58 protein-coding genes and 1 tRNA gene (1 of these 59 cut by a window edge) are annotated in these 57,671 nt (G+C 36.7%); 15 read left to right on the top strand and 44 right to left on the bottom strand.

From position 1 onward, the window contains the following. Window positions 1-205: 205 nt before the first annotated feature. The 7 genes from HNP81_RS01850 to HNP81_RS01880 form a co-directional block, all read right to left on the bottom strand. Entirely contained in the window at window positions 206-979 is a 774-nt protein-coding gene (locus HNP81_RS01850; protein ID WP_182501365.1) for an amino acid ABC transporter ATP-binding protein, read from the bottom strand. Then, window positions 976-1,686, bottom strand: a complete 711-nt coding sequence (locus HNP81_RS01855; RefSeq protein ID WP_182501366.1) for an amino acid ABC transporter permease — start codon at window positions 1,684-1,686, stop codon at window positions 976-978. The genes HNP81_RS01850 and HNP81_RS01855 overlap by 4 nt, the downstream gene beginning before the upstream one ends. A 19-nt stretch (window positions 1,687-1,705) precedes the next feature. After that, window positions 1,706-2,398: an amino acid ABC transporter permease gene (locus tag HNP81_RS01860; protein ID WP_182501367.1), complete on the bottom strand. Its 693-nt coding sequence runs from the start codon at window positions 2,396-2,398 to the stop codon at window positions 1,706-1,708. A 29-nt stretch (window positions 2,399-2,427) separates the two neighbouring features. Further along, window positions 2,428-3,195, bottom strand: a complete 768-nt coding sequence (locus tag HNP81_RS01865; RefSeq protein ID WP_235179198.1) for a transporter substrate-binding domain-containing protein — start codon at window positions 3,193-3,195, stop codon at window positions 2,428-2,430. Window positions 3,196-3,447: 252 nt separating this feature from the next. Then, the gene (locus tag HNP81_RS01870) at window positions 3,448-3,978 is read right to left on the bottom strand and encodes a GNAT family N-acetyltransferase (protein WP_182501368.1); all 531 of its coding nucleotides are present in this window, start codon (window positions 3,976-3,978) and stop codon (window positions 3,448-3,450) included. Window positions 3,979-3,996: 18 nt separating this feature from the next. Beyond that, window positions 3,997-5,334 (bottom strand): LLM class flavin-dependent oxidoreductase, encoded by a 1,338-nt coding sequence (locus tag HNP81_RS01875; RefSeq protein ID WP_028393075.1) that lies wholly within the window; start codon window positions 5,332-5,334, stop codon window positions 3,997-3,999. Between the two features lie 14 nt (window positions 5,335-5,348). Continuing rightward, window positions 5,349-6,353, bottom strand: coding sequence for an LLM class flavin-dependent oxidoreductase (locus HNP81_RS01880; RefSeq protein ID WP_182501369.1), 1,005 nt, complete (start codon window positions 6,351-6,353; stop codon window positions 5,349-5,351). A 360-nt stretch (window positions 6,354-6,713) separates the two neighbouring features. Between HNP81_RS01880 and HNP81_RS01885 the strand changes: the two genes are divergently transcribed. Beyond that, entirely contained in the window at window positions 6,714-8,105 is a 1,392-nt protein-coding gene (locus tag HNP81_RS01885) for an amino acid permease (protein ID WP_182501370.1), read from the top strand. 474 nt (window positions 8,106-8,579) lie between these two features. Here the strand turns inward: HNP81_RS01885 and HNP81_RS01890 are convergent, their stop codons facing one another. The 7 genes from HNP81_RS01890 to HNP81_RS01920 form a co-directional block, all read right to left on the bottom strand. Continuing rightward, entirely contained in the window at window positions 8,580-10,292 is a 1,713-nt protein-coding gene (locus tag HNP81_RS01890) for an adenine deaminase C-terminal domain-containing protein (protein ID WP_246399205.1), read from the bottom strand. 17 nt (window positions 10,293-10,309) lie between these two features. Next, window positions 10,310-11,374, bottom strand: coding sequence for an ABC transporter ATP-binding protein (locus tag HNP81_RS01895; RefSeq protein ID WP_182501371.1), 1,065 nt, complete (start codon window positions 11,372-11,374; stop codon window positions 10,310-10,312). A 16-nt stretch (window positions 11,375-11,390) separates the two neighbouring features. Then, the gene (locus tag HNP81_RS01900) at window positions 11,391-12,179 is read right to left on the bottom strand and encodes an ABC transporter permease (RefSeq protein ID WP_182501372.1); all 789 of its coding nucleotides are present in this window, start codon (window positions 12,177-12,179) and stop codon (window positions 11,391-11,393) included. Between the two features lie 6 nt (window positions 12,180-12,185). Beyond that, complete coding sequence (locus HNP81_RS01905) at window positions 12,186-13,007, bottom strand: ABC transporter permease (RefSeq protein WP_028393081.1); 822 nt, start codon at window positions 13,005-13,007, stop codon at window positions 12,186-12,188. A 22-nt stretch (window positions 13,008-13,029) separates the two neighbouring features. After that, window positions 13,030-13,956 carry a nucleoside hydrolase gene (locus tag HNP81_RS01910; protein ID WP_028393082.1) on the bottom strand — a complete coding sequence of 309 codons (927 nt, stop codon included), beginning with the start codon at window positions 13,954-13,956 and terminating at the stop codon, window positions 13,030-13,032. 18 nt (window positions 13,957-13,974) lie between these two features. Further along, a complete protein-coding gene (locus tag HNP81_RS01915; RefSeq protein WP_246399207.1) occupies window positions 13,975-15,018 on the bottom strand; it encodes an ABC transporter substrate-binding protein in 1,044 nt (347 codons plus the stop codon). 175 nt (window positions 15,019-15,193) lie between these two features. Continuing rightward, window positions 15,194-15,538 (bottom strand): hypothetical protein, encoded by a 345-nt coding sequence (locus tag HNP81_RS01920; RefSeq protein WP_034302217.1) that lies wholly within the window; start codon window positions 15,536-15,538, stop codon window positions 15,194-15,196. 468 nt (window positions 15,539-16,006) lie between these two features. Between HNP81_RS01920 and HNP81_RS01925 the strand changes: the two genes are divergently transcribed. Beyond that, entirely contained in the window at window positions 16,007-16,543 is a 537-nt protein-coding gene (locus HNP81_RS01925; protein ID WP_182501374.1) for a hypothetical protein, read from the top strand. Window positions 16,544-16,724: 181 nt separating this feature from the next. Here HNP81_RS01925 and HNP81_RS01930 read toward each other — a convergent pair whose 3' ends face one another. The 8 genes from HNP81_RS01930 to HNP81_RS01965 form a co-directional block, all read right to left on the bottom strand. Next, entirely contained in the window at window positions 16,725-16,877 is a 153-nt protein-coding gene (locus tag HNP81_RS01930; RefSeq protein ID WP_084552446.1) for a YpzG family protein, read from the bottom strand. A 106-nt stretch (window positions 16,878-16,983) separates the two neighbouring features. Next, a complete protein-coding gene (locus tag HNP81_RS01935; protein ID WP_182501375.1) occupies window positions 16,984-18,456 on the bottom strand; it encodes a nicotinate phosphoribosyltransferase in 1,473 nt (490 codons plus the stop codon). A gap of 147 nt (window positions 18,457-18,603) precedes the next feature. Continuing rightward, entirely contained in the window at window positions 18,604-19,989 is a 1,386-nt protein-coding gene (pbp4b, locus tag HNP81_RS01940) for a penicillin binding protein PBP4B (RefSeq protein WP_246399209.1), read from the bottom strand. 767 nt (window positions 19,990-20,756) lie between these two features. Further along, window positions 20,757-22,676 (bottom strand): heavy metal translocating P-type ATPase, encoded by a 1,920-nt coding sequence (locus tag HNP81_RS01945; protein ID WP_182501376.1) that lies wholly within the window; start codon window positions 22,674-22,676, stop codon window positions 20,757-20,759. A 462-nt stretch (window positions 22,677-23,138) separates the two neighbouring features. Further along, on the bottom strand, window positions 23,139-23,429 hold the full coding sequence (locus HNP81_RS01950) for a YxcD family protein (protein ID WP_028393089.1): 291 nt from the start codon (window positions 23,427-23,429) through the stop codon (window positions 23,139-23,141). After that, complete coding sequence (locus HNP81_RS01955; RefSeq protein WP_182501377.1) at window positions 23,417-23,854, bottom strand: hypothetical protein; 438 nt, start codon at window positions 23,852-23,854, stop codon at window positions 23,417-23,419. The genes HNP81_RS01950 and HNP81_RS01955 overlap by 13 nt, the downstream gene beginning before the upstream one ends. A gap of 216 nt (window positions 23,855-24,070) precedes the next feature. After that, a complete protein-coding gene (locus HNP81_RS01960) occupies window positions 24,071-25,474 on the bottom strand; it encodes a C40 family peptidase (RefSeq protein ID WP_182501378.1) in 1,404 nt (467 codons plus the stop codon). A 623-nt stretch (window positions 25,475-26,097) separates the two neighbouring features. Further along, window positions 26,098-27,078 carry a Gfo/Idh/MocA family protein gene (locus HNP81_RS01965; RefSeq protein ID WP_182501379.1) on the bottom strand — a complete coding sequence of 327 codons (981 nt, stop codon included), beginning with the start codon at window positions 27,076-27,078 and terminating at the stop codon, window positions 26,098-26,100. 214 nt (window positions 27,079-27,292) lie between these two features. Between HNP81_RS01965 and HNP81_RS01970 the strand changes: the two genes are divergently transcribed. Continuing rightward, on the top strand, window positions 27,293-28,078 hold the full coding sequence (locus HNP81_RS01970; RefSeq protein WP_220478463.1) for an SDR family oxidoreductase: 786 nt from the start codon (window positions 27,293-27,295) through the stop codon (window positions 28,076-28,078). Between the two features lie 83 nt (window positions 28,079-28,161). On the opposite strand, the gene HNP81_RS01975 is transcribed toward HNP81_RS01970, so the two are convergent. The 5 genes from HNP81_RS01975 to hmpA form a co-directional block, all read right to left on the bottom strand. Then, window positions 28,162-29,076 carry a proline dehydrogenase family protein gene (locus HNP81_RS01975; RefSeq protein WP_182501380.1) on the bottom strand — a complete coding sequence of 305 codons (915 nt, stop codon included), beginning with the start codon at window positions 29,074-29,076 and terminating at the stop codon, window positions 28,162-28,164. Window positions 29,077-29,462: 386 nt separating this feature from the next. Continuing rightward, the gene (gene pruA, locus HNP81_RS01980; RefSeq protein ID WP_182501381.1) at window positions 29,463-31,010 is read right to left on the bottom strand and encodes an L-glutamate gamma-semialdehyde dehydrogenase; all 1,548 of its coding nucleotides are present in this window, start codon (window positions 31,008-31,010) and stop codon (window positions 29,463-29,465) included. Between the two features lie 477 nt (window positions 31,011-31,487). Further along, on the bottom strand, window positions 31,488-31,892 hold the full coding sequence (locus tag HNP81_RS01985; RefSeq protein ID WP_182501547.1) for a GNAT family N-acetyltransferase: 405 nt from the start codon (window positions 31,890-31,892) through the stop codon (window positions 31,488-31,490). A 161-nt stretch (window positions 31,893-32,053) separates the two neighbouring features. Next, window positions 32,054-32,452 carry a cytidine deaminase gene (locus HNP81_RS01990; protein WP_034302089.1) on the bottom strand — a complete coding sequence of 133 codons (399 nt, stop codon included), beginning with the start codon at window positions 32,450-32,452 and terminating at the stop codon, window positions 32,054-32,056. Between the two features lie 455 nt (window positions 32,453-32,907). Next, window positions 32,908-34,122: an NO-inducible flavohemoprotein gene (hmpA, locus tag HNP81_RS01995; RefSeq protein ID WP_182501382.1), complete on the bottom strand. Its 1,215-nt coding sequence runs from the start codon at window positions 34,120-34,122 to the stop codon at window positions 32,908-32,910. Between the two features lie 172 nt (window positions 34,123-34,294). Here hmpA and HNP81_RS02000 point away from each other — a divergent pair, with 172 nt between their 5' ends. Together HNP81_RS02000 and HNP81_RS02005 are read left to right on the top strand one after the other, a co-directional pair. Beyond that, window positions 34,295-34,747, top strand: a complete 453-nt coding sequence (locus tag HNP81_RS02000; protein WP_182501383.1) for an RrF2 family transcriptional regulator — start codon at window positions 34,295-34,297, stop codon at window positions 34,745-34,747. Between the two features lie 439 nt (window positions 34,748-35,186). Further along, window positions 35,187-36,167, top strand: a complete 981-nt coding sequence (locus HNP81_RS02005; RefSeq protein WP_182501384.1) for a DMT family transporter — start codon at window positions 35,187-35,189, stop codon at window positions 36,165-36,167. A 136-nt stretch (window positions 36,168-36,303) separates the two neighbouring features. Here the strand turns inward: HNP81_RS02005 and glpK are convergent, their stop codons facing one another. The 3 genes from glpK to HNP81_RS02020 form a co-directional block, all read right to left on the bottom strand. Next, a complete protein-coding gene (gene glpK / locus HNP81_RS02010; RefSeq protein ID WP_182501385.1) occupies window positions 36,304-37,794 on the bottom strand; it encodes a glycerol kinase GlpK in 1,491 nt (496 codons plus the stop codon). A 358-nt stretch (window positions 37,795-38,152) separates the two neighbouring features. After that, window positions 38,153-39,487, bottom strand: coding sequence for an FAD-dependent oxidoreductase (locus HNP81_RS02015; protein WP_028393102.1), 1,335 nt, complete (start codon window positions 39,485-39,487; stop codon window positions 38,153-38,155). A 246-nt stretch (window positions 39,488-39,733) separates the two neighbouring features. Further along, window positions 39,734-40,084, bottom strand: coding sequence for a hypothetical protein (locus HNP81_RS02020; protein WP_182501386.1), 351 nt, complete (start codon window positions 40,082-40,084; stop codon window positions 39,734-39,736). 187 nt (window positions 40,085-40,271) lie between these two features. On the opposite strand from HNP81_RS02020, the gene nagA reads away from it, so the two are divergent. Genes nagA through HNP81_RS02035 form a run of 3 tightly spaced genes read left to right on the top strand, consistent with a single transcriptional unit; the run spans window position 40,272 to window position 42,932 of the window. After that, the gene (gene nagA, locus HNP81_RS02025; protein WP_182501387.1) at window positions 40,272-41,462 is read left to right on the top strand and encodes an N-acetylglucosamine-6-phosphate deacetylase; all 1,191 of its coding nucleotides are present in this window, start codon (window positions 40,272-40,274) and stop codon (window positions 41,460-41,462) included. Then, a complete protein-coding gene (gene nagB / locus HNP81_RS02030; RefSeq protein ID WP_182501388.1) occupies window positions 41,459-42,214 on the top strand; it encodes a glucosamine-6-phosphate deaminase in 756 nt (251 codons plus the stop codon). Before nagA ends, nagB begins: the two co-directional genes overlap by 4 nt. Further along, window positions 42,207-42,932 carry a GntR family transcriptional regulator gene (locus tag HNP81_RS02035; protein ID WP_312859638.1) on the top strand — a complete coding sequence of 242 codons (726 nt, stop codon included), beginning with the start codon at window positions 42,207-42,209 and terminating at the stop codon, window positions 42,930-42,932. The genes nagB and HNP81_RS02035 overlap by 8 nt, the downstream gene beginning before the upstream one ends. 196 nt (window positions 42,933-43,128) lie before the next feature. Here the strand turns inward: HNP81_RS02035 and HNP81_RS02040 are convergent. Then, window positions 43,129-43,200: transfer RNA gene (locus HNP81_RS02040), tRNA-Val, on the bottom strand. Window positions 43,201-43,677: 477 nt separating this feature from the next. Between HNP81_RS02040 and HNP81_RS02045 the strand changes: the two genes are divergently transcribed. The 5 genes from HNP81_RS02045 (at window position 43,678) to HNP81_RS02065 (ending at window position 46,485) form a co-directional block, all read left to right on the top strand. Next, window positions 43,678-44,403: an alpha/beta hydrolase gene (locus tag HNP81_RS02045; protein WP_182501390.1), complete on the top strand. Its 726-nt coding sequence runs from the start codon at window positions 43,678-43,680 to the stop codon at window positions 44,401-44,403. A gap of 106 nt (window positions 44,404-44,509) precedes the next feature. Beyond that, a complete protein-coding gene (locus HNP81_RS02050) occupies window positions 44,510-45,031 on the top strand; it encodes a YjcG family protein (RefSeq protein ID WP_182501391.1) in 522 nt (173 codons plus the stop codon). A gap of 2 nt (window positions 45,032-45,033) precedes the next feature. Continuing rightward, entirely contained in the window at window positions 45,034-45,459 is a 426-nt protein-coding gene (locus HNP81_RS02055; protein WP_182501392.1) for a GNAT family N-acetyltransferase, read from the top strand. Between the two features lie 156 nt (window positions 45,460-45,615). After that, a complete protein-coding gene (locus HNP81_RS02060; RefSeq protein ID WP_182501393.1) occupies window positions 45,616-45,861 on the top strand; it encodes a hypothetical protein in 246 nt (81 codons plus the stop codon). Between the two features lie 138 nt (window positions 45,862-45,999). Further along, a complete protein-coding gene (locus tag HNP81_RS02065) occupies window positions 46,000-46,485 on the top strand; it encodes a spore coat protein (RefSeq protein WP_182501394.1) in 486 nt (161 codons plus the stop codon). Between the two features lie 56 nt (window positions 46,486-46,541). Here the strand turns inward: HNP81_RS02065 and HNP81_RS02070 are convergent, their stop codons facing one another. After that, complete coding sequence (locus HNP81_RS02070; RefSeq protein ID WP_182501395.1) at window positions 46,542-46,808, bottom strand: hypothetical protein; 267 nt, start codon at window positions 46,806-46,808, stop codon at window positions 46,542-46,544. 253 nt (window positions 46,809-47,061) lie between these two features. Between HNP81_RS02070 and HNP81_RS02075 the strand changes: the two genes are divergently transcribed. Further along, entirely contained in the window at window positions 47,062-49,344 is a 2,283-nt protein-coding gene (locus tag HNP81_RS02075; protein WP_182501396.1) for an ATP-dependent helicase, read from the top strand. Window positions 49,345-49,500: 156 nt separating this feature from the next. On the opposite strand, the gene spoVIF is transcribed toward HNP81_RS02075, so the two are convergent. The 11 genes from spoVIF to fabI all read right to left on the bottom strand — a co-directional run bounded on the left by spoVIF (window position 49,501) and on the right by fabI (window position 55,925). Next, window positions 49,501-49,758 (bottom strand): sporulation-specific transcription regulator SpoVIF, encoded by a 258-nt coding sequence (spoVIF, locus tag HNP81_RS02080; RefSeq protein ID WP_182501397.1) that lies wholly within the window; start codon window positions 49,756-49,758, stop codon window positions 49,501-49,503. 260 nt (window positions 49,759-50,018) lie between these two features. Then, the gene (locus tag HNP81_RS02085) at window positions 50,019-50,153 is read right to left on the bottom strand and encodes a YjcZ family sporulation protein (protein WP_182501398.1); all 135 of its coding nucleotides are present in this window, start codon (window positions 50,151-50,153) and stop codon (window positions 50,019-50,021) included. Window positions 50,154-50,266: 113 nt separating this feature from the next. Next, entirely contained in the window at window positions 50,267-50,623 is a 357-nt protein-coding gene (gene spoVAE, locus HNP81_RS02090; protein WP_028393114.1) for a stage V sporulation protein AE, read from the bottom strand. A gap of 28 nt (window positions 50,624-50,651) precedes the next feature. Then, a complete protein-coding gene (gene spoVAD / locus HNP81_RS02095; RefSeq protein WP_182501399.1) occupies window positions 50,652-51,680 on the bottom strand; it encodes a stage V sporulation protein AD in 1,029 nt (342 codons plus the stop codon). Between the two features lie 2 nt (window positions 51,681-51,682). After that, window positions 51,683-52,159: a stage V sporulation protein AC gene (gene spoVAC / locus HNP81_RS02100; RefSeq protein WP_028393116.1), complete on the bottom strand. Its 477-nt coding sequence runs from the start codon at window positions 52,157-52,159 to the stop codon at window positions 51,683-51,685. Between the two features lie 16 nt (window positions 52,160-52,175). Next, window positions 52,176-52,652, bottom strand: coding sequence for a hypothetical protein (locus HNP81_RS02105; RefSeq protein ID WP_051405060.1), 477 nt, complete (start codon window positions 52,650-52,652; stop codon window positions 52,176-52,178). A 350-nt stretch (window positions 52,653-53,002) separates the two neighbouring features. Continuing rightward, window positions 53,003-53,368 carry a DUF1360 domain-containing protein gene (locus HNP81_RS02110; protein ID WP_034302094.1) on the bottom strand — a complete coding sequence of 122 codons (366 nt, stop codon included), beginning with the start codon at window positions 53,366-53,368 and terminating at the stop codon, window positions 53,003-53,005. Between the two features lies 1 nt (window position 53,369). Then, entirely contained in the window at window positions 53,370-53,969 is a 600-nt protein-coding gene (locus HNP81_RS02115) for a hypothetical protein (protein ID WP_182501400.1), read from the bottom strand. Between the two features lie 14 nt (window positions 53,970-53,983). Continuing rightward, a complete protein-coding gene (locus HNP81_RS02120; RefSeq protein WP_182501401.1) occupies window positions 53,984-54,271 on the bottom strand; it encodes a hypothetical protein in 288 nt (95 codons plus the stop codon). A gap of 280 nt (window positions 54,272-54,551) precedes the next feature. Then, entirely contained in the window at window positions 54,552-54,797 is a 246-nt protein-coding gene (locus HNP81_RS02125) for a hypothetical protein (RefSeq protein ID WP_182501402.1), read from the bottom strand. Between the two features lie 354 nt (window positions 54,798-55,151). Next, complete coding sequence (gene fabI, locus HNP81_RS02130) at window positions 55,152-55,925, bottom strand: enoyl-ACP reductase FabI (protein ID WP_182501403.1); 774 nt, start codon at window positions 55,923-55,925, stop codon at window positions 55,152-55,154. Between the two features lie 278 nt (window positions 55,926-56,203). Here fabI and HNP81_RS02135 point away from each other — a divergent pair, with 278 nt between their 5' ends. Beyond that, entirely contained in the window at window positions 56,204-57,097 is an 894-nt protein-coding gene (locus tag HNP81_RS02135; protein WP_034302097.1) for a cation diffusion facilitator family transporter, read from the top strand. 220 nt (window positions 57,098-57,317) lie between these two features. Here the strand turns inward: HNP81_RS02135 and mgtE are convergent, their stop codons facing one another. Beyond that, window positions 57,318-57,671: the 3' end of a magnesium transporter gene (gene mgtE, locus HNP81_RS02140; protein ID WP_182501404.1), read on the bottom strand. 1,026 nt of this gene lie beyond the right edge of the window; only the last 354 of its 1,380 coding nucleotides appear in the window; its start codon lies beyond the right edge, outside the window; it ends in the stop codon at window positions 57,318-57,320.

The raw sequence follows: 57,671 nt of genomic DNA on the forward strand, positions 1-57,671 counted from the left end.
CCACTTCGACTTGAGCCGAGAAGTTCAAGGTGCGATCGTCTCAAGCCTATCGCGTATACAGTAATATGTGAGAACCTGACATGCTTAAGATGTGCTGACTTATGTTTTGCCCACAGAACGTTCGCGATCTTAACAGAAGGTTTTTCATGAACTTTGATGCAATTGGCAAGCTATTTTACCGGGCTTTTTGAATAACCTCTTATAGTTAAATGACGCTTGATAAATTTGATTCAAGAATTCCTGCTTCTCGGTTTATTCTCTTAAAGAATCTCTTCGTTCTTTCTTCTTTTGGATTATTAAAAATAACCGTTGGCGTTCCTTCTTCGACAATTTCACCTTGATCCATAAACACAATATAATCTGAGACGTCTTTAGCAAAACTCACTTCATGTGTCACAATAATCATCGTAATTCCTTCCTCCGCAATCCGCTTAATTACCTCTAGCACCTCTCCGACAAGTTCTGGATCAAGAGCGGATGTTGGTTCATCAAGTAAGATCACTTCTGGATTTAACGCAAGAGCTCTTGCAATACCAACCCGCTGTTGCTGCCCTCCGGAGAGCTGAACTGGATAAGCGTTTGCTTTTTCAGTTAACCCAACTTTCTCTAGCACTTCCATTGCCAATTTCCTTGCTGTTTCTTTTGAGTTTTTCTGAACCACGATCAATCCTTCCATAACATTTTCTATAACTGTTTTATGTCTAAATAAGTTATATTGTTGAAATACCATGGCTGTTTTTTTCCGAAGCGTAAGAATTTCTTTTTTACTTCCCTTTTGACTGCTCACCGTAATGTCATCAATCATTACTTCTCCCTCAGTAGGTCTTTCTAAAAAATTGATGCAACGAAGTAATGTTGTCTTTCCGGAACCGCTTGGGCCAAGTATCGAAACGACTTCTCCTTTTTTTACTGTAAGATCAATTCCTTTTAACACTGGTTGATTACCGAATGACTTTTGGATATTCCGAAGCTGAATCATATTACACCTCCTCGATTATAAACGGTAACTCTTTTTTCCAATAACGCAGTAACCTTTTCTGATATGATCGTTAAGCCCCAATAGATCAAAGCCGCGGCTATATATGCTTCTAGAAATTTCAAGTTATTTGATGCCACAATATTTGTAGCACCCGTTAATTCTTTTTGTGACACGATAAAAGCAATGGAGGATGTATGCAAAAACCCGATAAAGATATTGCATAAATTAGGAAGCGAAATTGCAATGGCTTGAGGGAATACAATTCGTCTCATCGCTTGAAAATTTGTCATTCCAATTGATTCAGCCGCTTCCAACTGACCTTGGTCAACCGCCAATATACCTGCTCGAATAATTTCTGACATATAAGCGCCAGCTGTTAGAGATAGGGCCATTAAGACAAATAACAGAATTGGAATCGATGTGGATTGAAAGGTCCACCGAAAGGTTACAGCCAGTTTGTCAATAAGAAGGGGGAAGCCCAAATAGATTAACATAATATGCATCAACGCCGGCGTCCCTCTTAAAAAAGAAACATAGAAATTGGCTAAACTGTACAATCCTTTTACTTTCCGAATCCTGATTATCGTAATTCCAATCCCAATTAGAAAACCAATAATTAATGGCACCAGTGTAATGATTATCGTTAATGGCAGTGCTTTGAATATTTCAATCAATGCCATAAAAATAAATGGAATATCAATTTGCATAAATTTCAGATCTCCTCTATCATTTCTCTGCCGATAAGCTTCCTTCAAACCTTTGCAGCTTTTTCTCAGACAGCGAAAATCCTTTTTCCAAACATATAACAACTCCGTAATAGATCATCGACAATGTCAAATATATTTCTAATGCGTGTAAAGAAGTAGCAATGAGCGTATTTCCTCTTCCTACCATATCCATCACACCAATTGTAAAAGCAAGCGAGGTGTCTTTTAAAGAGCCTATCACTGAATTTGCGAAATTTGGAAATGCGATAACCAATGCCTGAGGCAAGATAACCCGCACCATCATTTGCTTTTCATTCATGCCAATTGAATAGGCTGCTTCTGCCTGACCTTTTTCTACCCCGTTTATGGCTCCGCGGATAATTTCTGCGAATGAAGCACCACAACTTAGCCCATATGTGATAGCTACAAATAGTAAAGGATTTGCACGAGATGCATCAATATGAACAAGTGTTAAAAGGGCCGGTAGTCCAAAGTAGATTAAGAAAAGCTGAATTAAGATTGGCGTTCCTCTCATAAAGGAAATATAAATGAAAGCTAATCGATTTAAAACTGGAACTTTATAAATACGTATTAAAGCTATCACTACACCAATTACCAATCCAATTGCTACTGCAGCAACTAAAATCAATAGAGTAATATGAAGGTACGAAATTAATTTCGGAAAAAAGTCAAAAATAAGGGTTATGTCCATCTAAACATCCTGTACCTTTCAAGAGAGTGTTATTGATCTGTGTAATCTGCTCCAAGCCATTTTGTGCTTAATTCCTTTAATATTCCATCAGCTTTGATGTCTTTTAACGCTCTATCGATTGCTTCTTTCAAATCTGATTCATCTTTTCGTAACATGAAATAAACTTTTGAATTCGAAAGCACATCACCGACCACTTTTTGCTCGGCATCTGCTTGTTCATTTTGAAAATCAACCGCAAATGGAGTACTTATTGTTGCATCAGCACGACCATTTTTAATTTGTGTGATTGTATCAGTACTTCCACTTCCACTGTAGACAATTTCAATTTCATTGCCATGTTCTTTGTTATATTTATCAAGCAATACTGCTGAGTTGCTCGTAGCACTTACAATCGCTTTCTTTCCCTTTAAATCTTCAATAGATTTAATCGATTGATTATCTTTGTGTACGACTACTTGTAGGGGGAAAACATTATATGGCTCATCGTTAAATAAGAATTTCTGCTGTCTTTCTTCATTTACTTCCATTTGATGCGCGATAAAATCAATTTTGTTCGTTTCTAGACTTAATAATAGAGATGAAAATTCCATCGTTTTGAATTCAAATTCATAATCAGAAAGCCGTTTATCGATTTCTTTTACAAGTTCTACATCATACCCTGTCAGCTTACCATCATCATCTATGAAGCAAATATTAGGAAATTGTGTACCTGTTCCAACGATTATTTTTTTCACCTTTGGATCAGAACTTTTTGCTGTACTCTCAGATTGAACACTGTTTGAATCACAGCCTGTCATCAGAACAACTAGTAGCACTCCTAATAAAACAAATAATCGTTTTTTCATCTCTCAAACTCCTTTGTCTTTAACAATTTATTAGGCTGTATTCGTATGCTTTTTTGCTTTTAAATTATATTTACACTACTATCCCGAGTTGATTTCCGTTCAGGTACTCGCACCTTCCACTACAATTAATATCTGCTCAAATTTGCTACTTGCTAAAAACAACAATCTTCACAAAAAAATCTATTTATTAACAGACTCTCCAGATTAATTCGCTGCTCGAACATCTTCTTGTTTTTCCGTTTTATTATCTTTGTACTCAGCTAACAAGCTTTTCCTCATGAATACACCAATTTGCCCGTCTCCATGATTTGTTTCGAAAATTTGTTCATATCCTCTTCGTTCATACATCGAAACAAGCCATGGATGTCTCGGTGATGTCCCCAGGCCAACCGCCGACTGATTCAGCTGATCACGAATAACCACTTCTTCTACCCAATCCAAGATTTTCTTCCCGTAGCCAAATCCTTTATAATTAGGATCAACAGCAAACCACCAAACACAGGTTAAATCAGGAACTTCAGCAAATGTTCTTACCGTAACTGTAGCTATGATGATTCCATCCTTTTCTAATACATAGCAAGAAAAGTCCGTGATATTTTTTTTAACTAACTCAATATCCGCTGTTGCTGCAGGCCACTTTATATCCAGCTTTCGAATCGGTTTGTACGCTCTCAAAGTTACATGCAATAATCTTTCTGCATCATCTAAAGTTGCCAAACGAATAATTTCCGTCATATGATTCATCCTTTCTAATTACGCATTATTTATTACCTCGTCTCTTTCATACCGATTCCGAGGGATTTTCAATCCTAAGTTTCCTCTTAACGTATCACTCTCATACTCAGTTCTGAACAAGCCACGTTTCTGTAGAATCGGCAGTACATGTTCAACAAAATCAGTTAATCCGTCAGGTAAAACAGGACCACTTAACATAAAACCATCCGCCGCACCCGCTTCGAACCATGTTTGAATTAGATCTGCGATTTTTTCTGGTGTTCCGATAAAGCTTGTTTTTGGAGAAGTAACACGCAAAGCAACTTCCCTTAATGTTAAATGTTCTTGTTTCGCCATTTCTTTAATTCGATCTGTTGTGCTTTGAAAACTATTCTTTCCGATATCCCCAAGCTCTGGGAATGGTTCGTCTAGCGAATATTGCCTAAAATCAAAATGGTCGAAATACCGTTCTAAATAATTAAGCGCATCGTCTATTGAAATAAGATTGGCAATTTCCAAATATTTTTGATAAGCTTCTTCATCCGTTTTCCCAATGATTGGCGAGATTCCTGGGAAAATTAATATCTCATCAGGCGAGCGTCCGTTCGCCATGGCTCTTGCTTTAACGTCTCGATAAAACTCTACCGCTTGCTCAATTGATTCGTGCGCAGTGAATACAGCATCAGCCTCTCTCGCAGCTAAATCTTTACCGGGTTCAGATGATCCTGCCTGAAAAATAACAGGCTGCCCTTGCTTAGATCGTGAAATGTTTAATGGACCATCAACAGAAAAATATTTCCCTTTATGATGTAATCGATGCATTTTTTCAGGCTCGAAGAACACCCCTGTTTCTCTATTACGAATAAAGGCATCATCTTCCCAAGAATCCCAAAGTCCTTTTGTTACCTCAAGAAATTCAGTAGCAATTAAATATCGCTCCCCATGTGCTGGGTGCTCGCCTTTTCCATAATTAAGTGCTGAACCTTCTAATGGTGAAGTTACTGCATTCCAGCCAGCTCGGCCATCGCTTAATATATCTAAAGAAGCAAACTGACGGGCCACTGTGAATGGCTCACTATAGGAAGTGGAAAGTGTTCCAACTAAACCAATTTTCGAACTGACCGCAGCTAGTGCAGATAATATTGTCAGCGGCTCGAATCGATTTAGAAAATGTGGCAGTGACTTTTCATGAATGTATAATCCATCTGCGACAAAAGCCAAATCCAACTTAGCTGCCTCTGCCTTTTCAAGTAGTTGTTTATAAAATTTGAAATTCACACTTGCATCGATAGTTGCATTTGGATGTCTCCACGAAGCCATATGCCCCCCTGCTCCATGGAGCATAACACCTAATTTAAGCTGTCTTTTTTTAGTCAAAGAGCTTACCCCCTTTAGTTTTGAACTGTAATATCGGAAAATGCTTCTTTAAGCAATACAATTGATTCTAAACGTTTTTCAAAATTGGCAACTGGTGTCACAATCATAATTTCGTCCGGATTATAAGTCTCCTGAATATCAAAAAGCTTCTTACGAATTGTTTCCTTCGATCCATACAGGATATTGGCTTCTTGAACACTTATTGTACACTCCTCTTTTGATTGTTGAACAAATTGCTCAGCATGTTCACGGCTAGTAAACGTCAACGATTTCCCATTTGCAAAATGAATCTTCACTACTTCCATCGACTTGATAAGAGATTGTGCAACCTCATCGGTTTCAGCTACTACAACGGATAAGGCAAGAATAAAAGTTGGTGGAAAGTCTCCATTCCAATGAGTTCGATACTCTGTAATAGCATCTATTAATAAAGAATCACCACTATTAAAGAAATGAGCAAATACATATGATAATTTAGATTCAGCAGCTAGTTGTGCACTAGCACCACTTGCTCCCAATAAAAATAAATCTGCCGGCCTTTTAACTGCGGGAACTGCTCTTAATTCAGTTCGCTCATTTTCCTCTCGCAACTCATTACTTATGAATCGATTTAAACCTTGAAGTTTTTCTTCAAAACTGAGAGTTGAGTCCCCCTGCTGTAATGCTTCCGTTGAATTAGGTAGCCCACCTGGACCTTTTCCCACACCTAAATCTACTCTTCCAGGTGCTAAAGCGGCTAAAACATTAAATGTTTCAGCTACTTTATAAGGGCTGTAATGCTGAAGCATCACACCTCCTGAACCAATTCGAATGGTATTAGTCCTTGCTAATAAGTAGGATACTAACACCTCTGGTGCTGAGCCTGCCACCAAATCAGAATTATGATGTTCTGATACCCAGAACCGATAATACCCAAGCTGCTCTGCTTTTTGAGCTAGCTTCACTGTATCGCGTAGCGCAATCTCTGCCCCACCGTCTTCAATTGGACTTTGATCTAAAATACTTAATTTTACGTTCAATTTATGATCCTCCTTCTAAAAAACGAAAAGGCACCCTCTATTCATCAAAATGGATAGAGGGTGCCTTTAGTTGACTAATCGGCGCCTTTTGCTAAAATATATAATTCTTATCTGTAAACTTGGTTTTAATATTAATACCTAATATAATGCAGGATTATTCCCTTGTCAATATAAAATTATTAATTTTCTGAATAAATTATTTTCTCCCCTTTATCAATTTATCACTTTACCAAACTAAATTATTTAAGTATAATTTTGATATAGAACGATATTGATAAGAATAGAATATGAATCAAAGATCACTACATGTGATTTTCACTATAACTTCAAGAATCATTAACAGCAGAGAGGTCGTTTGGTATGAATCAAAAAAAATGGGGACTTTTTATCATAACAGCTTTTGTAATTGGAAATATGGTAGGTGGAGGAATCTTCATGCTTCCTGCCAATCTAGCACAAGTATCAAGTGCACTCGGAGCAACACTGGCTTGGGGAATTACTGGAATTGGAGTATTGATGATTGCGCTTGTGTTTGGGAATTTAGCCATCAGGAAGCCTAATCTTAAGGCCGGGCCTCAAAGCTATGCGCAAGCTATTTTTTCTTCTCCTAGTAAAGGAAGAGTTGCTGGCTATAGTATGGCTTGGGGGTATTGGGCGGCTAACTGGGCGGCAACAGCTTCAGTAATCATTGCATTTGCAGGTTACTTGTCTACCTTCTTTCCGGTTTTACAAAGTACCAAAATTATTTACTCTACAGCTAGTTTTAACCTTGAACTCGGGAAAACGTTAACGTTTGTCATATGCTCATTGGTCCTTTGGGGCATCCATACAATAACAGTTAGCAGCTATAACGGAGCAGGGAAAATAAATTTCATTGCCACGCTTACAAAAGTAATTGGCTTTGCCTTTTTTATCTTTATCACTCTCTTTATCTTTGATTCGAGCAACCTATCGAGCGGTGGTGAATTCCAAGATTCAAAAGGAACGGTTCTATCATTAGGAAGTCAAATTAACGCAGCCGCCATCTCCACTCTTTGGGCCTTCATTGGTGTTGAAGCTGCAGTTATGCTTTCTAATCGGGCAAAATCACAAAGGGATGTAAAGACAGCAACGATACTAGGACTTATTATTGCAGTTGCGATTTATATCGGAATTACGCTTTTAACAATGGGCGCACTCCCTCAAGATGCATTGCGTGAATCTTCCCGTCCACTTGTTGATGCACTATCCGGAGCAATTGGGAATGAAGGTGTCTATTTAATGGCGGCACTTGCCATCATTTCCCTACTAGGATCTACGATCGGATGGGTTATGGTAAGTTCTGAAGTGCCTTACCAAGCTGCCAAAGTTGATTTGTTTCCAGCTTTCTTTGCTAAAACTAATAAAAAAGGGAGCCCTGTTCGGTCATTAACTGTCACAAATTTATTAACTCAGTTGTTCTTATTTTCAACTATTTCAGGTACCATTACCGAAGCATATAGTTTCGCGATGGTTGTAGCAACACTTGCTTATTTAATTCCTTATCTAGTTTCAGCCATTTATCAATTGAAACTAGTCATTACTGGGGAAACTTATGATATCATCAAAGGTTCAAGAGTTCGCGATGGAATAATCACTGCCTTCGCCTTAGTATATTCCATATGGGTGATTAAAACAGGAACAGCAGATATGATCACATTTATGTTGGGAATTGGCTTGTTTGTCATAGGTTTACTGCTTTATCCATTCGTCATGAAAAAGCGAGCCATTTAATTTTGAGGTTGCCCTTTGGGTCAACCTCTTTTTTCATAACACAATTAATTGAAGCTGGAGCCATAAACCTTGTTTTCGCATTTTTCCATAAATCCGGTTATCTTTTTAATATTTGAAAAGACGGTGAGATGAGTTATTGCGTAAATTCGACTCCAGCGCGCAAATTGCAATTCTCGCTCGAAAAGTGCTGATTCCGGCGCGCAAACCGACGAAACTGGCGCGAATAGTAGTCGATCTGGCACGCAAATTTCATTTCCGGCTCGTAATAAACTTAGATAGGAAATTTAGCTTAAATTCATTGTATATATTCCCACGGTTAACTACATTTTTTCACGTATTATCTATTAATTTTCCTACCTTAATGAATATTCCTAAATGATTCTGTTAAAACTTAGCCCCTCTTGCTTAGATCGGCCGATTTCCAACATCATCAAAAAATCCAACACCATTTAGCGGCTGTTGGATTTTTATTACTTATTGATTAATCACAAGTGGAACAAATTTCCCTTCATTGACTGAAATCAAACCACGATCTGTTATTTTTATAGCTGGGCTTACAGGTAGTGATAAGGTGCTTATAGACATGATGACATTATAATGCTTATAACCTAATGATTTCAGAGTAAGCGTTAGATGATCCACCTGCTCAGCAAGGATTTCTAATGGCTCCTCAGAAAGTATTCCACCAACTGGAAGCGGTACTCTTGATAAAACTTCACCATTCTCAACACAACAAATCCCACCTTGGCTACGGATTACTTCATTTGCTGCAAGGACCATATCTTCTACGTTATGACCGATAACTAATAAATTATGATTATCGTGAGAATAGGTTGTAGCGATCGCCCCTCGCTTAATGATGTCTCCGCTTATCAAACCATGTGCTCGGTTTCCATTTTTCCCATAACGCTCAAACGTTGCAATTAATCCATACTCACTTCTCTCCCAATCGAGCTTCCGATCGAAAATGGATAGAGTATCATGAATTTCTTTTGTAAAAGTAGAACCGTCATTCACTTCGATTATCCGACAAGGATAACTACCATCTTCTAATTCCAACGGTACTTCAAAATCTTTCGCAGTTAACTCATTAAGCACGATACTGCGATAAAAGCTTTCCGGGAAGCACTTTTCACTTACCGTTTGCTGATAAGGTTGTTTATAGTGATAAACTTGTTCTCCATCTTTATAAACTTCTTCTATAGTAAACGATTCAAGATCTGAAACTAATAAAAAGTCGGCAATTTTTCCTGCTGCAATGATTCCTCGATCATGCATCTGCATTCTTTTCGCTGGCGTATACGTACATGCATAGATGGCTTGCTCTGGAGTCATGCCCATTTGAATTGCTTTCTTTAATAAATGATTCAATTGACCGTATTTCTGAAAATAATCCGGCATCACATCATCGGTTACAAAGCAAAAATGCTCAGCTACCGCTGTATTCGTTAAGAATTCAATGATTTCTTGCGTCATAGACTTTTCTTGAATTTCTAAAAACATCCCAGCTGCAATTCGTTGCTGCATCCCTTCAATCGTTTGATGGGTATGATCTGAATTAACACCTGCAACGATCATTTGCTGCAATTCCAAATCAAGTAGTTTAGGGACATGACCTTCGATAATTAAGTCAGGATAATTTGTTTTGATATGATTCAAAATCTGATTCGTTTTACATTTCGGGTCAGTAATCACATCATAAAAATTCATAATTTCACCTAAACACTTCATTTCACCCGTTTGCAACAATTCATCGATATCTTCAATTTCGATACTGCCACCTGTTGTCTCCATCGTTGTCGCTGGTACTGAACTTGGGATGGCATAGAACATATCTGCTACACAGTTACGACTAGCTTTCATCATTTCCTTCACACCAGAGACACCAAAGACATTCGCCATTTCATGCGGTTCTGGTACAATCGTTGTTACCCCATTTTTGATGATTCCATAAGAGAAGGTAGCTGGTGTAACCATCGTGCTTTCGATGTGCAAATGAATATCGATTAAACCTGGAATGATATATTTTTCTTTAGCATCCATGACTTTGTCAGTAGAAAAAAATTCTTGGCCTCGTTCACCAATATAATAGAATTTCCCTTCGACTATCGCTACATTACTTGGCATGAATTTTTTTAAATAACTATTATAAACGTTGGCATTCGTAATTAGCATATCTATTTTCAACCAGTTCACCCCCTGTCTTATTTAACAAGTACCATATTGTTCGCTGGAAATTCGAGAATAACTTCCTCGCCAACTTGATAAGGTACAAGCAATTCTTGATTGATTGTAAAATCCCCAATTGGCGTTTCAACAATAAATTGATAGCTTCTTCCTAAATACGTTCTAATCTTCACTTTTCCAGGCAGTTCATTTTTTCCTGCAGTTACAGATTCTTTTAAAGGACGAATCACTATATTATCAGGACGAATTGCACCGGTTTTCCCGTCCGTACTTGTATTTGCTTTATTTTTTTGAACGATAAATGTAAAGCCTGACTTTGTTAGTTCTATTTCATTTTCATGTATTTTTTGGTCTTCGAAATCAATAAAGTTTTTAAAACCGATAAAGTCTGCGACAAATTTCGTCTTCGGATAATTATAGATCGTAGCTGGGTCACTTAATTGTTCAATAATTCCTTTATTCATGATTGCCACTTGATCTGAGATCGCGAAACATTCCTCTTGGTCATGAGATACGTAAACCGTTGTGATGCCAAGCTCTTGCTGAATACGGCGAATTTCAATCCGCATATTTTCACGGAGATTGGCATCAAGATTACTAAGTGGCTCATCGAAAAGCAATAAATCTGGTTCAATGACAAGTGCTCTTGCGATAGCAACACGCTGTCTCTGACCACCTGAAAGTTCTTTCGGATAACGTTTTTCAAATCCGCTAAGATTGACTATTTCTAACACGCTTGCTACTTTTTTTTCTATTTCACTTTTGGAAGCCTTTCTAAGTCGAAGTCCGAAAGCTACGTTATCGAAAATTGTTAAATGAGGAAATAGTGCATAGTTTTGAAAGACAAAGCCAAAATTTCGTTTGTTAACCGGCACTTTTGTATAATCCTTACCTTTATATAAGAACTTGCCATTATTTGATTCAAGGAAACCAGCAATTAATCGAAGGGTTGTCGTTTTTCCGCAGCCACTTGGCCCAAGTAAAGAAATAAACTTTCCTTCTTCAATTTCTAAATTAAAATCTTGCAAAATATTTTGTTTATTGTATGCAACTGATATGTTTTCTAAAGTGAATAAAGCCATTGACTTGATGCCCCCGTTATCGTTTAGTGAAATAAGATAAGCCCATTAACCGCTCAACAATGAACATAAAGAACGCCGTAATAATCATCAGCAGTACCGATATTGCTGCAACTGTTGGATCAAAGTACGTTTCAACATATGTTAGCATTTGTATCGGAAATGTACTGACCCCTGGTCCAGTCATGAACACGGAAATATCAACATTATTGAATGATTCTAGAAACGCAATCATAACTGCCGCGATAATTCCTGACTTAATATTAGGCAGAACAACCTGAATGAATGTCCCAATCTTGCTTGCACCCAAGCTATGTGCTGCTTCTTCAATAGAGAAATCGAAGGTCGACAAACTTGATGATACTACGCGGATAACAAATGGAAGCATAATAATTGTATGACCGATAAATAAACCTGCATAAATCGGTAATTGGTAGGTTGTAACAATATAACGCAAAAACGTAAATCCTAAAACGATACCTGGAATCAAAATCGGTGAAATAAAGACAGCATTCAAGACGGCTTTACCTTTAAAATTAAATCTGGATAATGCATAAGCAGCTGGAACTCCAAGTAATAACGCTAAAAGATTTCCTGCTAATGAGACAATAATGGATGTCTTAAAAGTTGTTAAAAACATACTTACTTTAAAAATATTTTCATACCATTTAAACGAAAAAGTCTCGATAGGAAATTTCAGAACACTTCCGCCTTCAAAAGATGTAACGGAAATGATGAGCAAAGGCCCTAGTAAAAAAACAAATACAAGGAACGTAAAAACAGCCAGTCCTCGGTTTTTTTCCTTCATACAACTTTACCCCTTTGGATTTATTTTATATGCGATTTGGTTCATCGTTATGGTGACCAATAAAGTGACAACGATCATAATTGTCGCAACGATTGCAGCTGTATGCCAGTCATTTAATGTCGTTGCATTTTGATAAAGAAATGTGGAAATAACTCGTTGTTTCCCTCCCAATAAAGCTGGAGTAGTATACGCAGTAAAGCTGCCGACAAAAACGAGAATACTTCCGATTACAAGTCCGGGCATGGACAGCGGCAGAACAACTTTCGCAAAAACGCCTAGTCTAGATGCACCTAAGCTTTCTGCTGCCTTTAATAAATCTTCGTCCATATTTTCCATCACACCGACTAACGTGATGATAATTAATGGCAGAAATAAATGAACAAGACCAATAATGATCGCAGTAGGGGTGTATAAAATATTTAATGGTTCATTTATAAGACCGATATTTAGTAAAAGCTTGTTAAGTACACCATTCTTCCCAATTATAATCATCCAGCTGAATGAGCGGACCACCGAGCTAGTAAGAAGCGGGAAAATAGAAAGTAATAATAAGAGTACCTTCGTCCTTGTTCCAACTTTAGAAATATAGTAAGCAACTGGAAAGCCTAACAAGATACAAATAAACGTTGTTATAAGACTAACTTTAAGCGTTGTAAGTAAAATACCAATGAAATACTTATCTTGGAAGTAGTGCAAATATCCATCAAAGCTGAAGCTGCCTTCATTAATAAATGTTGATCCAATCGTTAATAAGATTGGTATCACCATAAAAATTGTTAAAAATATTACTCCTGGTAATAATAACAGGTAAATATTACGGTTTTTCATTTTATCCTCCCGGCAACGAACATTAAGAATTTATCACTTCATGAAATAGCGTAATAAAAGCTTTATCATCTACTTCTAAACAAACATCAAGATTAGCTGGTTTTCCTAACCTATTTTGAAAATCACAAACCGTTTGTCCATCACATAATTCACTGCTTGTTTCTACATCTACATAATATTTCTTTTTTGACACAATATTAGTGTCTATAGCAACGGCGACTGCAAGAGGATCATGCATAACAGCACCATGAATATGATTCCGTTCAAAATATCTTTGCCGATAATCTTTCGTGCTTTCTTTAATATAGGAAGCAAGAACCGGATTTTGAATGGCATCCATATGCTCTTCAGTTAGGAGCACTTTTCTGGTCACATCTAAACCAACTAAAGTCAAAGAAGGAAAACCAGCATGAAACACAATTTTGGCCGCTTCTGGATCAGTATACATATTATACTCAGCTGTCGGTGTGACATTGCCAAAGTCCTTTACAACACCGCCCATGAAGATGACCTCTTTTACAAATCTCGTGATCTCTGGACACTTCTTCACAGCAAGAGCTAAATTAGTAAGAGGCGCTGTCATTACCAGAGTTACCTCCCCTGGAAAGCTCAAAATCGAGTTAATAATAAAATCAGGACCAAACCCTTCATCAGGCTTTTTTTGAGGATTCATATCCTTCAATGCTCCACCAATTCCATCTTCTCCATGGATGCGATGTTCAAAATAAGGGGTTCTTATTAGTGGAGAAGAAGCCCCCATAATCACAGGGACATCCACTCCTACTAATTCTACAATTTTACATGTATTAACAGTTGCTGCTTCTAACGATACATTTCCATTCACAGTCGTAATACCAAGCACATCCATCTGCCTGCTCTTTAACGCAAGCAAGATTCCAATGGCATCGTCCACTCCTGTATCAACATCAAGAATGACTTTTTTAGACATAGTAAGCACCTCAAATTCTTATTGAGCTAATTCTTTATTCCAACGATCAATCCATTGTTTTGAGTTTTTATTCACATATTTCATATCAAGGATATTCAAGCTATTAATAACATCTTCACCATACGTTAGTCCTTTAGCATCTTCTTCTGATAATTGAACTTTCGTATTAACTGGTGAATCGATTTTTGCTTTTGCTGATTTTTCTTGAACTTCTTTACTTAAAAGATAATTAATAAATTCTTCTGATAGTTCTTTTTGATCGCTATCTTTGACAATATTCACTGTATTCATGACCGCATATCCGCCTTCTTTAGGTGAAACAAATTTAGCATTTGGAACAGCTTCTTGTAATTGCGCAAAGTACATTTCCATGATTGGTCCACCTGCGATTTCACCTTGTGCAAACATGTTTACGAATTCAGAAGTTTGGCCATATTCCTTAAGAACATTTGGCATAAGCTCTTTTAATTTTGTAAAAGCAGCATCTTCATTAAACTCTGTATTTCCACTTACTTTAGAAGCAGCATCTAAAAACATCGGTCCTGTCGTCGATGTAATTCCAGGAATCGTTATTACTCCACCTATATCTTTATTCCATAAATCAGCCCATGAAGTAATTGGTTTCTTTACCTCGTCAGGATTATACGCAATGCCGAATTGAGCGATTGTGTAAGCTGGTCCATAATCTTTACCTAATGGAGCTTTTGCCATCTCATAGATATTTTCAACATTTGGAATGACGCTATGATCAAGTTTCTCGAACAATCCGTCTTGAATGCCTTGCTCAGCATAATAGTCAGATAGATAAATGACATCGACATCCGAATTTCCTTGGCGGATTTTGTTTAAACGATCCGCATTATTCCCAGTGTCCAAAACAATTTCAACATTATGTTCTTTCTCAAATGGTTTATACACTTCTTCTCGAAAGAAATCTTCCGAAAATCCCCAAGTAGAAATAACTAATTTTTCTTTTTTCGAAGATGAATCTGATGAGGAACAAGCACTTAATGTTAAAGCTAATGCAGATACTAAAGTTAGATTTTTGATAATTTTCTTCAAAATAAAAACTCCCATCATTTTGATATTTTTTAAAGCAAGAAAAAAGGCAATCTTAAATAGAATAATGTTATTCTACCCAAGATTGCCTTTTCTTCGTAAACAAAGAAATAAATAATCATTTGGTTTATTATTTTGGCCTTTCTCCCAGATAAATCCGGTTGAAAATCCTATATTATCATGTTTCTCGTAAAACAATATTTGTAAAAGACTTTTGGGTGGCTGCATCATAATCTCTTAAAACAGCTTCAATATCCCATTTCGTTCTTTCTTCTAATTTCTGCCTTAATTTCTTCTTATAGAGAAGAGATAAATGAAAGTCGACTTCTTGCTTTAGGCTAGGTACTTCCCCTTCCAGCACAATCGATCGTGGTGCTCTACGATGTTTAGCCTGCAATGTAAGCACATTCGCTTCAATTGATACCTTCATGGAAAGCGTACCAATGCCGAATAATTCCTTTGAAACTTCATTATAAGCATGGGAAAGTAATTTCTTTGTTTCGTTATTGTTGCTTGGGAAAATATTTATCACCCCTGCAGTTCTTCGTTAATGATGATTATACATACTATTAATCCTATTTTCAATATAATGTTCGTATTATTTATCATTTTTTTTTAATCCACACTATTTTTTTATATATACCCAGTCAAATACGAATAAACAGCCATTTTTTTCAAAATTCTGGATTGGCAAATCCATTCATTATCAAAAAAATCCATTCTATATATTATTTAAATATAACTAATATAATTACTATTTAACTAGTTATCCCCTTTCATACTATCCGCCCTTAGCGCTAAGCCAATAAAGTAGCACAGTAAAATTTCCTCATTTTTACATATAATTAGGAATATTATGTAAATTGACTTATTTTTGCATTATAATAGAAGCAAGGAGGTATTTTAAAGGGAATTATAAAAAAAGAGCAGTTTCCTTTCACTTAAAGGTAGTTCATTTCAGGCTACGAATAGAAGAGGAGTATGATGGCAAATGCAAAAGGATAATAAAAACCTTGTCATTCTCTCGTCGTCCATTGTCTTGTTAGTCGTATTGAACTTTCCTTCATCCGCTGTTTACTCAAATGATTTCATAACTTCCGAACCGATCGAATCCGCCTTAGAACTGGCCAGCCACTCAGATATCGAACAAGCAAAAGCTCTAGTCGCAAAAGCTTTGACTATGAATGAAAATGCGACTTATACACTCAATCATGAACAAGCCTCATTACTTGGCTATACTGAGGATCAAGTCAACCAATTAACTGAAGTATTCGAATCATTTACACCGGAAGAAGTTGCCTATATAAACGAACAAATCTCAGCTAAACCAGTTGATATACCGCTCATCCCTATTGACTTAAGTGAACTAATAGCCATATTGACCGCCTTAGGATTAGCAGGAATTGCCCAACAATTTATACTTGAATTATACAAAAATGGCCTCACACAAGCATGTAAAAGATTTTCGAGACGAAACAAATATATTAAAAATTTTTGCAAAAACAATAAATATCCAACGTCCATGTAAAAAAACGAAAGCACCACTAACAACATATGACTAACTAAGAAGGTTGCTTACGCAAAAAATTGACCAAACAAAAAAGAGGGTGTCCCCAAAAGGGTCTGACCTCGCACTACACAGGATATAGTAGTGGCGGGGTCTGACCCTTTTGTTATGGGACTGCCCTTACTCATTCTTCAGAATTCCTTTACCATCTGTGAGCCTTTGCATTAGTTCTTAAGATAAAGGTGTTTTGTGTCATTTCGGTATGTCCATTAACTTGAGATTTCGTACGCTTAGGTCTTGTCCAATTATGGTGAAACTGTTTTGAATGGGCATCAAGATGCTCTTTATAACTCATTCTGAATCACCTCATCATTAGTATAGGTTGTTCTGAAGATGCGTGATATTACGAGAATATCCTTTAAAGTATTTGTCACTTCTCTTGAAATCATACAATGTTCTTCCTATTTATCTTTGAATCCTTCTGTCACTTTTGTTTTGACTTCTTCAATGCAACGCATCTTTGTATCCCAGCATTCTTGACTTAAATCAACTGGATATTTTTCTGGATGCAGAGAACGCTTATACTCAGACCATAATTCATCTAAATTTCGCGCCAACTTTTTTTGAATAGCTTGTAGTTCCGGAAGTTCATATACCACTTTCCCATTCACCATGACCGGAATTTGCAGTTCTCTTGCTTCGAAACTCGTTATAAATTTACTAATGTATGTGTGAACCGGATCAAACATCTTTAGGCGTTCCTCTGCTCCTGGATTTTCATCATCCATTGCGATGTATTCCCCTTCTGCTTTTCCATTCATTGTATTGATGATTCGATATACTCTTTTTAAGCCTGGTGTTGTGACTTTCTCAGGGTTTGCAGATATTTTTATTGTATTTGTTAACTCTCCTGATTCGTTTTCAATTGCGACAAGTTTATATACTGCACCTAAAGCTGGTTGTTCGTATGCCGTGATTAATTTAGTTCCAATTCCCCACGTATCAATCCTTGCACCCTGTGCTTTTAAGTTCATAATTGTATATTCGTCTAAATCGCTAGATGCTGTTATTTTCGCCTCAGTGAATCCAGCATCATCCAACATTCTTCTCGCTTCCTTCGACAAATAAGCGAGATCGCCACTATCTAGACGAATCCCCTTAAAGTTTATTTTGTCTCCAAGTTCCTTAGCTACTCGTATCGCATTTGGTACACCAGATTTAAGTGTATCGTACGTATCAACAAGAAAAACACAGTCTTTATGACTCTGTGCATATTTATGAAAGGCGATATATTCATCTTTATAAGCTTGAACCATCGCATGTGCATGAGTGCCAGCTACTGGAATTCCAAATTTTTTACCTGCTCTTACATTACTCGTTGCATCAAAACCACCAATGAAGGCGGCACGTGTTCCCCAGAGGGCGGCATCCATTTCTTGGGCTCTGCGGGAACCGAACTCCAAAGCCTGTTCATCACCGATCACTTGCTTAATTCTTGATGCCTTTGTCGCAATCAACGTTTGGTAATTAACGATGTTTAGCAATGCGGTTTCCACGAGCTGTGCTTCAGCTAAAGGAGCTTCTATGCGGATGAACGGTTCATTACCAAAAACTAATTCTCCCTCTTCCATCGACTTTACTGTGCCAGTAAATTTCAAGCTTTCTAAATAGGATAGGAACTCTTCTGGATAGCCCATTTCATGACGTAAGTACTCGATATCACTCGATGTAAATGCAAAGTTTTGTAAATAAGAAAGAGCCTTTTCCAATCCAGCAAATACAGCATAGCCATTTCCAAATGGCAATTTCCGAAAAAATAATTCAAACACTGATCTTCGATTATGAATCTGATCCTGCCAATACGTTTGAATCATATTAATCTGATATAAATCAGTATGTAACGCTAAACCATCATCATTATAGTGTTTTTTCATTTTATCTTTCCTCCAGCTTTTTAGTTCCTTCCCCTATTGTGGTCCACTTCTTACATATTCAATACAAGAATATCGATGTCCTTTTATATCTAGTTACATTTAGTTTTTGTTTCTAGAAGTTCATGTCCGAATAAAGAAGCTTCTCCATCAATTTAATGCTTCATAAATCTTGCTGATAACACTGCCATACGTACTTATGTTATACATATCCCCATAAAACCAATTTGAGTCAAAAAGATGATCAATAACAGGCGAATGCTTCTTGTTAGTTAAAAGAGCAATTGCCAGATTATTTTCCCGATCAATGACGGTTATTGTACCTGTCCATCCAGTATGACCTATTACCTTATCACTTGCGTACTCACCAAACATCCAATTCATACTTTCATCTCCATTAATCCTCCACCCAAGACCAAATGTCGGATTCCGTTCTGAAGGAGTTGTAAATATGTCAATCGTTTCTTTATCGAACAACTTTGTATCTCCATATCCCCCATTATTCAGCATAACTTGAAGCAGTATTGCAAGATCGTGCGTATTACTAAACAGTCCTGCATGTCCCGAAACTCCATCCATTGAATAATAGGCATTTTCATCATGTACTTCTCCTTGCAGGGTGTGCGTTCTCATATTAGGAAACGTTCGAAGGCCATCGCGAGTATTGCCGATTAGCTCGGTCGCTGCAAAATCATTTTCTTTGAAGCCTTTTTTTAACGGCGTAAAAACTGTATGTTTTAATCCAAGTGGCTTATATATCGTGTTTTCCACATATCGGTCTAGTTTTTGACCAGTCACTCTTTCTATAATAAATCCTAGGAGCATATAATCGATGTCACTATATATTTGAGATGTACCAGGGATAGATTGTAAAGGTGTTTTACTTATCTTATCTAACATCTCTTTACGGTCTTGTGTGTATAATTCCCCTGCCTGGTCAGGATTATAGTAATGAACGCTTGAAGGGAAACCTGCAATATGATGAAGTAGATCGACAATACGAAGTGTGCTCTTTTCTTTAATCACATCATTCGGCAAATCCTTAAACTCAGGGATATAATACTGAATAGGATCGTTTAGATTGATTTTCCCCTCGCTGACTAGTTTTTGAAGAGCATAATTAACCGCGTACATCTTCGTATTAGAGGCCAAGTCAAACATCGTATCCTCTTTCATTTTTTGTGGTCGTTTAAGAAAAGTAAGACCGTTGTATTTCTTTGCGTATCCATATGACGTGTTTCTCACTATTTTTCCATTTTTAATGATTATAAGTGCTGCTCCAGGGAAGCCCTTCCTAATTTCATTTTCGATATATGAATCAACTTCAGACAATTTTTTCGTAGAAAATCCGACATCTTCAGGTATTTTTATTGTAGAAAGTGTGGGATATTTACTTTTCTGAGGCTGATTATCTTCAGTCTGTTTTCTAACATCGAGGTTTTCCTTATGAATGGTTGATGAAATAACTGGTGTACTTCTTAACGCAAATAGAAGAACCAATAGGACAAGTACTTTTTTAAACATGTTATATATCATATTCTTCATCCCCACTTCCACATTCAAAATGACTAATTTAACATCTTAGCTTCGAGAGATATTGTTGTAACATCCAATTCATACCCTTAAATTAATACAGAACAAACTATAAAGTGAATCTTCAATCAGTGGGGATTCTTCATCTGCGTGACCCACATCCTGTGAAAGTCCGACGATCATAAGAATGAATAAGGAGTGGCGAAGTTTGCCACAGAGTATTACAACTTATGACCTTAAGTAAGGCTAAGAGTCGCAACTAGATCATGCAGATACCCCCACTTAAACTTCCTCGATTCCTCTAAGCCTTGAGATGGGGATGACTTTCCGTTAATGCGGGATAAATAAATTTGGTCTTTTGGATCTATATCAAAATAGCCTGCGTTTTACGAATCATTTTTATTTATCCTTTTATAAAAAAAGGCTCTTTTCGTAAAGATTGTTGTTTTTAGCAAGAAACCAATTCGAACAGATGTTGATCTTCGTTACAGGTGCGAGACTCCTGCGGAAAAGCGTGTGGATGGAGACCCCGCAATTGCAAAGCACTGAGGAGGCTTCTGAGACCGCCTCTACAACGGAAATCACCCCGGGTTATTAGTGTAAAAATGATTGAAAAGCAACAAAGTTTGTGATAACAGCCTAAAAAAAAAAGCAGTTGCCCCGAAAGTTTCTAACCTCACACTCCATACATCGGTTATTGTGTCATTTACACGTACCAACGATATAGTAATTGTGTGGGTTATTCCTTTTGGGCAACCGCCTTGGTATGATTAATTCTTCAGTAATCGTAAACTATTTAATATTACTAAAATTGTACTTCCTTCGTGACCAATAACGCCAAACGGGAGATCAAGAAACTGCAAGAAGTTAGATGCAATTAATATCATAATAACTGTAATAGAGAAAATCACATTTTGCTTAATGATTCGGTTCATTTTTTTCGATAATTTGACCGCTTCAGCAATCCTCGGAAGATCATTTTTCATCAGAACAACATCCGCTGTTTCTAATGCGACATCTGTTCCTTCACCCATTGCGATTCCGACTGATGCCGTGGCAAGCGCTGGCGCATCATTAATTCCATCACCGACCATCGCAACTGTACCAAATTGTTCTTTCAGCCGTTTTACTTCATCCACTTTCGTTTCAGGAAGACAATCGGCAATATAGGCATCCACATGACTTTCCGATGCAATTGCATTTGCTGTTTTCTCGCCGTCTCCAGTAAGCATAATCGTATAAATGCCTTCTTGTTTAAGTGCTTCGATCGCAGTAATTGTTTCTGATCGAACAACATCTTTCAATGTTATAATTCCTGCGATTCCTTTATTATCTTTTGCAAAAACGATGGTTTTACCTTGTTTGGCAAAATCTAATGCAATGCCATTTTGGAATTGTTCCACTTCTTCACGACCAACAAATTCCGCTTTACCTACTTTCCATTGCACACCATCAAGATATGCTTGCACACCATATCCTGAGATATCTTCCATGTTCTCTGGCTTCAATAATTCTGTAGAGTACTTGTTTTTTGTATAGCGAACAATGGCCGATGCTAACGGGTGATTAGAGTAATTTTCAATCGACGCTACATATTGTAAAAAATCGGCTTCATTTACATCTTTACGAAGTACGAGATCGGTTACTTCAGGCTTTCCTTTTGTCAAAGTACCTGTTTTATCAAGAGCAATCGCTTGTAAGTTACCTAAGTTCTCTAAATGAACACCGCCTTTAAACAGGATTCCATGACGAGCACCGTTTGAAATTGCCGATAATGTTGCTGGCATGATCGATGCTACTAGTGCACATGGGGAAGCAACTACTAATAAAATCATCGCTCGATAAAATGTCTCCGTCCAACTCCATCCCAGCAGGAAATGAGGAGCAAACATCATCAATGCAACAACAGACAAAACTACTTTCACATACGTGCCTTCAAATCGCTCAATAAATAACTGAGAAGGTGATTTTTCACTTTGTGCTGATTGTACAAGTGTAATGATTTTTTGAAAAAGTGTTTCACTACTTGGCTTTGTAATCTCAACAGTTATCGTCCCGCGAAGATTAACCGTCCCTGCAAAAACCTCATCATTTACTGTTTTACTGACAGGAAAGGATTCACCCGTGATTGCAGCTTCATCCAAATTCGTCTTTCCATCATTAATTTTTCCATCAGATGGTACCCTTTCACCTGGCTTAATTAAGATTAGATCACCGACACGAAGCTGTGATACAGCTACTTTCGTTTCAATTCCGTCTGTAATTCTCAATGCTTCTTCTGGCTGTAAATCCATGAGTGCGGAAATTTCTTTATGGCTTTTATTCATCGTATAAGTTTCCAATGCACCACTTAATGCAAAGATAAAAATTAAGATAGCCCCTTCCGTCCAATAGCCAATGATTGCCGAACCAATTGCAGCAAGGATCATTAACATTTCTACATTCAATTCTTTATCGGCAATGGTATCTTCAATGCCTTCCTTTGCCTTCGCATATCCTCCAATAACAAATGCCGCTAAATAAGTAACGACTGAAGCAGTTGACATGCCAACAGACGAAAAAATCCATCCTAATAATATAAGAACCCCGCTAAATAAAGCAGCAATTAATTCGATATGTGGTAGTACTTTTTCATACCATGATGTTTGATATTGTGCAGGTTTTTGTAAGTGCTTCGTTTCAGCAAGCATCTTTTTTCCTCCTTTAAATGTCATAATTCTCAATGATACCAATTCTCATTTACACGCTAATCAATTGAGAAAGATAATCAGCATCATTTGACTTATAATTATTCAAAATTGTTATTTTTTCTTCATAAACAGTAAAATTACGTATTTTTTCGTGAAAATCATTAGGATTATTTATATATTATCATAGCCATTCAAAAAAATAAATAATAATAATTCTAATTTAAGATAAATTATAAAAAATCTTATTAAAAGACTGTTTTCGTATGCTTTGTTGTTTTTATTTTATATTTAGACTACTATCCTTGATTGATTTCTGTTACAATTACTCGCTTTCCGCAGGCGGTTTCAGGAGCCTCGTTTCTCAAATTTGTTACTTGCTAAAAAATACAAACTTTATGAAAAGAACCTATAAAAAAGAGGTTGTCCCAAAAGGATCAGATCCTTTTGGAACAACCTCCAGCCTTATTCTTTTACATAGGCGATGATGCCTTCGTTATCATCTAGTACAAGTTCAATACCTGCATATGGATCACGATTAAGCATATGATCAAGCCAAAGTCTTAACGCTTCAATAATATTTAGCATGATTAAGATTTGCTGCCTACCATTCACATAAACTTCTGCAGAAAATCCATAATCATCGTCATACATTAATTCCACTTCTACTTCCACCGGTCTAACTTGTTTCTTATCCGCGATATAAATGCAAATAGCATTAATAATATCTTGTTCAGAAATTTTTAGCCTCTCCATGGATTAGAGTTTTCTTTCTTTTTATTTTTAAAGAAGGTATAGATGCGTCGGATAATTGAGATGAGAATGATAATAGCAATCAAGTTCACTATAAAACCTAATACCGCACCAAGCCCTCCCATGTTAGCAAATAAGCTTCCAAATAAGAGGCCGGCCATTCCACCATAAAGAATCCCTTTCATTAATCCTCCTTTAGCCACAGGATTAGCCTTCGTATTTGTATTTGATTTTGTAGTGTCAGATTTCTTGTTGCTCTGGATGTTGGAATTCTTGTTGGTTGTACCCTGATTCGTATTGAACGATCTTTTTCCAGATTTATATGACTTAGCGCTTACAGTATCATCTTGTCCCAGAAGAAACTGGCCTCCCACTGGAGCAAAAATCAGAGTGAGTGTCAAAATTGCAGTTATTACTTTCTTTAACATATATGGTCCTCCATTCAAAATTGGTATGAAGAGGTTTCACTCCTCAATTTTCTATACAATACTATATACGATTAAAATAATAAAAGGTTTCACTTTATTGAAATAGTAATTCAAACTATTTAATTGGAATATTAATAGTTTCATGTTTAAAAATCTAATAATGCGGATAAATTAATAGGAGACAAGGATATCCCTGTCTCCTATTTTTATATTCTATTAAAAACGATGTACTCGTCCGTTGAAATGGTTTGCCCAATACCCACTTGACATATTTGCAATTGCAACACCCGTTGAACTTTGAGAACCGATAAATTTACCGCCGCCAACATAAATTCCGACATGTCCATTTTTCTTATAAGTATCAAAGAATACCATATCACCAGGTTGCATATCACTTGCAGGTACGCGAGTTCCATGATTTAACAATGTATCTGTGTTCCCAACCGAACCAAGGTTGATTCCACCTTGAGCATATGCCCAGTAAACAAATGCAGAACAGTCAAATCTGCCATTGTTAATATCAGATTGCGATCTACCACCGCCAAATACATAAACAGAGTTACCGATATATTTATTACCAGCAGTAATTGCCGCACTAAGGTTTCGGCTTGGTGGAATGCTCACACTTTCTTTTGGTTCATCATCTTTGACAGTATCTTTACTAGGATTCTTTGTCGCTGAATTATTTGAAGTAGTTTTTGTTGCAGTTGTTTTTGTTGCAGTTGATTCTGAGCTATAATTTTTCTTAGTTGATTCTTTCGGTACATATTTAGTTGCTTCACGAGCTGCTTTTTCTGCTGCTTCTTCGGCACGTTTGTTCGCAGCTGCAATTTCCGCTTGACGATTTAGTTCTGCAGTAATATCGCTTTGGATTTTTACTACTTGTGCTGCTAAGTTTGCATCACGTTCTTTTAAGTCAGCAACTAGGGATGCTGTTTCTTGTTCTTTTCCTTTCAAACTTGCACTAAGTTGTAAGCTCTGAGACTTTTGCTCTTCAATTTGAGCAAGCATACCTTCTAGCTCTAATTTCATAGAAGTAAGGTCAGCTAGTTTTGTTTCAACTGCCGTTCTCTTTTCTTCCAACTCTTTCTTATCCGCTTCGTGCTGCTTTAAAATATCTTGGTCAGCTTCTACCATTGTAGCAACTGCGCCTACACGATCAATGAAGTTACCGAAGCTAGTAGCACCAAGTAACACTTCGATATAACTTGCATTCCCGCCGCTCTCTTGATAAGAAACTGCACGTTCTTTCAATACCTCATTGCGCTGTTCGATGCGTACTTGAAGAGCAACAATATCTTCTTTAAGCTTGTTGATTTCTGCATTTGTTTCGTTAATTTGAACCTTTGTTTCGTCAATTTTCGCGTTATTGTCTTTAATCGCTTGTTCAATACGCAAAATTTGCTCTGTAATTTTAGCCTGTTCTATTTGAAGTGTTTTTATCTTTGTAAGTGCTGAATTTATTTCAGATTGAACACCACTACGTTGTCCTTGAATAACTTGTTGTTGATTTTGCAAGTCACTAATTGATTCCGCTTTAACAGCTGGTACAGCAACGATGCTTCCCAAACCAAGCATTGCAGTAGTACTTAATACAAGTAATTTCTTTCTCAAAATCATTTTTCCCTGCTTTCTTCTCTAGCCAAATTCGCCAATTAATCTTTCTTTCTATGATTATGGAGAATATATATGAAACTAGAAATCTATGTATTATTTTTTCACTAAAAGTTATTTTTATAAAAGCTAAATATAGTGTTTTCGTCTTTTTTACCTATAGTGAGTATAGCATCATAATTTGACAGTATGGTAATAAAATCATTACATTTATATTTCAATTGTTACAAAAAACCTCATTTTTTGCGTTTTTTCAAAAATATTGTAGTTTTTTTGGGAAATACTGCTATTGTAAGTGACTTAAAGATTGATTAACAAAACTATTTACCTAGTACCATTCACATAAAAGTTTAGGAGACTTTGATTCGATGAGGTATTTCTTTTCTCGCTAATGTGGAAGAATTAAATAAACGGCTGTTTTCGTATACTTTATTGCTTATAAAATATTTTTACACTACTATCAACATCTACTCGAATTTGTTATTTGCTAAAAACAACACCCCTTACAAAAAGAGCCAAATAAAAAAGCTAGCATCCTGTTTTCAGGATTACCAGCTTAAAATTTGTGCGTGGTATTTTGCAGGGTTTTTTGTAATTAAGGATTAGAAGTCTCTTAATTAGATCACCTGTTAATCGTTTGGAAATCTCACTCCAATTTGTTTACGTGCCTCATCCATAATCTCCATCACGTGTAAGGAAGTATCCCATGCGTTCAAAGTTGATTCGTTTTCCCTAGATTGAATCAACTGAATAAATTCAGCAACTTCGTAATACATCGGTTCCATTTCTTGTTGGATACTGACATCTTCGATAGAACCGTCCCGATAGCGAATTTCAATCTTCTCAGGGCTTGAGATATGCTGGATCACCATCGTAGCATCTTCCCCATGAATTTCTGAAGGAAGAGTAGTATCGGTAATTTTGGAATACATGACGTTTGCCTGCATCCCATCATAATCTAGTAAAATACTACCTTGTGCGTCAGTTCCTGTGCCCAGTATATATCCTTGAGCCTTGATTGTATTAGGTTTTCCAAATAACGCTACAAGCGGATAGATTGTATATACACCTAGATCCATCAAGGCACCTGTTGAAAATTCAGGGTTAAATGCGTTCAAGACTGTTCCATTTTTATAAGCATCATATCGCGATGAATACTGGCAATAATTCGCAAAAAATGTGCGAATCTTTCCAAGCTTGTCCAAATTATCTTGAATCACTTGGAAGTTAGGCATGACTGTCGACTTCATCGCTTCCATTAATACGACATTATTAGATTTCGCCGACTCTATCATCGCTTTTACTTCCTTAGCATTTGCTGCAAGTGGTTTTTCACACAGAACATGCTTGCCATGTTTCATAAACAGGATGGACTGCTCTGAATGGTATGAGTTTGGGGTTGCAATATAAACTGCATCAATCTCCTCACTTGCTGCCATTTCATTTAAATCCGTAAACGTTAAATCTGCATCGTATTTAGCGGCAAATTCACGTGCACGATCTTCCGTACGTGAAAATACAGCCTTTAACACAAAATCGTCATGTTTACCTGCAGCTTCTAACAATCGTTCGGTAATCCAGTTTGTACCAACAATTCCAAATCTAATCATATTCCCACTCCTTTAATTTCATATGCTTCACTCTACTTTATAGTACCTTCAAACTGCTAATGAAGCTATTTATTAAGATAAATCGTAAGAAAAACATTACAGCAAATGTAATTTAGAATGTTTCTCCTATCAACATAATGGAAAATAATATAGTGTAACTCGCGACTTTTCAACCGATTCAATATTCTTAAAAAATCAAAGGAGTGAAATGATAATGGAAAAGATTTTGCACAATCAAGTAGCCGTTATTACAGGCGGTAGCTCTGGAATCGGCAAAGGGGCAGCCTTAAGATTAGCAGAACAAGGTGCAAAAATTGCTCTGCTTGACCGAACGTATGAAAATGCTCTTCAAGCAAAAAAAGAGATAGAATCAAAAGGCAACGAGGTGATCATTGTCAAAACAGATGTATCTCAACCTGAACAAGTGGAACTTGCATTCAAAGAGGTGTTGGATAATTGGGGGAAAATTAATATTGTTTTTGCGAATGCAGGCATTAATGGTGTGAAGGCACCAATCGAAAATATTACTCCAGAAGATTGGGATGAAACAATTCAGACGAATTTGCGTGGAACATTCTTGACGGTGAAATACGCTATTCCTTATCTTAAAGAAAATGGCGGTAGCATAATTATTACAAGCTCAATTAATGGGAATCGGACATTCAAAAATTTTGGCTTCTCAGTATATAGTACAACAAAAGCCGGACAAGTAGCGTTCGGAAAAATGGCGGCACTAGAGCTTGCACAATATAAAATTCGAGTTAACATAATCTGCCCTGGTGCCATTGACACGAACATCGATGACAATACGTATCCGGATGAGAAAAACTTGAAAAATATCATAATTCCTATCGAGTATCCAGAAGGGGCTCAACCCTTAGAACAAAAATCAGGGACTCCAGAACAAGTTGGCGAACTAGTTCTTTTCTTGGCATCTGATCTATCTTCACATATTACCGGAACAGAGATTTATATTGACGGCGCAGAATCATTATTGTAATCGCCGAAATTACGACTTCACGATAATTATTGATTCCTATTAAGCCTGTTTATAATAGATAGATTTTAACAGGCTTTGTTTTGTTATTTCGAAAATAAACCTTTAATGCCAAATAGTACATTCTGCGGTCTCTCAGCCATTCTCCGCATAAAGTAAGCAAACCAGTCATCGCCAAACGGAATATAAACACGCATTGTGTATCCTTCCTGCGCCAAACTCAATTGCATATCTTTTCTGAATCCAAAAAGCATTTGAAATTCAAATTGATCTTTCGGGATATTATTTTCATTGGTAAATTGTTTTACTTTCGCAATAATCTCGTGATCATGAGAAGCAATTGCCGTATAACTTCCACTTAATAAATGGGTTTTAATAATCTGCAAATAATTAGCATCTATTTCCCCTTTATTTTGGAAAGCTACTTCAGGAGATTCTTTATAAGCTCCTTTTACAAGCCTAAGATTGACACTTTTTAAATCCATTACATCCTTATTAGCACGATGTAAATAAGCTTGGATTACGGTTCCAACATTATCGTATAGTTCACGAAGTTCCTTCAAAATATCCAATGTCATTTGGCAATGCGTATAATCTTCCATGTCGATTCGAACAAAATTATTGGTTGCCTTAGCAGTATCCAAAATTCGTTTCATATTTTGGACACAAAATTCTCGATCAATCTCCAACCCCAACTGTGTCAGTTTTACGGATAAATGGCTATTCACTCCAGTGGCACAGATAGCTTCCAATGTTTTCACATTATTCTCTGTTGCATGAATAGCCTCTTGTCTATCTGAAACAAATTCACCTAAATGATCAAGAGTACATACCAAACCTTTTTCATTTAGTTCTTGAACTTTTTTAATGGCACTCTCAATTGTTACACCTGCGACTACTTGAGATGCACCGAACCTGAGCCCCCATTTCTTCGCCGCCTTGTTTAAGGATACATTTCGAGAAACCCCTAAGAAGAAATTTTTCGAAAAATTAGCCAGCATATCGCCCCTCCTTGAATCATTATGTTACTGAGAAGTTCTAGATGGGTAACAAATTTGCCCCGGTGCCACCCATTTGCTTTATAGACGATTTTTTCCCGCATTAACGGACAGTAATTTCTCCATTCTACGATTTTATGTAGATATATTTGCGCAATTTGATTAGAGAAAACTGGCCGTACATGCCCGATTAGTTCAACTAACCGTTAGCGAAAAGCTCATCGCTAACGGAAGTTTCACTTTATCCCGCATTAACGGACAGTAACTTCTCCATTCTACGATTTTATGTAGATATATTTGCGCAATTTGATTAGAGAAAACTGGCCGTACATGCCAGATTGGTTCAACTAACCGTTAGCGAAAAACCCGTCACTAACGGATGTTTCACTTTATAACATTTCGCTCATTGTTTTTGCTTGCATATGCAAAATCAAATAATCTGGACCTCCAGCCTTTGAATCTGTCCCTGACATGTTGAAACCGCCAAATGGCTGATATCCAACAATAGCACCGGTACAAACTCGATTAAAATACAGATTTCCAACATGAAATTCTTTTTTGGCTCTTTGGATATGGTGACGGTCATTAGAGATCAATGCACCTGTTAAACCATAATCTGTATTATTCGCAATCTCCATCATATGATCGAAATCACGCGCTTTGCAAAAACCAACTACAGGCCCGAAGATTTCTTCCTGCATTAAACGTGATTTTTCATCTAAATCAGAAAAAATGGTAGGTTGAATAAAGTATCCCTTTGAATCGTCTCCTTCACCGCCAACTCTTAGCTTCCCTTCTTGCTTACCAATTTCGATATATTTCATAACTTTATTATATGAAGCTTGGTCAATAACTGGCCCCATATAATGACTCAATTTTTCTGGATTGCCCACTGTTATTCCTTGTGTTAATGCCACTGCTTTTTCTAACACTTCATCATATACATCTTGATGAACGACTGCCCGTGAGCCTGCTGAACATTTTTGTCCAGAGTAACCGAATGCAGATTTGACAATGGAATCAGCTGCAAGATCTAAATCTGCATCACGATCTACTACAACTGTGTCTTTCCCGCCCATTTCAGCGATTACACGTTTCAACCAAATTTGCCCGGGTTGAACCTTTGCTGCACGCTCATAAATCCGACAACCTATTTCACGAGAGCCAGTAAAGCTTACGAAGCGTGTCTTTGGATGATCAATTAAATAATCGCCAATTTCACTTCCGTTTCCAGGTATATAATTAATGACACCAGCTGGCAAACCAGCCTCTTCGAGCACTTCTACAAATTTCGCGGCAATCACAGGCGTTGTATTCGCTGGTTTTAATAAAATTGTATTTCCAGAAACAATTGCAGCGGCTGCCGTTCCAGCCATGATGGCTAATGGGAAATTAAATGGTGAAATAATCACACCGACGCCTAAAGGAATATAGGTATATTGATTGATTTCTCCCGTTCGGCTCTGTACTTCTTTGCCGCTGCAAAGTTCAATCATTTGCCGTGCATAATATTCGAGGAAATCAATTGCTTCTGAAGTATCTCCATCCGCCTCACTCCAAGGTTTTCCTGCTTCTTTTACGAGATAGCTAGAAAATTCATGCTTGCGACGGCGAATAATCGCGGCTGCACGAAATAATATGGTAGCACGTTCGCTTGGATTTTGATTGCTCCATGATTTAAAAGAGGAGAGCGCAGTCTGCATAGCTTTTTCAGCCAGTGCTTGATTTGCTTTTGAAACAGTACCAATTACTTCATCGATAACCGCAGGATTATATGAGATAATTTGTTCTTCTGTCTTAATCCTTTCCCCCCCAATAATTACCGGGTATTCCTTTCCTAGTTCTGTTTGGACAAATGCTAATGCTTGTTCAAAATCTTTCTTATTTTTTTCAATCGAGAAATCTGTAAATGGTTCATGCTTATAATTGGCTGACACAGCTAATTCCCTCCTTGTATTATCAATCTTCTATATTCTCTTTTTCGTTCCACACTAACTTCGTCATGTCAGGAAAATCAGCACTAATCATTCATTTGATTACTTTCCCTACTAATATATGTACGATGGACTGGCTATAAAAATGTATAAAATATAGATATGATCCAAATACAATTCATTCAGTCGTTTAACTTTGAAAACAAGGATTGATTAAATTAGTACATGGAACCTTTATAAATGAACAAATAGAAAGAGCATGTTTCGAAAATGATTAATCAAAACATGCTCTTATTATCATCAAAGATCATTCTATGAAGTGAAACTTCAATCAGTAGGGGTTTCTCCCCCCTACTGATTGTTTGTTGAACCAATCGGGCTTTTACTGACAGTAACCCCACCTATGCTTCTTCGTCCTCTAATTCTTGAGGTGGGTTTTTACTGCCCGTTAATGCGGGAAAAAATGGCCTCGATATTGTACTACAAATCTTTTTCCATAATAACGTAGGATTTACCTCCTTTTATAAAATTGGAGTTGGTAACTTGTAATCCAAATTTTTTATAAAAATCCACCTTATTCTTTCTAGCATTACACCAGATTCTCTTTAACCCACGGTACTTTGCTTCCGTTATGACAAAGTCTAACAATGCACTTCCGTATCCCTTACCTTGTTCTTGTTGAAGAGTTGCAAATTTTCGAAATTGACCTTCTTCATTATTTATAAAAAGTGAGATGACAGAAATTAATATATTTTCTTTAAAAAGACCAAAATGGATACCTAAATCATCATCTTCTAATTTTATAAAGTCAAAGGACCTATCCGGCCACATGACTTTATGCCTCAATTTCCATGCTTTTTCCTTATCTATTTTTGTAATCTCAATTTTCACGATAACCTCCTAGTTATTATGAATTGCTCCACTTATGGCAGAAACCTGCCCTTTAACTTAAGCATAAAAAAAGAGGATATTAGCTCATCTATTGAACTAATTATCCTCTAATAACCATCAATTAACAATATTCCTATAATTCAATAAAAATATTTTTACATTTCTAAATCTGTGAATGCGTAAGGTAATAATTCCCTTAAGGTCAATTCTAATATATCTTTCTTCTCGTTAGTTAAATAAACTGGCATTTCAGGTAAACAGAATTCTGCTAAAACTTGTCTGCAAATGCTACAAGGCGGAAGAAAATCTACCGTATCACCTGCGACAGCTATAGCCTGGAAATCACCTTTTTTATAACCTTTGGCTATTGCCGTAAAAATGGCCGTTCTCTCGGCACAATTAGTTGCACCTAATGAAACATTTTCCACGTTCACTCCATTAATGACAGTACCATCTTTTAGTAATAATGCTACTCCAACTGGGAATTTGGAATAAGGTACATATGCTACTGCTTTCATCTTACGTGCACTTTCCATTAATAGCTCTTTATTCATATTATCCATCCTCTTTCAAATAAGAATGAACTTTTCACAGTTCCCTTAACGCCAACTTTTAGTTGGCAGGACTTTTAATATTATATTTTTGCAAAATGTTTGTCAACATCAAAATATGTAGAATTTTATACTCTAAACAATGATTAGTAATTTACTCTTTTTCAATTGACTCTATTAAACTTGCCTTTCGATTAATCTGCTTTTTTGTGGTGTAACTTCTATACCACTTAACAGTTCCTTCATCCAACTTCAGTTTACATTTTCTTTTCACTTTTCATTATAAACAGATCCAAAAGGGCGAAACATCGCTACTTTATTTCATTCCTACTACTCGGATAACTTGTTATCTCTTAAAAAAGCGATCAGAGACAAGTTAAGTGGAGAATAATATGTGAAAAAAAAGGGCCAAACCTCGTCACTATTACATAGTCATTCGAGGCTTGATCCTTCATATATTATCCCAACTGAATAGCTGGTCCAAAAAATTCAAAATGGATTTGTTCTTCTGCTAATCCACGATCCTTCAATAACCCTAACATCGCTTGTAAAAACGGAACTGGTCCGCAAATATAATAATTGGCTTTATCGTCCACTTCAAGACGGTTTAACATTTCAGCGTCAACATAGCCCGCTTTTTCAAAATACTCTTCGTTCATATCTTCTTCACTTGGATCAGAATAAGCGAAAGATAAGCGGTAGTCGATAATAGACTCTTTTATTGCTTTTAATTCTTCCTTAAATGCTTGTGCTGTTCCATTTTGTGAAGCATGGACAAATGTTACATTTCGCTCAGGCTGTTTATCACTAATCGCATGTACCATACTCATAAAAGGTGTGATTCCAACACCTGCGCTTAAGAAAACAACTGGTGTATTTTGTTCAAGATTAAGGGTGAATTCTCCAGCTGGTGCTGTAAGTTCAATTAGATCGCCAACATTCATGTGGTCATGCAAGAAGTTTGATGTTCTTCCTTCTGGAGTGTTTGGCATAGACTCTCTTTTGACAGAAATTCGATAGCTATCTTTTCCAGGTGCGGCAGATAAGCTGTATTGACGATTCACTAAATATTCTTCTCCAGCAATTTTGATTCGAATGGTCACATACTGTCCTGGTTGAAACTCCGGCAGAACTTTACCATCACTAGCTTTCAAATAAAATGAAGTAATAACCGAACTTTCTTTCACTTTATCAACAATAATAAAATCTTTAAAATCAAGCCAACCACCTTCTTGGTTTGTCGCGTTTTCATACATTTCTTTTTCTATGTCGATAAAGACTTGAGCAATCACGCCATATGCTTCTCCCCACGCTTGTAAGATTTCGTCAGTTGCAGCATCGCCTAATACTTCTTTAATTGCTGCTAATAAGTATTTTCCTACAATTGGATAATGTTCAGGCTTTACAGTTAAGCTGCGATGTTTGTGAGCTATTTGTTTTACAACCGGGATAATCGCTCCTAGATTGTCAATATGTTTGGCTGCTGCAAGCACGGTGTTCGCTAATGCGGTTTGTTGGCGACCTTTCTTTTGATTCGTTTGATTAAAAATATTTAGTAATTGTGGATAATCTTCAAATAAATGTTTATAAAAAATTGTCGTAATCTCGACACCTTTCATTTCTAATGCAGGGATAGTTGCTTTTACGATATCTTTTGTCTGTTGAGTTAACATATTTTGTGCCCCTCTCAAAACTAATATTATAAATACATCTTTATAATAAATTGTGAACCTTTCTAAAGCAATACTTTAAATACTTCTTTTCACATCCAAAGTTCAAATGTTTATTAATTTGTCACAATTATGCTAAGATGTAAACATCATATTTTAGTGAGGGATTACCAAGATGCGATTAACCAGTTATTCTGACTATTCGTTACGGGTATTATTATATTTGGCAATAAACAAACCGGATCAACTAGTTACCATTAAAGAAATTTCGGAAGCTTATTCGATTTCCAGTAACCATTTAATGAAAATTATTTATAATCTCGGGAAAATGGGGTATATCGAAACCGTACGAGGACGGAATGGGGGCATTCGGCTCGACAAAAACCCCGAAGAAATTAATATCGGGACACTTGTACGAAAAACAGAGGAAGATTTTTATCTCGTAGAATGTTTTAATGGTGAGGGAAATAACTGTGTAATCTCACCTGTTTGTTCACTTAAACACATGCTTAATGAAGCCCTGCAAGCATTCTTTTCTGTGCTTGATCAGTATACTCTTTCAGACATGGTCATGAATAAGCTAGTCCTTAGAGAATACTTTGATCAGGCAATAAATCATAAAGATTAATGTAATCGAATCCTCTAAAGCAACAACTCTTATGTTTCAAAAGAGAAGTGTTGCTTTTTTTCGTATGAAGGTTTGGGGCGGGGCTTCGTGACTTACTAATACAACCAGACTATTTATCGGGTATACTCAATTAATCGAGAAAGCATCCAAATCCTGGCTCCGCACCGCCACTATTGTATTTAGCGGAGTGTAGCGTGCAATAGGATTTATCCTTCATGGTAAATGGGTGGTGTTTTAACGCTATAGGTGTTTTGTATGACGTGTAAAACCGAAAATTTACTATTATTTATCCGTTTTACTCTACGAAATATTGCATTGCAAACCACCTCAATCTTCAATATATTTATGTTAAGATAAAAAATACCACATAATCTATCAAACACTTATCTTTTTAATAGAAGATAACCGCCGAGTAAACCATTGAAATGAGGTGAATACCATGAAGCCGATTTTATTAGGTATTTTTGCAGCATTCTTTTTTGCCTTTACTTTTGTCCTAAATCATGCGATGGAATTGTCTGGTGGGAGCTGGATTTGGAGTGCATCGCTACGCTACATCTTTATGGTTCCCTTTCTCCTAATCATAGTGATCTCTAGAAAAAATCTTCGACCACTTCTTAAGGCAATGAAAGAACAGCCTAAAACATGGCTGTTGTGGAGCTTTGTCGGCTTTGGATTATTTTATGCGCCACTATGCTTTGCTTCTGCCTATTCTCCAGGCTGGTTAATCGCAGCAACCTGGCAAATTACCATCATTTCCGGAATGCTGCTTGGCCCCCTATTCTTAGAAACGCTTCAAACAAAGAATGGAATTGTACAAACACGGGGAAAAATCCCTTTAAAAGGGTTGATGCTTTCATTCATTATTTTACTAGGAATCATTCTTATTCAACTGGAACAAGCGAGTACAATTTCTACACCGACACTTATTCTAGGTATCATTCCGGTATTAGTTGCGTCATTTGCCTATCCGCTCGGAAACCGAAAAATGATGGATGTCTGTCAAAATCGTCTCGATGCCTATCAGCGAGTTTTAGGTATGACGTTAGCCAGTCTCCCATTTTGGCTACTACTTTCTATTTACGGATTAATAACTGTCGGAGTTCCTAGCAAAGCACAGACCACTCAATCTGTCTTAGTTGCCGTTACATCTGGAGTAATCGCAACCGTACTCTTTTTTCAAGCAACCGATTTAGTTAGAGGCAATATGCAGAAGTTAGCAGCTGTTGAAGCAACACAATCAATGGAGGTACTTTTCACACTTCTTGGAGAAGTAATTTTCTTATCCATTGCACTACCTTCCAACTTGTCTTGGATTGGTATTATTATAGTCGTAGTTGGTATGGTCCTTCATAGCTTTGCTTCCCATTCTAAAAAAGACACAAAGCCAGTCAATATTAACGATAGCATGATTCATTAATATATATTATATTGGCTTTTCATTTCCATTCAGAAAAGAACCCCTTACTAGAATGACAAGTTTCAATTCTAGTTAAGGGCCCTGAATTTTATACTTTAGTTTTAGAGCAGACGATCATAGATGCTTTTTGTGAAAATTATTTAAACGCTATTGCAGCATGAACTGCCTTTTTCCAGCCTTCGTATAATTCTTCCCTTTTTTTATGATCCATTGATGGCTCAAATGCTTGATCTATCCCCCACTGTCTAGCAATTTCATCTTGGTTTTCCCAATACCCAACTGCTAAACCAGCCAAATATGCAGCTCCGAGTGCGGTTGTTTCATTAATGATAGATCGTTCAACCGGAACATTTAACAAGTCGCTTTGAAACTCCATGAGGAAGTTATTTTTCACAACACCGCCATCGACGCGCAGTGTCTTTAATTCAATGCCTGAATCTTCTTTCATCGCTTCAAGGACATCCTTCGTTTGATAGGCCAATGATTCTAAAGTAGCTCTTATAAAATGCTCCTTTCGAGTTCCTCGGGTAATCCCAAATGCAGCTCCACGTACATCACTGTCCCAATAGGGTGTTCCTAAACCGACAAATGCTGGGACTATATATACTCCATCTGTACTATCTACTCGTTTTGCATAGCACTCACTGTCCTGAGCATTTTTTAACATTCTCATACCATCCCGTAACCATTGAATGGCAGACCCTGCTACAAATATACTGCCTTCTAGGGCATAGTTGATTTTTCCATCTAGTCCCCATGCAATAGTTGTAAGGAGCCCGTTTTCTGATCGAACCGCCTTTTCTCCCGTATTCATCAACATAAAACATCCAGTTCCATAAGTGTTCTTCGCCATTCCCTTGTCAAAACAAGCCTGACCGAATAAAGCTGCCTGCTGATCTCCTGCCACACCTGAAATCGGAATTTCCTTACCGAAGAAATGATGATCCAATGTATTGGCATACACTTCAGACGAAGACTTCACTTCCGGAAGCATAGATTTAGGAACCGTTAAAATTTCAAGAAGTTCATCATCCCACTGCAAATCATATATATTGAACAATAAAGTACGTGAAGCATTCGTATAATCTGTCACATGGGCCTTACCACCAGACAATTTCCAAATCAGCCATGTGTCGATTGTTCCAAATAACAGATTTCCTGCTACCGCTTTCTCTCTTGCTCCCTCAACATGATCGAGTATCCACTTTACTTTCGTGCCGGAGAAATAAGCATCAATTAATAAACCTGTTTTTTCTCTAATTAAATCGTCATGTCCCAATACTTTTAATTCATCGCAAATATCGCTTGTTTGGCGTGACTGCCACACAATTGCATGGTAGATAGGCTTTCCTGTTTCTTTATCCCATACTACAGTTGTTTCTCTTTGGTTCGTAATCCCAATCCCAGCTATTTGCTCTGGTTTTACGCCGGATTCAGATAAAACACTCGCAATGACCGCAAGAACGGATCCCCAAATTTCATTCGCATCATGTTCAACCCAACCTGGTTTCGGGAAATATTGTTTAAATTCCTGTTGTGCAATATGAATGATCTCCCCTTTTTTATTAAATATCATCGCTCTTGAACTTGTTGTACCTTGGTCTATAGATAAAATAAACTTATCCATGTACGATCGCCCCCTTTATTTCTCCCTACAACTTCTTTAAATTGATCCTATAATTATCTTTTTTCAAAAAAGCATTTGTTCATTCTAATCATACCCAGCATACAATAATCATAGATCAAAAAATTCTAAAATTTCACTTTCACTGCTAACTTTTTGAAAAACAACAACTAATATCCTACTAATCGTTGCAAACACCTTAAAAATACTTTACATTGTCTACTCATAAAGGATTACACCAAATTCCTATACTACATGCTGGTAGCCTATTTAATTATCCACAAAATAAAAAAAGCCTATAGAGAAATTGATTTCTCCATAAGCTCCTTATTACTACAAGAATGCAAACTTCAATTATCTATTACTTTGACATGGCTTGTAAGCCTGCTTGATTCAGAATGTTCACCGGTTTATTGAAATGCGGTTGGAAAAAGAAATCCACATAGGCCAGTTCTTCAATCGTCATTTCATTTTGAATACAAACAGATATCGTATTAATCGATTGTGTCATATCCGCTTTAGAAATGACTTGGGCACCGATGATACGGTTAGTTCCTACTTCATAAACTACTTTTAACATGACCTCTTCGTATGTTGGCATAAATTCTGGTCGATTGTTTTCTTTAATTGTGATACTTTTCACATTCATATTTACAAGTTTTGCAGCACTTTCAGTAAGCCCAGTTGAAGCCATATTATAGTCATAAATATGCAAGCCTGAAGTTCCTTGTGTTCCCATATATTTAATTGTTGGTTTTAATAAATTTTTCGCCACTAAAGCCCCCATACGGACAGCATTTGTTGCGAGTGGGATATAAGCATGCTGTTTAGTCGGATTGTACATGATCGCACAGCTATCTCCTGCTGCAAACACTTGTTCTTTACTTGCTTGCATGTATTCATTAACTTTTATCGCACCGTTTGGCAGCATATCCACTTGCCCTTTTAAAAGATCAGTATTCGGTCGGAAACCTACGCAAAGAATCACAAGGTCTGCCTCGTATTCTCCTTTTGTAGTGACTACTTTTGCTACTTTTCCACTTTTTCCTTCGAAATGTGTGACAGTTTGATTCAATGCCATGTTCACACCGTGATTGATTAATTCCGCTTCAATCATATCTGTATATTCTGCGTCCAAATACTTGCTTAATATGCGATCCTCGCCGTCGATAAAGGTTACTTCTTTCCCGTATACTTCAAATGCTTCGACTAGTTCAACACCGATATACCCAGCGCCAATTACAGCGATTTTCTCTGCTCGTTTAGCTTTTTCAATGATTTGATTAGCATGATGAAAATTTTTACATAATACAATATTGTCTTGATTAATTCCAGGAATGTTCGGAATAACCGGCCAAGAACCTGTAGTCATAACTAATTTATCAAACGAGTCTTCAAATATTTCTTCTGTGTCTAGATTTTTAGCGATTAAAATATTTTTATCTGTATCAATAGTCAATACTTCATGTTTCATCTTCATATTGGCTCCGAGCTTGGCGAGTTCATTTGGAGAAGAATAGAATAAGCCATTTGGATCTTTCGCTACTCCGCCGACATAAAGAGCTATACCGCAAGATAAAAATGATACATTATCATTTTTCTCATACACTGTAATTTCCACTTCAGGATATAATGCTGCTATATTTTTAATTGCTGCTGTTCCAGCATGAGTACATCCAACTACCGCTACTTTCATAATAACGCCTCCTAATAGTGTGAACATCTTTTGTGAAATTATTCACATATATTGTGAAAAAGTTCACAAACTTTATATTGCAATTATATTAAACATTTTTTGAAAATGCAACTTAGGTAATTTGTATATTTTTAACTGTACAATGCAAAAAAATTAAAGCGATACTATTGCGGACTCTTCAGTATATCAACAAATGTACATTTCCTGTAAAAATAGGGACTAACCTATACATCATGTCCGATGCATTCATAAGATACCATGTACTACAAAATAAAGGAGTGAAACTAAATGAGTTGCAATAATAATTGGAATGACAACGATGTTCGCGGTGAACGTGACCGTGATCGTGATCGTGACCGTGACCGTGACCGTGACCGTGATCGACATCATCGACATCATCGACATCATCATGAACATCATCATCATCACCACAACAGATGTGACGATAGATTTGACGATAGATGCCACAACAGATGCAGAAGATGTTGTTTCTGCCCCTTCTTCTTCTAATTCACTTAATCTAGAAAACTCACCTGCATCATGCTGCCTGTTTCCTCCAGAGACAGGCAGTTTTTTGTTTTTCCATACATATATCAAACTTATTGATCGCTTAGCCGTTGCTTTACATTCAAATATTCTATTCAAGTTTATCAGTAAGAAGATGCATAAAAAAAGAGACACCTTTAATTGGTATAGACAACTATAAATATTAACGATACACTAAAACAGGTAACAGTTCTGAATCAAACTTTACGAAAAAGGGCTTTCACAAAGGAGATTAGGTATGAAGGAAAATTCAACATTCACCATTGTAAACTTAACCGTTTATTGTGAAAACGAAACGTATAAAAATGGTTATATCAGAGTGGTTGATGGAAAAATTGCAGAAGTAGGTCCTTTCAGCCAATACAAACAAGATGGCAGCACCAAAGTGATCAAGCTTTCTCCCGCTTATCAAGTTATTCCCGGAGCTATTGATCTACATATTCACGGTGCTGCTAATGCAGATGCAATGGATGCAACGAGCACTGCTTTGACAACCATGGCGCAGACACTTCCAAAAGAGGGAACAACCAGTTTCCTAGCAACAACGATGACGCAATCAACAGAAGCCATCGAACAAGCGTTGTGTAATGCTGGCAAGTATATAGTAAATCAAGAGGATCTTTTAGCTGAAGTGGTAGGAATTCACTTAGAAGGACCTTTTATTGCTCCGATTCGAAAAGGGGCACAGCCGCTTTCTCATATTATTGATCCTGACGTTTCCTTATTTGAAAAATGGCAAGACATCGCACAAAATCAAATTAAACTTGTCACATTGGCACCTGAACAGCCAAACGGCTTAGAACTAACGGCTGCTTTAAAAGAATCAGGAGTAGTAGCTTCAATTGGACATTCAGATGCCACTTACGAACAAGTTGACCAAGCCATTCAAGCTGGTTCATCTCATATTACTCATCTTTATAATGGGATGCGTGGTTTGCATCATCGCGAGCCAGGTGTGTTAGGTGCTGCCTATTTACGGGATGAACTATTTGTTGAGATTATTGTAGATGGTATTCATAGTCGCCCTGAAATGGTAAAACTCGCTTATAATCAAATTACAAGTGATCGCATGATTTTAATTACTGATTCACTTCGTGCCAAATGGCTTAAAGAAGGAACCTATGATTTAGGTGGTCAACCAGTGAACGTGAACGAAACAACTGCAACCCTTGCAGACGGGACGCTGGCAGGTAGTATTTTAAAAATGAATGATGCTATTAAAAATATGATGATGTACACGAATTGTACAATGGAGGATATCATAAAAATGACGGCTGCAAATCCGGCAAAACAACTTAACCTCTTCAATAGAAAAGGGAGTATTACTGTTGGTAAAGATGCAGATTTAGTTATTTTGAACGAAGATTTAGATGTAGAAATGACTTTTTGCAGAGGAAAATTAGCTTACACAAAGGAGAATGCACAATGAAACTTATACAAGTAAAAGATTATCAAGAAATGAGTCAAAAAGCAGCAGATATTGTAATCGAAAAAGTAAAAACGAATCCCCAAATCCAGCTTGGCCTTGCAACTGGTGGGACGCCTGAAGGGCTATACGATCGATTGATTGCCGATCATAAAGAAAATCATACATCGTATGAACAAGTAAAATCATTTAATTTAGATGAATATATCGGTTTAAGCTCTACTAATCCGAATAGCTATCATTACTACATGGCTCACACTTTATTTAATCATATTGATATTAATCAAGAAGACACGAACCTTCCAAATGGTACTGCAGAAAACATTCAAGAAGAATGTGTTCGTTATGATGAAATGATTGATAAAATGGGCGGAATCGATTTACAAATCCTTGGCATCGGACAAAACGGGCATATCGGCTTCAATGAACCTGGTACATCCTTTGCATCAAAAACCCAAGTTGTTGACCTTGCACAATCGACAATTGAAGCAAATGCTCGCTATTTCAACTCAATTGATGAAGTGCCAACACAGGCTGTAACAATGGGAATTGCCTCAATAATGAAAAGTAAGGAAATTATCCTCCTAGTATCTGGGGTAGCAAAATCAGAGGCCCTTAAACAACTAATAGATGGAGATATAACAGAGGAGTTTCCAGCTTCTATCCTGAAAAATCATCAAAATGTTACGATTATTGCTGATCAAGATGCATTATCTAAAGTACACGTCCAAAGAGGATCAGCTTCTCGTGATTGATAAAAGCTCTCCAATTCCAATTTATTACCAAATTGAAGAAAGCATTAAACGGCAAATAGATGCAGGTGATTTACTCCCGCACAATGTACTTCCATCTGAACGTGAATTTGCAGAGCAATTGGAAATTAGTAGAATGACGGTTCGTCAGGCTATTAATAATTTGGTTAATACTGGATACTTATATCGCCAAAAGGGACGCGGAACATTTGTCGCAGAAAAAAAGCTAGAACAACAACTCTTAGGCTTAACCGGTTTTACAGAAGAGATGAAAGCTCGTGGCATGACACCAAGCAGCAAACTGCTTAGTCTCGATACGATTCCCTCAAGCGAGAAGATTGCAAGTCAATTACACGTAACAACGAATGCACCAATTTATGAGATTATCCGAATTCGTTTGGCGGACAATGTACCCATGGCTCTTGAAACTGCCTATATGTCTGCCGATTTAATAAAAGGATTAACAGCTGAGATTATCAACTATTCCATCTATCAATATGTCGAGAACCATCTTGGACTTAAAATCGGCTATGCAACGCAATCGTTAGAATCTACTATTGCAACAGATGTAGAAATAGCATCTTTATCGATAGCTAAACATTCGCCAATTTTACTAATTGAACGAACGACTTATTTAGAAGATGGCCGACCGCTTGAATTCGTAAAATCGTCTTATCGAGCAGATCGGTATAAATTCACTTGTACAATTAATAGACGCTGATATTATTTTCAATAAGTAGTGAGTTTCAGAATCAGACCTCGCACTCTAAATCAAAATGTAGTGTATTATTCATTTAGTTTATCCTATAGTTGCGGGTCTGCCCCTATTGGGGACAGCCCTTATTTTTTTCAATCATCAAATTATTAAACAAAAAAACGGCAGGAGCGTTGTCAAAGCAACACTCCCGCCATTTTGATGACCTGAGAGGGATTCGAACCCCCGACCCCGTCCCTGTCAAGGACGTATTCTCCCGCTGAACTATCAGATCGTAAGAATGATAAGATTATATAAAAAACTAATTATTAAGTATATATTCTATTATACGTTTCTATGGGAATAAGTCAATCGTTTTTTTTATAATCTATGTTAAAGGTCATTGTTGATTTTGGCACTATGTTGATTGGAGCGAAAGGCATGAGACTCTTGTAGGAAAAGCGAGTCAAAGGAAGACCGCACTGGCGCACAGGCTGCCCGCAGAAAATAAACGCCTTCCGTTTCAATCAACAGGCAAGTTTAACAGAGCCTTAATAAACAACTCATTATTGTTGCTTTTCTGACATAATAAACGTTTATTCCCATAAACTATTATGTAGATGATGATCACGCATCTTCCTGATTTCCTTTAATTAACTATGTCCAATACCGTTGTATCTCATTTTCATACCATTAAAGAAGATATTAATTGATAATTGTGATAAAATATTTCGGTAAACCCTTTCAATTATTTTATTCAGGGGGTGTTATTTTGGTCAATCAGCCAAAAGGAACGATTAAGGATTGGAAGTTTACAAGCAAGGCATTGGATGAAGAGCTTGATCTGCTCATTTATTTCCCGTCCAACTATTCTCCGTTAAATAAATATACAGTTGTCATCGCCCAAGATGGCCGGGACTATTTTCAAATGGGGCGAATTGGACGAATAGCAGATGAATTACTTCATAACGGCGACATCGAAAATCTCATTATTGTAGGGATCCCATATCGCGATGTACAAGACCGGAGAAAGAAATATCACCCTGATGGCGAACTGCATGCAGCTTATATACGGTTTCTCGCACATGAGTTAGCTCCGTATTTAGATGAAGAGTTCCCTACATATCAAATTGGTTCAGGGAGAGTTTTGATTGGCGATTCACTTGGAGCAACTATTTCTTTGCTAACAGCATTAAAGTATCCTCACACTTTTGGAAAGTGTATTCTCCAATCACCTTTTGTAAATGATGATGTGATGAATGCTGTTAGAGAGTTTAAAGAGCCGCAATTAGTTGAGCTTTACCACGTAATCGGCAAAGGAGAAACAGAAGTTCCAACTACTGACGGACACATAACCAACTTCATTGAACCGAACCGTGAGTTAAATACTCTTATCAAGAATAAAGGATTTACTTTCTTCTACGACGAATTTGATGGTAAACATACGTGGAAGTATTGGCAAGTTGATTTAAAACGAGCTTTAATGGAAATGCTCTAAACTTAATCAACCTTTTTTGAAGATGACGAAGTTTATAAATATTTGTTATAATGATTTCATAACTTGATTTTTTAAAAAATTCAGTGTCAAACTGGGAGGTATCTTTATGAACTATGGCGTCGCTATTTTTCCATCTAAACAACTTCAAGATAAAGTAAACTCGTACCGTAAACGCTACGACCCAAACTATGCGCTAATTCCACCTCACCTTACGCTTAAGTACAATTTTGAAGCAACTGAAGCAGAAATTGAAACAATAGCAGATCAATTAAAAAACATCGCCAAATCCCATAAGCCATTTAAATTAAATGTAGTGAAACCAAGTACCTTTCAACCCGTCAACAACACGATTTTTTTTAAAGTTGAATTAAACACTGAACTTGAAAGTTTGCATAATGAAATGAACCATGCTGATTTCTTCGGAGGTCCATCTCCATATGCTTTTGTTCCACATATTACAATTGGCCAAAAACTTTCAGATGATGAACATTCCGATGTATTAGGTCAGATTAGAATGCTTGACGTTACACACGAGGAAGAAGTAGACAGATTCCATCTTCTTTATCAGTTAGAGAATGGTTCATGGACTGTATATGAAACTTTTAGGCTTGGAGAAGAGGAAAAATAATAATGAATGTAAAAATGGTTACTAACACCGAAGAGAGAGAACTTGCTTATTCTATACGTAAAAAAGTATTTGTAGAGGAACAAAATGTTCCACTTGAAGAGGAAATTGATCAATATGAAGATGATTGTGCCCATTTTCTCCTCTTTAATGAAGGGGATACACCTATCGGCAACGGCCGTTTCCGTATTATAGACGGTATTGGGAAGGTACAGAGGATCTGTGTTCTCTCTGAGTTCAGAGGGAACGGCGCTGGACAAACGATTATGAATGCGATTGAAGACTATGCAAAAATGCAAGATCTTTCAAAATTAAAACTGGACGCACAGACGCAAGCCATTCCTTTTTATGAACGTTTGGGATACCATGTAGCATCTGAGGAATTTATGGATGCAGGCATTCCTCACCGAACTATGATCAAAGATATATAAACCTCCCCCCGGATACTGACATTCCGGGGTTTTCTTAATACATCAAAATCTTCCTTCATATCCCCCAAAAACTTTTTTAAAAAATTCCACATTTAACACTGCCATTTCGCCCTTTTTTTCATAATGTATTGTATGAAACGAAAAGGAGGAATTTTTGTGAGTGAAAAAGAACTGAATTTGGACGATTCCCATAAAAAATTAATGGAATTATTAGTATCAAGGACTTTACGTAAATACGGTTTCAAAAAAGATTCCATCGATCTTTCTGAAAAAGAGAAGAAAAATCTAAAGGAAACCGTCGAATTGCTTCAGAAACAATCGCAGTCTTTTATTAACAACCAGAATCAGATTACCGAAGAAGACGTTAATCCAATCACGAATGTATATGATGGGGAAAAGTGAGCAGCCTCCCTTAAGTTCTTGCAAATTTCACAAACAGAAAATTCTCAAAAATAGACGTTTGCATTGATATATTCGTCCAAACATCGTTTCTCGAACCGCATATTTTAATAGGGACCCAAATAAAAGGAGGATAAAGAAATGAATCAAAATGAATTTCGCACAAGCAATTCTTGCGGAAATAGCGAAAACAGATGGTCAGCTTTAGATTCTCGTTCTGATCATCCATTAGCAGAGTTTTGCGATCATCGTCGTGGAGGCATCGAGCAAGAAGGAAGACAAGAGAATGTGGAGTACCAACTGTCCGAAGAGCTTGTATATATCAAGGACTCATGTGATGTTCGAGTAACTTCAACTGATGTAAAAGCAGCTCTATCTCTCCAAGCCGCCTTACAAGCTGCTATTGCTGTAATTGTTAGCATCACTGTTGGCAGCAGCGAAAGTGCCGAAAGAATTACACAAGAATTGCTTCAATCTTCTAAAATCAGCCAAATTTCACGCCAAAAAACGATTATTGAGAACTCTCGTGACGTTGAAGTTGTAACGACTGATGCTCAAGTTGCCGTTAACATTCAGCTATTGCTTCAATTATTGCTTGCTCTAATCGTTGAAGTAGACGTATTATAAGAATCAAATAATCGAAATACAAAAAAGGACACAGTCGTGTCCTTTTTTTGTGTTCCCTAGATTCTTTGATTAAATAGTCCTCCTTTACCTGTTAAATCAGCTGTTATTTGCTCTACTACATATTGAGGTACTTGTATTTTATAAGAGGAGGAATATTTAGTCGGAATAATGTTTTCAATCTGCTTTTCTTCCTCTTGATCAAGTTGCTGAAATAAAGAGAGGGGCAAGATTGGACTTATTCCCCCAACGGATTTTACCGCTTCTTTTTTCGTTGTAACCATTCTATTTGTATATTGAATATATTCAAATTGTGTAATTGGCATGATGTACCCCATCCTACTCACCTCTTATCTTTTTTATTATTCGATTTCTTTCATGCCCCACTCCACACTTCCATCGTTTAAAGAAGAGCATATTACTCATTTTCTACTATTAAAGACTATATTATGTTAGTTTCACTTTAGCCTATGTTCTGGTATCATGAATCATACAAACAAATATGGCAATCAAAACGCCACCATTTACCATAAAGCATTCAGATAACAACTATTGAATGAGATTTGAGGTTTTTTTAGTATGCAAGCTGCAAAAATAAAAAATGAAATAATCAATTTAACAAATATCTCTGCTGAACAGTTGCAGGAATTATATGTTCAAGGCAAGCGCGGAGAACTATCTTGTCCATCATGTGGCCTTCCCGTGAAGTTATTGTTAGGTATTAGTCATCCACCTCATTTCAGTCATGTTTCACCTGGAATCGCGGATTGTTCGGTCCCCGCCCTTGATGTGACAATAGAACAATATAATCCTATTTTAATAGACTATAAAGAAGAAAATGGATTTAAGATTCCTAAGAGTCGAACCATTACAAAAGAACAGCCTGCACATGTACCGTTTAAAAGAAGTACATCTATAACAGGAAATCCCGAATTCACAAAAGTAAAGCAAAGTCCCCTTCTGATTGAAGATCCGTACTTTGATAAACTGTACAATCATGGAGTGAGTTTGGACAAGGAACAAACAGCAGCAGCAACCACAATTGATGGTCCCCTCCTTGTTCTTTCGGGTGCTGGTAGCGGCAAAACAAGAGTATTAACTGTCCGAACAGCCTATATGCTCACTGCAAAAAATATCAATCCAAAATCGATAATGCTCGTTACATTTACAGCCAAGGCCGCAAAAGAAATGAAGGAAAGACTGCTCTCTTATCCTGAAATGACGCCCATGCTTGTCAATCAATTAGTAACTGGTACTTTTCATAGTATTTTTTATAAAATCCTTCTCTTCCATGAACCAGATAAGTGGCGTCGTGATTTGTTAATGAAATGGGAATGGGAACGCACAAGAATTCTTAAAATAGCAGGCAAAGAAATTGGGCTTGATGAAAAGGATTTTGCATATGATCAAGCGCTCCAACAAATTGGTCTATGGAAAAATTCCTTATTATTCCCTAATGAAATTAAAGCCAAAGACGAATGGGAAACATCTTGTTTGTCTCTTTATAAAAGCTATGAAGAGTATAAATTACAGACAGGAAGCTATGATTTTGATGATATGTTGATAGGCTGTTATTCATTTTTTAGAAATAATCCAGATGTACTAGCAAAATATCAGAAACGTTTTGACTATTTTCTCATTGATGAGTTTCAGGATATTAATAAAGTTCAATACGAATTAATCCAATTCCTGTCCGCACGAACAAAAAATGTTTGTGTTGTCGGTGATGACGATCAGGCAATCTACGCATTTCGCGGCAGTGATCCGTCATTTATTTTACATTTTGAACGAGATTTTCCAGGAGCCACAGTTATAAAACTGACAGAAAATTATCGATCGTCGCATGAAATTGTTGCCAGCGCCAATCGGATGATCAAAAAAAATCAGAACAGGCACCCGAAAACGATGAAAGCTCAATATAATAATGGCAACCCCACCCTATTCTTTTATCCATATGACGAGGAAACTGAAGCAACGATGATTGTTCATGACATCCAGGAGAGAATTACAGAAGGTGCGAATCCAAGTGATTTTGCGATTCTTTATCGAACTCATGCGATGTCACGAGCCATTTTCGAAAGATTAGCCACGTCCAATCTCCCTTTTATTATTGAAAAAGATGCGGATAGTTTTTATGAACGAAGAATTGTTAAAAGCATGCTTGCTTATTTACGATTAAGCAGCCACCCTGAAGAAGCTAACCCAGTTGGAGACGTCTTATCATCTTTATTTTTAAAACAAAGCGTTCTACAAGACATGAAAGCTCAAACGATTCTACAGGATTGTGATTTTATTGAAGCTCTTGCTTTCGTAAAAACTGCGCATCCTTTTCAAGAACGTAAACTTAAATCATTACCTAAAATAATCCGTAGTTTGAAAGGGATGACACCTGCTGCCGCTCTTTTAGTCATTGAAAAGGAAATAGGGTTCGCAGACTTTGTGAAAAAACGAGGTAATGAAGGCAATATTGAGAAAGGCTCTGATGATATTCGTGATCTAAAAGTAGCAGCTAAACGTTTCCATTCTGTGCCTGAGTTTCTTGAACATGTAGACCATATGACCGCTATGGTTCATGAAGTGAAACAACTAGCAAAGCATTTCCATGATGCAGTCCAGTTAACAACGATACATCGCTCTAAAGGTCTTGAGTATAAATATGTGTATGTACTAGGTGCTGTAGATGGCAGTCTTCCCCATGACTTCGCACTGGAGTCACATCGTCAAGGTGACACTGAACCACTGGAAGAGGAACGCAGATTACTGTATGTTGCAATGACAAGAGCAAAAGACGGTCTATTCCTATCTATACCTCAAACACGAAGAGGTAAAACCGCATATCCTTCCAGATTCTTAAGATTTTGAACCCGCTAATTGGCGATTTCTTTATCATCATTAAATGACAAGAAAAGTTAAAGTGAAGAGGGTCTTATATCAACGGCTATTTAAAATAGTTTTGGAACTTATCGTACGAATAATAAAGGACAGTGGATATTACACCACTGTCCTTTTCATTATTCATTATTTTTTTCCATTTAACATATTCGCTAATGTACTAAAATCAAGATTTTTGCCATCTTTAATGATGGATTCTACAATTTTATTTTCCGTTTCTTGATTTACTTGCTTATTAGCAATTTGAGAAACCCGTTTTATCACATTGCGTACTGTCGCTTCATCCTTAAAATTCGCACCTTGTAGGGAGTTTGCCAATTCAAATACATCCTTCATACTTACACCCGTTTTGCTTTCAATGTTTTTAAAAAATTGGTTTTCCATAAAAAGCCCTCCTTCTCTGCAACTATATTATGCAGTTTTGAGAGTTATGTGCCTAATTGGATTGAATACAGCGAATAAGTGATAATAATTGGCTCCGTTCCGGTAAACATTTATGTAACAGTTTTACAGTGATAATGACATGTAATTTGATCATATGGTAGAAAAATAAATAAATACCGCTTCTATTTTCTTCGTTGTAAATTTATCAAGTCAGAAAAAACGGAACAGGCCAATGTTGCCTATTCCATTTTTAGTATTGATTAGCAGAAAGAAGCTCCGACAATAATTAATAAAATGAACAATACGACGATTAATACAAACCCAGAACCGCCAGCAAAACCGCCGTAGCCGTAGCCACCACCACAACAGCCTCCTCCATAACCGAAACCGAACATTAAGATTCACCTCACTTTTCGACTAGCTCACTTTTAACATATGTAGAAAATGACAAGTGTGTATAGGTCTTTTCCTAATAGTGACGCCTAATTCGAAAAAGTAAGATACATGGTCATCCTTTTGGTTTGAACACGAGTGCTCCGATAAAGCCAAAGATAATTGCGGCTGAAATACCTGAACTTGTAATTTCAAACATTCCTGTTAATACACCAATGATTCCATGTTGTTCGGCTTCTTGCATAGCTCCATGAACGAGAGAATTCCCAAAAGAAGTGATCGGTATGCTTGCACCGGCTCCAGCAAAATCAATTAAGTAATCATATAAGCCAAATCCGCTTAATATTGCACCTGCTACTACGAGTATGCTTAAGGTATGACCAGGTGTTAACTTTGCAACATCAAATAATAGTTGGCCGATTACACAAATCAGCCCTCCTATAACAAATGCCCAAAAAAACATTGGTAGCATGAAGCTTCCCTACCTTCATTAAATTTTATTAAATTGTACCTGTTCCATATTCAATTGCTACTGCATGTGCTATACATGGAATACTTTCATTTTGTTGTACAGAAAGTGGTGACAGTAAGGCCCCCGTTGCAACAAACAAAATCCGTTTCAATTTTCCTATCTTCATTTGATTTAGTATATGACCATAGAGAACGGTCGCTGAACAGCCCGCTCCACTACCTCCTGATAGAACTGGTTGATTGCTTTTGTATATCATTAAACCACAATCCCGAAACTTGTCTTTCGCCAAATCAAACCCTTTTTGACTTAATAAATCATAAGCTGTTTCCCTGCCGACATAGCCAAGGTCTCCTGTAATAATTGCATCATATGCATCGCTTGTTAGTTTAAAATCTCGGAAGTGGGCCAATATCGTATCAACTGCAGCTGGGGCCATCGCCCCGCCCATATTGAATGGATCATTGATCCCCATATCAATAACCTTTCCAATTGTAGCAGACTGAATATGTGGAGCTGGACCTCCCCCGCTTTTAGCTTGTGAGACAAGCGCAACCCCTGCTCCTGTAATGGTCCATTGTGCAGTTGGCGGCTTCTGACCTCCATATTCAGTCGGGTATCGAAATTGCTTTTCAATTGCTGCATTATGACTAGAAGCTCCTGTCAATACATGGTATGCACCCGAATAATTTACGATAAAAGCTGCAAGGGCGAGCCCCTCCATCGATGTTGAGCATGCACCAAACAAGCCAAAGTAAGGAATAGCATTCGTTCTAGCCGCGAAGCTCGTCGGTGTAATTTGGTTAACTAAATCACCAGCCAGAAAAAATTGTACATCCTCTTTTTTTACCGTTCCTTTTTTAAGTGCGATCTGTACTGCTTCTTCAATCAAAAGCCTATGCGCCTTTTCATAGGAATCTTGTCCCATCCATAAATCTTCATGAAGAAGATCAAAATCGGCAGCCAAAAGACCGTTCGCTTCAAAAGGCCCCCCAGTTACACCTGTAGAAGTTATGACAGGTTGGTTGGCAAATATCCATGATTGCTTTCCAATAAGCATATTTACCCTCCTACCATGCCAAAGAGTGTTTTTATAATGGCGACAACGAATGCTGAAAAAACACCGAATACAATCACTGATCCTGCAAGCTTAAACATATTGCTTCCAACCCCAAGTACAAATCCTTCTGTTCTATGCTCGATTGCAGCTGAAATAATTGCATTTCCAAATCCAGTAACCGGAACAGCACTGCCTGCACCTGCAAATTGCCCGATTCGATCATAAATACCAAAACCTGTGAGTAGTAAAGCAATAAAGACCATTGTTGCACTTGTAGGATTCCCAACCGTTTGTTCAGTAAAATTAAAAAAATAAATATAGATGTATGAAATCGCTTGTCCTACCGTACAAAAAAGGCCGCCTACTAAAAATGCTTTAACACAATTTTTGGCAATTGGTCGCTTTAATTCATGTTTTGCTTGTAGTTTTTCGTAATTCTTTTGTTCAATGGTTTTGTTTTTCTCTTGTTGTTTCGGCATCCATGGCCCCTCTTTCTTATGTTTTTTCTTCCTTCAATTCAACAAGTTGTTTAAATTCCTTTTTGGCTTTTTCCCTAGGAATTTCATTCTCACGCAGTAGTTTATTTAATCTGACCGCTTCAAGAAAAATTTTATAATCACTTGAAACAATGAAGTGTATTCCTTCAAATTTTTTATTAAGATCTTTCGTTAGTTTTTTCTCTACCTGCTTCATTTTAAATCTGTGCAGATGTTTTATTTTATAAGCAACAAGCATATCTTTTCCATTCTTTACAATGACAACATCATAAATATGGTCATTCTTCTTAACTTCCTTTTTTACAGCTTCTTCATCACCAATATTACGATCTGTTGTATCAATAATATCAATCGGCTTTGGATCCGTTTGCTTTAACAGAGCAAGCCTTTCTGTTTTACCATCATCCTTCGATGCACAGCCACTTAGAAAAAGAGTAAAAATAAAAAGGAGTTGTAAGCATATACGTATCATCATAATTTCACTTCCTACCTTTAGGTCGTATCTTTATCTATTATTGTCTTTAATCACCAACCTTTTTATGAATGGTAGGATAAGGAAATCGATGACATATAAGCACTGTCCTACTTCCTATGTAAAACTTAGCTAACAAAAAATAACCTGACCCTAAATTCGTGGATCAGGCACTACACTCGCGAATTCCTATCAATTATTTTTATTACAGCCACAACCTTTTTTTAGCTTATTATATGAACTTTTTTTTATTGGCTTTGTATAGGGTACACTAATTTTTTTATTCATAATACACCTTCTTCCATTTAAAGTGATATATGGTAATATATGATATTATTTTAAAATTGTATATATTAGTTGCCTATCCATTTGCTAATTAATACCTCAATAATGGAACCAATTGCAGCTACAGCTAATATAAGAATGATAAAGTCCCCTGTCTTAACACCTGTAAGAAATAACAAAGTAATCCCCATACTAACCCAAATCCCAGTGCACCAAAAACAGCTTAATAATTCACCAACCCATTTTCTCAACCCTTTTTCTTTTGGTAACAGGAAAATATCTTTCGTACCATCCTCATTTGTTTCTTCTACCTCATTAAAAAAAGGGCTTCTAAGAAATTCAGTAATTTTGTCGTATACAATCAGCCTCGTCAATCTAAATGATGCAAGACCAAGAATAAGAATCGTTGCAAATGGTATTTCTTGCACTATCATTTTATTCCTCCATCGAATTGAGAATCGTTAAATCAGAAAGTTCATGAATGGAGATACTTTGGGTATGGCTACCTACTTTAATTTTAATCATATCATTTCGTTTACCTATCACTTGAAAACGTACGGTTTGGCCGCCTATCGAAGCTTCACAAAATGGCTTCGGATCCTGGCGAATTAACCCTGTAAGAACACGTCTCATCTTTTCTACTTCTGGTGAATCTTTTTTTTGTTCTTTTACCTGATTCTCTTGATTCTCTTGATTTACATCCGAAATAACACGAACAGATCCACCGGGTTCATGAAGTTCGTTCTTTATCTTTTGAATGGAGTTCAGTTCCGTTTCAATTTCACCTAGTGCATCATATACACCAAATTCGCGTTTAATTTGATCGAATTTAGCTTCTTTGGCTTCCTTTATTACGCGCTCTTCTTCATTTTCTGTTTCTGTGGTTAAACTGTCTTCTGGTGCTTGATCATGATCTTTCTCCTTGTTTTTCTTCGTTTTGGTGCGGTATATTTCTTGCATCTCAGGTTTTTTTGGTTCAGTAATTTTCGGTTGTACAATATAGAATAGTGGTTTAGAATTATTTTCTTCTGACATTTCGAATACCTCCTTTAAATTGAAATGACCGCAAATGATTCTAGTTCTTTAATCGTATATCGGACTACCCTCTTTCCATACTTATGCCTGATATAAACAAAATCATTTTTCGTACTTTCAAACCTGCCAATGAAAGTCATTCCATTATGTGTAAAACGGCAAAGTGGCTTCGGACCGTAAATAGGAAGTCTAGCTAGTATTTCAAGCTGTACGATCGCTTCTTTATATCGACGATTCTGCGTTTTTATCCGAATCTGTTTCACAGACAAAGTTGCCTCTTTACTCTTTAATTTTCCATTCATAAAGAACCTCCTCGTATACGTGAAAACAGGTATATCGAAACTCTTACTAATCATAATCAAGAAATTTTTCCGTCTATGTATCATTTATACGGTTTCTTTTTCTATTTATGACATTTGATTTTTCACAAGTACTTCCTCTTAAACAAAAAGAAGTGGGTGCCCGGTATATTATTTAACAGTTATCTTTAACATAAAAAAACGCTTGAATTTGTATCCAAGCGTTTATATATAAAATATATGAGTCTTATCAATGAAAAAACGTTTTGCTTAAATTAGTTATTTATTTATTTATGCTTTTTTTATCTTTGAATTTATATATTAGAACTAAAAGTAAATGAATTATTATTATGAAGGGAATATAAATATTATAGATAATTTGTAAATTTAATACATCATAAGCTGATTGCAAACCACTATCTATATTTAAAAATTCCTCTGCTTTTAAATATTTGTAAAATAAAAAGAAGCCGAAACTAATAAAAGCTAAAAAACTAATAAATAACAATGAGTATTTATTGAATTTCATTTTTTAACCTCCTCTTCTTTTTTTGCGAATTTTCACTATATTTATTATCTATTATAATTATTTAACATATTTTTATAATCGCCTAATACCTTACATAATTTAATAATGGATTAACACTATAATAAACAATACCAATAACAACAAAAATAACAGTGTGACAATAGTTATTGTCACACTGTTATTTGCTATGCATCATCGTAGCAATAAGGGCTGGAACAGACCAAATCTCTATGTGATTTGGTCTGCTAAGTAATATGCTATTAAAGATGTTTCTTCACAAGAACGGAACTACTTAGTCCAATAAACCCTGCTTCTTTTTGTCTTTATGACAAACCAAAGAAGTAAACGCAAATTTTATCCCATTATATGATAGCCAGAATCAACATGAATGTTTTCTCCTGTAATTCCTCGTGACATGTCACTAAATAAGAAGGCTGCTGTATCGCCAACTTCTTCAGGAGTTGTCGTTCTCTTCAATGGTGATTCTTCCTCAATTTTTCTCAAAATTGAGTTAAAGTCACTAACTCCTTTTGCAGAAAGTGTACGAATCGGACCTGCTGAAATACTATTCACTCGTATGCCATATTTACCAAGATCATAAGCGAGATAGCGTACATTTGCTTCTAGTGACGCTTTTGCTACACCCATAATGTTATAATTCGGCATAACCCTTTCCCCGCCTAGATATGACATTGCAACAATACTTCCACCCTCAGCCATTAAATCTTTAGCTGCTTTTGCAACGGCTGTTAAAGAGAAGGAACTAATATTATGCGCAAGTAAGAATCCATCACGCGACGTTTCCACAAACTCTCCACCCAATTCCTCTTTGTTCGCAAAGGCAATACAATGAGCAATCCCATTTATCATACCAACTTCTTCTTTAATTTTGGCAAAGCATGCTGTAATCTGTTCATCATTGGTTACATCACATTGAAGTATGAGTGATGGTTCACCTTCTAACGTACCCGCAAGCTCTCTAACACTTCTTTCCGTTCGGTCTTGTCCATATGTAAAGATTAACTTTGCGCCAGCTCCATGGAGAGATCTAGCCACTCCCCAAGCGATACTTCGCTTATTTGCTACACCCATAATAATAAATGTTTTTCCTTTTAAAGAAAAAGTCATAATAAAGTCCCCCTGAATTGATACAAGTTATTAGTACCAGATAATAAAATAGTATAGCAAATAGTTAGCAATAACTCAAATTTCTCCGAACTTGTTATCATACTTTTTAGTATTCCTGCTCATTATTTGCGCAATACTAAATGGACGTTGTATTTTCCCTTAACCAACATTCTTTGTTAGCTACCATTAACATGACTGAGTAAAAGAAGATTGCTATAGACCCACCCGCTTTAGGTTTGTTACTATTTCAAGAGGCTTTTGAGAATTGAGGTGGATAGATTTTGGGAAAAAGAGAAACCATTGCCAAAAAAGTTGCTTGGATAAGTTTATGGAGTAATATTACATTAACCTTAGGAAAAATGTTTATCGGCTGGACAGCAAATAGTGATGCTGTATTTGCAGATGGGATTCATTCAGCTGCAGATGTTTTCGCATCTATTATTGTACTACTAGTCCTTAAAATTTCTAATAAACCAGCAGATAAAGAACATCCATATGGTCATGGAAAAGCGGAAATTATCGTATCAGGAATCATCGGGATCTTATTAACTCTCGTTTCAATTTACATAGTCTTCGAATCGATTAGTGGGTTTTTCCACCCAATCGAGGCTCCGAATATTCTTGCTTTATGGATTGCCCTTCTTTCATATGGACTAAAAGAATATTTATATAGGTATTCATTAAAGATTGCAAAACAGCAAAACAGTAAAGCCATCGAAGCAATCGCCTTAGATCACAAAGCTGACATAGTCGCATCAATTGCTGCTGCAGTTGGTGTCTTACTATCGATTATTGGAGAGCATCTGCAAATTATTTATTTAATGTATGGCGATAAAGTAGCAAGTTTGTTTGTTGCTTATTTAATTTTCAAAATAGCTAAGGAAATGCTTACTGAAGCCTTCGATATTCTTCTAGAACGTAGTGTAGATACGGATACTATAAATGCTTATATTTCTATCATTTCTAATTTCCAAGAAGTAAAAAGAATCGATAAAATTCGAGCTAGAGAACTGGGACATTATATTATTGTCGATTTAAGAATTTCAATAGATTATACTAAAAGCATTAAAGAAGGACACGACCTGTCTAGAGAAATTAAATATGCGATAATGAAAAAATTTGACAATGTTCAAGAAGTTCTGATACACCTGAATCCATATTTTCCCGAATAGTAATGATCTAGACAAAATTAAATCAAAAAAAAGACGGAGTAATTCCCGTCTTTTTTAAATTGGCTCTTGCCTGTTGATTGGAACTTAAGGCGTTCGCTTTCCGCGGGCGGTCCGGGAGTCTCCTCGGCGCTGTGCGCCTGTGGGGTCTCCCTTTGATTCGCTTTTCCCTCAGGGGTCTCACGCCTTCCGCTCCAATCAACAATGAGCTTTAATATAGCCTTTAAATTAAATATTTCATGAATACGGTAGCCATTCCGAAATAAACTAAAATACTGATAATGTCATTGATCGTTGTAATAAATGGCCCTGAAGCTACCGCAGGGTCAATTTTCATTTTATGCATAATAAGTGGTACGAGTGATCCTGCAAGAGTAGCGAAAATTAATGTTGTAAAAATAGAAATTCCAACTAAGCCTCCAAGGAGTAGATCACGTTGCCAAATAAAAACAACAATAGTAACAACGACACCACATACAAAACCTGTAATAAGCCCCGTTCCTGCTTCTCTGATAATAAGTTTCCATTTACTCTCATGTTCTAAATCACCTGTTGCAATCCCCCGAACTGCCACGGC

It is taken from the genome of Peribacillus huizhouensis, from assembly GCF_014138605.1.
Classification (GTDB): domain Bacteria; phylum Bacillota; class Bacilli; order Bacillales; family DSM-1321; genus Peribacillus; species Peribacillus huizhouensis.

Coding starts and splice junctions, on each gene's coding strand:
- HNP81_RS01850 (WP_182501365.1), bottom strand. CDS start 979: ATGATTCAGCTTCGGAATATCCAAAAGTCATTCGGTAATCAACCAGTG.
- HNP81_RS01855 (WP_182501366.1), bottom strand. CDS start 1,686: ATGCAAATTGATATTCCATTTATTTTTATGGCATTGATTGAAATATTC.
- HNP81_RS01860 (WP_182501367.1), bottom strand. CDS start 2,398: ATGGACATAACCCTTATTTTTGACTTTTTTCCGAAATTAATTTCGTAC.
- HNP81_RS01865 (WP_235179198.1), bottom strand. CDS start 3,195: ATGACAGGCTGTGATTCAAACAGTGTTCAATCTGAGAGTACAGCAAAA.
- HNP81_RS01870 (WP_182501368.1), bottom strand. CDS start 3,978: ATGACGGAAATTATTCGTTTGGCAACTTTAGATGATGCAGAAAGATTA.
- HNP81_RS01885 (WP_182501370.1), top strand. CDS start 6,714: ATGAATCAAAAAAAATGGGGACTTTTTATCATAACAGCTTTTGTAATT.
- HNP81_RS01895 (WP_182501371.1), bottom strand. CDS start 11,374: ATGGCTTTATTCACTTTAGAAAACATATCAGTTGCATACAATAAACAA.
- HNP81_RS01900 (WP_182501372.1), bottom strand. CDS start 12,179: ATGAAGGAAAAAAACCGAGGACTGGCTGTTTTTACGTTCCTTGTATTT.
- HNP81_RS01905 (WP_028393081.1), bottom strand. CDS start 13,007: ATGAAAAACCGTAATATTTACCTGTTATTATTACCAGGAGTAATATTT.
- HNP81_RS01910 (WP_028393082.1), bottom strand. CDS start 13,956: ATGTCTAAAAAAGTCATTCTTGATGTTGATACAGGAGTGGACGATGCC.
- HNP81_RS01925 (WP_182501374.1), top strand. CDS start 16,007: ATGCAAAAGGATAATAAAAACCTTGTCATTCTCTCGTCGTCCATTGTC.
- HNP81_RS01930 (WP_084552446.1), bottom strand. CDS start 16,877: ATGAGTTATAAAGAGCATCTTGATGCCCATTCAAAACAGTTTCACCAT.
- HNP81_RS01935 (WP_182501375.1), bottom strand. CDS start 18,456: ATGAAAAAACACTATAATGATGATGGTTTAGCGTTACATACTGATTTA.
- pbp4b (WP_246399209.1), bottom strand. CDS start 19,989: ATGATATATAACATGTTTAAAAAAGTACTTGTCCTATTGGTTCTTCTA.
- HNP81_RS01945 (WP_182501376.1), bottom strand. CDS start 22,676: ATGCTTGCTGAAACGAAGCACTTACAAAAACCTGCACAATATCAAACA.
- HNP81_RS01950 (WP_028393089.1), bottom strand. CDS start 23,429: ATGGAGAGGCTAAAAATTTCTGAACAAGATATTATTAATGCTATTTGC.
- HNP81_RS01955 (WP_182501377.1), bottom strand. CDS start 23,854: ATGTTAAAGAAAGTAATAACTGCAATTTTGACACTCACTCTGATTTTT.
- HNP81_RS01960 (WP_182501378.1), bottom strand. CDS start 25,474: ATGATTTTGAGAAAGAAATTACTTGTATTAAGTACTACTGCAATGCTT.
- HNP81_RS01965 (WP_182501379.1), bottom strand. CDS start 27,078: ATGATTAGATTTGGAATTGTTGGTACAAACTGGATTACCGAACGATTG.
- HNP81_RS01970 (WP_220478463.1), top strand. CDS start 27,293: ATGGAAAAGATTTTGCACAATCAAGTAGCCGTTATTACAGGCGGTAGC.
- HNP81_RS01975 (WP_182501380.1), bottom strand. CDS start 29,076: ATGCTGGCTAATTTTTCGAAAAATTTCTTCTTAGGGGTTTCTCGAAAT.
- HNP81_RS01990 (WP_034302089.1), bottom strand. CDS start 32,452: ATGAATAAAGAGCTATTAATGGAAAGTGCACGTAAGATGAAAGCAGTA.
- hmpA (WP_182501382.1), bottom strand. CDS start 34,122: ATGTTAACTCAACAGACAAAAGATATCGTAAAAGCAACTATCCCTGCA.
- HNP81_RS02000 (WP_182501383.1), top strand. CDS start 34,295: ATGCGATTAACCAGTTATTCTGACTATTCGTTACGGGTATTATTATAT.
- HNP81_RS02005 (WP_182501384.1), top strand. CDS start 35,187: ATGAAGCCGATTTTATTAGGTATTTTTGCAGCATTCTTTTTTGCCTTT.
- glpK (WP_182501385.1), bottom strand. CDS start 37,794: ATGGATAAGTTTATTTTATCTATAGACCAAGGTACAACAAGTTCAAGA.
- HNP81_RS02015 (WP_028393102.1), bottom strand. CDS start 39,487: ATGAAAGTAGCGGTAGTTGGATGTACTCATGCTGGAACAGCAGCAATT.
- nagA (WP_182501387.1), top strand. CDS start 40,272: ATGAAGGAAAATTCAACATTCACCATTGTAAACTTAACCGTTTATTGT.
- nagB (WP_182501388.1), top strand. CDS start 41,459: ATGAAACTTATACAAGTAAAAGATTATCAAGAAATGAGTCAAAAAGCA.
- HNP81_RS02050 (WP_182501391.1), top strand. CDS start 44,510: ATGAACTATGGCGTCGCTATTTTTCCATCTAAACAACTTCAAGATAAA.
- HNP81_RS02055 (WP_182501392.1), top strand. CDS start 45,034: ATGAATGTAAAAATGGTTACTAACACCGAAGAGAGAGAACTTGCTTAT.
- HNP81_RS02065 (WP_182501394.1), top strand. CDS start 46,000: ATGAATCAAAATGAATTTCGCACAAGCAATTCTTGCGGAAATAGCGAA.
- HNP81_RS02070 (WP_182501395.1), bottom strand. CDS start 46,808: ATGCCAATTACACAATTTGAATATATTCAATATACAAATAGAATGGTT.
- HNP81_RS02075 (WP_182501396.1), top strand. CDS start 47,062: ATGCAAGCTGCAAAAATAAAAAATGAAATAATCAATTTAACAAATATC.
- spoVIF (WP_182501397.1), bottom strand. CDS start 49,758: ATGGAAAACCAATTTTTTAAAAACATTGAAAGCAAAACGGGTGTAAGT.
- HNP81_RS02085 (WP_182501398.1), bottom strand. CDS start 50,153: ATGTTCGGTTTCGGTTATGGAGGAGGCTGTTGTGGTGGTGGCTACGGC.
- spoVAE (WP_028393114.1), bottom strand. CDS start 50,623: ATGCTACCAATGTTTTTTTGGGCATTTGTTATAGGAGGGCTGATTTGT.
- spoVAD (WP_182501399.1), bottom strand. CDS start 51,680: ATGCTTATTGGAAAGCAATCATGGATATTTGCCAACCAACCTGTCATA.
- spoVAC (WP_028393116.1), bottom strand. CDS start 52,159: ATGCCGAAACAACAAGAGAAAAACAAAACCATTGAACAAAAGAATTAC.
- HNP81_RS02105 (WP_051405060.1), bottom strand. CDS start 52,652: ATGATGATACGTATATGCTTACAACTCCTTTTTATTTTTACTCTTTTT.
- HNP81_RS02110 (WP_034302094.1), bottom strand. CDS start 53,368: ATGATAGTGCAAGAAATACCATTTGCAACGATTCTTATTCTTGGTCTT.
- HNP81_RS02115 (WP_182501400.1), bottom strand. CDS start 53,969: ATGTCAGAAGAAAATAATTCTAAACCACTATTCTATATTGTACAACCG.
- HNP81_RS02120 (WP_182501401.1), bottom strand. CDS start 54,271: ATGAATGGAAAATTAAAGAGTAAAGAGGCAACTTTGTCTGTGAAACAG.
- HNP81_RS02125 (WP_182501402.1), bottom strand. CDS start 54,797: ATGAAATTCAATAAATACTCATTGTTATTTATTAGTTTTTTAGCTTTT.
- fabI (WP_182501403.1), bottom strand. CDS start 55,925: ATGACTTTTTCTTTAAAAGGAAAAACATTTATTATTATGGGTGTAGCA.